Origin of the sequence: Pseudomonas sp. Au-Pse12 (assembly GCF_021341665.1) — a bacterium.
Classification (GTDB): Bacteria; Pseudomonadota; Gammaproteobacteria; order Pseudomonadales; family Pseudomonadaceae; genus Aquipseudomonas.
In genome coordinates, this window is record NZ_JAJTTH010000001.1 from 337270 (window position 1) to 393458 (window position 56189).

Annotated in this window: 48 protein-coding genes and 2 pseudogenes (2 of these 50 only partly in view); 25 read left to right on the top strand and 25 right to left on the bottom strand. The window is 65.9% G+C overall.

Features of this window, described 5'->3' with window-relative positions; genetic code table 11:
* A protein-coding gene (locus tag LXM55_RS01520; protein WP_233317948.1) for a helix-turn-helix domain-containing protein crosses the window boundary here: on the top strand, positions 1-967 show its 3' portion. It extends 2 nt beyond the left edge of the window; the window shows 967 of its 969 coding nt (coding positions 3-969); the start codon is cut by the window's left edge — 1 of its three bases falls inside, at position 1; the stop codon is at positions 965-967.
* A gap of 20 nt (positions 968-987) precedes the next feature.
* On the opposite strand, the gene LXM55_RS01525 is transcribed toward LXM55_RS01520, so the two are convergent.
* From LXM55_RS01525 to LXM55_RS01545, 5 genes are all read right to left on the bottom strand, one after another.
* Positions 988-1233: a hypothetical protein gene (locus LXM55_RS01525; RefSeq protein WP_233317950.1), complete on the bottom strand. Its 246-nt coding sequence runs from the start codon at positions 1231-1233 to the stop codon at positions 988-990.
* A gap of 430 nt (positions 1234-1663) precedes the next feature.
* Positions 1664-2782: a class II histone deacetylase gene (locus tag LXM55_RS01530; RefSeq protein ID WP_233317952.1), complete on the bottom strand. Its 1119-nt coding sequence runs from the start codon at positions 2780-2782 to the stop codon at positions 1664-1666.
* Between the two features lie 54 nt (positions 2783-2836).
* Positions 2837-4000 (bottom strand): MFS transporter, encoded by a 1164-nt coding sequence (locus LXM55_RS01535; protein WP_233317955.1) that lies wholly within the window; start codon positions 3998-4000, stop codon positions 2837-2839.
* A gap of 25 nt (positions 4001-4025) precedes the next feature.
* Entirely contained in the window at positions 4026-4898 is an 873-nt protein-coding gene (locus LXM55_RS01540) for a transporter (protein WP_233317959.1), read from the bottom strand.
* A 136-nt stretch (positions 4899-5034) separates the two neighbouring features.
* Positions 5035-6012 (bottom strand): helix-turn-helix domain-containing protein, encoded by a 978-nt coding sequence (locus tag LXM55_RS01545; protein ID WP_233317962.1) that lies wholly within the window; start codon positions 6010-6012, stop codon positions 5035-5037.
* 214 nt (positions 6013-6226) lie between these two features.
* Between LXM55_RS01545 and LXM55_RS01550 the strand changes: the two genes are divergently transcribed.
* The gene (locus tag LXM55_RS01550) at positions 6227-7069 is read left to right on the top strand and encodes a helix-turn-helix domain-containing protein (protein WP_233317965.1); all 843 of its coding nucleotides are present in this window, start codon (positions 6227-6229) and stop codon (positions 7067-7069) included.
* A gap of 92 nt (positions 7070-7161) precedes the next feature.
* Positions 7162-7506, top strand: a complete 345-nt coding sequence (locus tag LXM55_RS01555) for a VOC family protein (RefSeq protein WP_233317967.1) — start codon at positions 7162-7164, stop codon at positions 7504-7506.
* A 12-nt stretch (positions 7507-7518) separates the two neighbouring features.
* On the opposite strand, the gene hpaC is transcribed toward LXM55_RS01555, so the two are convergent.
* Positions 7519-8031 (bottom strand): 4-hydroxyphenylacetate 3-monooxygenase, reductase component, encoded by a 513-nt coding sequence (gene hpaC / locus LXM55_RS01560; protein WP_233317969.1) that lies wholly within the window; start codon positions 8029-8031, stop codon positions 7519-7521.
* Between the two features lie 186 nt (positions 8032-8217).
* Positions 8218-9780 carry a 4-hydroxyphenylacetate 3-monooxygenase, oxygenase component gene (hpaB, locus tag LXM55_RS01565; protein ID WP_233317970.1) on the bottom strand — a complete coding sequence of 521 codons (1563 nt, stop codon included), beginning with the start codon at positions 9778-9780 and terminating at the stop codon, positions 8218-8220.
* Between the two features lie 393 nt (positions 9781-10173).
* Between hpaB and LXM55_RS32575 the strand changes: the two are divergent.
* The 3 genes and pseudogenes from LXM55_RS32575 to LXM55_RS01575 all read left to right on the top strand — a co-directional run.
* A pseudogene (locus tag LXM55_RS32575) lies at positions 10174-10893 on the top strand (MCP four helix bundle domain-containing protein); the annotation flags it as partial.
* A gap of 309 nt (positions 10894-11202) precedes the next feature.
* Positions 11203-11799: pseudogene (locus LXM55_RS32580) on the top strand (methyl-accepting chemotaxis protein); the annotation flags it as partial.
* An 83-nt stretch (positions 11800-11882) separates the two neighbouring features.
* Positions 11883-13055: a pyridoxal phosphate-dependent aminotransferase gene (locus LXM55_RS01575; protein ID WP_233317974.1), complete on the top strand. Its 1173-nt coding sequence runs from the start codon at positions 11883-11885 to the stop codon at positions 13053-13055.
* A 166-nt stretch (positions 13056-13221) separates the two neighbouring features.
* Here the strand turns inward: LXM55_RS01575 and LXM55_RS01580 are convergent, their stop codons facing one another.
* The 7 genes from LXM55_RS01580 to LXM55_RS01610 all read right to left on the bottom strand — a co-directional run bounded on the left by LXM55_RS01580 (position 13222) and on the right by LXM55_RS01610 (position 20510).
* Positions 13222-14007 (bottom strand): hypothetical protein, encoded by a 786-nt coding sequence (locus LXM55_RS01580; protein WP_233317977.1) that lies wholly within the window; start codon positions 14005-14007, stop codon positions 13222-13224.
* Between the two features lie 77 nt (positions 14008-14084).
* Complete coding sequence (locus LXM55_RS01585) at positions 14085-14435, bottom strand: DUF2493 domain-containing protein (RefSeq protein ID WP_233317979.1); 351 nt, start codon at positions 14433-14435, stop codon at positions 14085-14087.
* Positions 14423-16114, bottom strand: coding sequence for a Na/Pi cotransporter family protein (locus LXM55_RS01590; RefSeq protein ID WP_233317981.1), 1692 nt, complete (start codon positions 16112-16114; stop codon positions 14423-14425). The genes LXM55_RS01585 and LXM55_RS01590 overlap by 13 nt, the downstream gene beginning before the upstream one ends.
* Before the next feature lie 27 nt (positions 16115-16141).
* Positions 16142-16342 carry a hypothetical protein gene (locus LXM55_RS01595; protein ID WP_233317984.1) on the bottom strand — a complete coding sequence of 67 codons (201 nt, stop codon included), beginning with the start codon at positions 16340-16342 and terminating at the stop codon, positions 16142-16144.
* A 123-nt stretch (positions 16343-16465) separates the two neighbouring features.
* Positions 16466-19177 (bottom strand): magnesium-translocating P-type ATPase, encoded by a 2712-nt coding sequence (mgtA, locus tag LXM55_RS01600; RefSeq protein WP_233317987.1) that lies wholly within the window; start codon positions 19175-19177, stop codon positions 16466-16468.
* A gap of 283 nt (positions 19178-19460) precedes the next feature.
* Positions 19461-19751: a hypothetical protein gene (locus LXM55_RS01605; protein ID WP_233317989.1), complete on the bottom strand. Its 291-nt coding sequence runs from the start codon at positions 19749-19751 to the stop codon at positions 19461-19463.
* A 408-nt stretch (positions 19752-20159) separates the two neighbouring features.
* Positions 20160-20510 carry a hypothetical protein gene (locus LXM55_RS01610; protein WP_233317991.1) on the bottom strand — a complete coding sequence of 117 codons (351 nt, stop codon included), beginning with the start codon at positions 20508-20510 and terminating at the stop codon, positions 20160-20162.
* A 556-nt stretch (positions 20511-21066) separates the two neighbouring features.
* Between LXM55_RS01610 and ltnD the strand changes: the two genes are divergently transcribed.
* The 6 genes from ltnD to LXM55_RS01640 all read left to right on the top strand — a co-directional run bounded on the left by ltnD (position 21067) and on the right by LXM55_RS01640 (position 27499).
* Entirely contained in the window at positions 21067-21972 is a 906-nt protein-coding gene (ltnD, locus tag LXM55_RS01615) for an L-threonate dehydrogenase (protein WP_233317994.1), read from the top strand.
* 10 nt (positions 21973-21982) lie between these two features.
* On the top strand, positions 21983-23275 hold the full coding sequence (gene otnK / locus LXM55_RS01620; protein WP_233317997.1) for a 3-oxo-tetronate kinase: 1293 nt from the start codon (positions 21983-21985) through the stop codon (positions 23273-23275).
* On the top strand, positions 23272-23910 hold the full coding sequence (gene otnC / locus LXM55_RS01625; protein ID WP_233318000.1) for a 3-oxo-tetronate 4-phosphate decarboxylase: 639 nt from the start codon (positions 23272-23274) through the stop codon (positions 23908-23910). The genes otnK and otnC overlap by 4 nt, the downstream gene beginning before the upstream one ends.
* A 186-nt stretch (positions 23911-24096) precedes the next feature.
* On the top strand, positions 24097-25560 hold the full coding sequence (locus LXM55_RS01630; protein ID WP_233318002.1) for a GntT/GntP/DsdX family permease: 1464 nt from the start codon (positions 24097-24099) through the stop codon (positions 25558-25560).
* A 21-nt stretch (positions 25561-25581) separates the two neighbouring features.
* Positions 25582-26364 (top strand): 2-oxo-tetronate isomerase, encoded by a 783-nt coding sequence (gene otnI, locus LXM55_RS01635; protein WP_233318004.1) that lies wholly within the window; start codon positions 25582-25584, stop codon positions 26362-26364.
* Between the two features lie 67 nt (positions 26365-26431).
* Positions 26432-27499: an alpha/beta fold hydrolase gene (locus tag LXM55_RS01640; RefSeq protein WP_233318007.1), complete on the top strand. Its 1068-nt coding sequence runs from the start codon at positions 26432-26434 to the stop codon at positions 27497-27499.
* A gap of 179 nt (positions 27500-27678) precedes the next feature.
* Here LXM55_RS01640 and LXM55_RS01645 read toward each other — a convergent pair whose 3' ends face one another.
* From LXM55_RS01645 to LXM55_RS01655, 3 genes are all read right to left on the bottom strand, one after another.
* Complete coding sequence (locus LXM55_RS01645) at positions 27679-28491, bottom strand: DeoR/GlpR family DNA-binding transcription regulator (protein WP_233318010.1); 813 nt, start codon at positions 28489-28491, stop codon at positions 27679-27681.
* 107 nt (positions 28492-28598) lie between these two features.
* Positions 28599-29189 carry a hypothetical protein gene (locus LXM55_RS01650; protein ID WP_233318012.1) on the bottom strand — a complete coding sequence of 197 codons (591 nt, stop codon included), beginning with the start codon at positions 29187-29189 and terminating at the stop codon, positions 28599-28601.
* A gap of 6 nt (positions 29190-29195) precedes the next feature.
* Positions 29196-29933 carry a substrate-binding periplasmic protein gene (locus LXM55_RS01655; protein ID WP_233318013.1) on the bottom strand — a complete coding sequence of 246 codons (738 nt, stop codon included), beginning with the start codon at positions 29931-29933 and terminating at the stop codon, positions 29196-29198.
* A gap of 175 nt (positions 29934-30108) precedes the next feature.
* Here LXM55_RS01655 and LXM55_RS01660 point away from each other — a divergent pair, with 175 nt between their 5' ends.
* A complete protein-coding gene (locus LXM55_RS01660; RefSeq protein WP_233318014.1) occupies positions 30109-31143 on the top strand; it encodes a lysozyme inhibitor LprI family protein in 1035 nt (344 codons plus the stop codon).
* A 275-nt stretch (positions 31144-31418) separates the two neighbouring features.
* On the top strand, positions 31419-32615 hold the full coding sequence (gene fabV / locus LXM55_RS01665) for an enoyl-ACP reductase FabV (RefSeq protein ID WP_110595542.1): 1197 nt from the start codon (positions 31419-31421) through the stop codon (positions 32613-32615).
* 59 nt (positions 32616-32674) lie between these two features.
* On the opposite strand, the gene LXM55_RS01670 is transcribed toward fabV, so the two are convergent.
* Positions 32675-33115: a hotdog fold domain-containing protein gene (locus LXM55_RS01670; RefSeq protein WP_025128291.1), complete on the bottom strand. Its 441-nt coding sequence runs from the start codon at positions 33113-33115 to the stop codon at positions 32675-32677.
* A 152-nt stretch (positions 33116-33267) separates the two neighbouring features.
* Here LXM55_RS01670 and LXM55_RS01675 point away from each other — a divergent pair, with 152 nt between their 5' ends.
* From LXM55_RS01675 to LXM55_RS01700, 6 genes are all read left to right on the top strand, one after another.
* Positions 33268-33888: a TetR/AcrR family transcriptional regulator gene (locus LXM55_RS01675; protein ID WP_025128292.1), complete on the top strand. Its 621-nt coding sequence runs from the start codon at positions 33268-33270 to the stop codon at positions 33886-33888.
* A gap of 126 nt (positions 33889-34014) precedes the next feature.
* Positions 34015-34713: an AzlC family ABC transporter permease gene (locus tag LXM55_RS01680; protein WP_233318016.1), complete on the top strand. Its 699-nt coding sequence runs from the start codon at positions 34015-34017 to the stop codon at positions 34711-34713.
* A complete protein-coding gene (locus LXM55_RS01685) occupies positions 34713-35024 on the top strand; it encodes an AzlD domain-containing protein (RefSeq protein WP_233319010.1) in 312 nt (103 codons plus the stop codon). The genes LXM55_RS01680 and LXM55_RS01685 overlap by 1 nt, the downstream gene beginning before the upstream one ends.
* Positions 35025-35091: 67 nt before the next feature.
* Entirely contained in the window at positions 35092-36081 is a 990-nt protein-coding gene (locus LXM55_RS01690; protein ID WP_233318017.1) for an SMI1/KNR4 family protein, read from the top strand.
* Positions 36078-37037, top strand: coding sequence for a GDP-mannose pyrophosphatase NudK (gene nudK / locus LXM55_RS01695; RefSeq protein ID WP_233318018.1), 960 nt, complete (start codon positions 36078-36080; stop codon positions 37035-37037). Before LXM55_RS01690 ends, nudK begins: the two co-directional genes overlap by 4 nt.
* A 214-nt stretch (positions 37038-37251) precedes the next feature.
* Entirely contained in the window at positions 37252-39819 is a 2568-nt protein-coding gene (locus LXM55_RS01700) for a bifunctional diguanylate cyclase/phosphodiesterase (protein ID WP_233318020.1), read from the top strand.
* Positions 39820-39859: 40 nt separating this feature from the next.
* On the opposite strand, the gene LXM55_RS01705 is transcribed toward LXM55_RS01700, so the two are convergent.
* Genes LXM55_RS01705 through LXM55_RS01720 form a run of 4 tightly spaced genes read right to left on the bottom strand, consistent with a single transcriptional unit; the run spans position 39860 to position 45996 of the window.
* Positions 39860-41275 (bottom strand): ATP-binding protein, encoded by a 1416-nt coding sequence (locus LXM55_RS01705; RefSeq protein WP_233318022.1) that lies wholly within the window; start codon positions 41273-41275, stop codon positions 39860-39862.
* A complete protein-coding gene (locus LXM55_RS01710) occupies positions 41275-43086 on the bottom strand; it encodes a DAHL domain-containing protein (RefSeq protein WP_233318024.1) in 1812 nt (603 codons plus the stop codon). Before LXM55_RS01710 ends, LXM55_RS01705 begins: the two co-directional genes overlap by 1 nt.
* On the bottom strand, positions 43083-44075 hold the full coding sequence (locus LXM55_RS01715) for a cytochrome-c peroxidase (protein WP_233318027.1): 993 nt from the start codon (positions 44073-44075) through the stop codon (positions 43083-43085). The genes LXM55_RS01710 and LXM55_RS01715 overlap by 4 nt, the downstream gene beginning before the upstream one ends.
* Complete coding sequence (locus LXM55_RS01720; RefSeq protein ID WP_233318031.1) at positions 44059-45996, bottom strand: putative bifunctional diguanylate cyclase/phosphodiesterase; 1938 nt, start codon at positions 45994-45996, stop codon at positions 44059-44061. Before LXM55_RS01720 ends, LXM55_RS01715 begins: the two co-directional genes overlap by 17 nt.
* Positions 45997-46197: 201 nt before the next feature.
* On the opposite strand from LXM55_RS01720, the gene LXM55_RS01725 reads away from it, so the two are divergent.
* The 3 genes from LXM55_RS01725 (at position 46198) to LXM55_RS01735 (ending at position 49135) form a co-directional block, all read left to right on the top strand.
* Positions 46198-47544 (top strand): HD domain-containing phosphohydrolase, encoded by a 1347-nt coding sequence (locus LXM55_RS01725; RefSeq protein WP_233318034.1) that lies wholly within the window; start codon positions 46198-46200, stop codon positions 47542-47544.
* A gap of 139 nt (positions 47545-47683) precedes the next feature.
* On the top strand, positions 47684-48319 hold the full coding sequence (locus LXM55_RS01730) for a LysE family translocator (RefSeq protein WP_233318037.1): 636 nt from the start codon (positions 47684-47686) through the stop codon (positions 48317-48319).
* A gap of 159 nt (positions 48320-48478) precedes the next feature.
* Positions 48479-49135, top strand: a complete 657-nt coding sequence (locus tag LXM55_RS01735) for a ribonuclease T2 (protein ID WP_233318040.1) — start codon at positions 48479-48481, stop codon at positions 49133-49135.
* A 6-nt stretch (positions 49136-49141) separates the two neighbouring features.
* Here LXM55_RS01735 and dapA read toward each other — a convergent pair whose 3' ends face one another.
* The 3 genes from dapA to LXM55_RS01750 form a co-directional block, all read right to left on the bottom strand.
* Positions 49142-49990: a 4-hydroxy-tetrahydrodipicolinate synthase gene (gene dapA / locus LXM55_RS01740; RefSeq protein WP_233318043.1), complete on the bottom strand. Its 849-nt coding sequence runs from the start codon at positions 49988-49990 to the stop codon at positions 49142-49144.
* A gap of 310 nt (positions 49991-50300) precedes the next feature.
* Positions 50301-50846, bottom strand: a complete 546-nt coding sequence (locus tag LXM55_RS01745; protein ID WP_233318046.1) for a GNAT family N-acetyltransferase — start codon at positions 50844-50846, stop codon at positions 50301-50303.
* Between the two features lie 140 nt (positions 50847-50986).
* Positions 50987-51460 (bottom strand): GNAT family N-acetyltransferase, encoded by a 474-nt coding sequence (locus LXM55_RS01750; RefSeq protein WP_233318049.1) that lies wholly within the window; start codon positions 51458-51460, stop codon positions 50987-50989.
* A 237-nt stretch (positions 51461-51697) separates the two neighbouring features.
* On the opposite strand from LXM55_RS01750, the gene LXM55_RS01755 reads away from it, so the two are divergent.
* Entirely contained in the window at positions 51698-53392 is a 1695-nt protein-coding gene (locus tag LXM55_RS01755; RefSeq protein WP_233318052.1) for a putative bifunctional diguanylate cyclase/phosphodiesterase, read from the top strand.
* Positions 53393-53594: 202 nt separating this feature from the next.
* Positions 53595-56189, top strand: the 5' portion of a protein-coding gene (locus LXM55_RS01760; RefSeq protein WP_442799732.1) for a PAS domain S-box protein. 1713 nt of this gene lie beyond the right edge of the window; only the first 2595 of its 4308 coding nucleotides appear in the window; its start codon is at positions 53595-53597; its stop codon lies off the right edge, out of view.

Consider the following 56189-nt stretch of genomic DNA (forward strand, 5'->3'; position numbering starts at 1 on the left):
GTCTCCATGCGCCTTGCTCGAAACCCGGCATGCCAGCACCCAGGCCGTCGACCCGGAACAACGCCTGGCGTTCTGGGAGAACTACAACGCCAGCACCCTGGTGGGGCTCAAGTGCAACTCCTACGCCGAGAGCGGCTTCGCGGCCCGCCAGGACAACCTGCAACTGAGCGCCATGCGCCTGGCGCGCATCGTCGGCAACGAACACGTGGTGGAGCGCGACAGCTCGATGATTCGCGGCGTGCCCAAGGAGTCGGTCTTTGTCTCCCTGGTCACCGGCAGCGGCTCGTTCTTCTACCAGGACGGCACCTGCCAGGTGCTGGAGCCGGGGGAACTGGTGGTCTATCGCACCGACAAGCCCTATCTGTTCGGTTTTTCCGGGGCGATGCGCCAGTTCATCTTCGACATCCCCCAGGAGCAGTTTGCCGAGCGTTGCCTGAAACGCTTCGACCGGCCGTTGCGGGTCGGCGCCGAAAGCGGGGTCCAGCGCCTGTTGTTGCGCACCTTGGGGGAACGTACCCGGACGTTTTTCCAGCAGCCCCTGTGCGAAGAGGCCGACGCCTACCAGGAGCAGGCCTTCGAGCTTCTGGCCAGCATCATTGCCGGGCATGCCGGGGAACGGCCGATCAATGCCCTGAGTGCGTCCTACCTGCTGGCGGCCAAGCAGTGTATCCACGATCAACTGGCCGACCCCACCCTGAGCTGCGAGCGGGTGGCGGCCCAGACCGGCATTTCCACCCGGCACCTGGCCCGGCTGTTTGCCCTGGAGGGCCTGGTGCCGAGCCGCTTCATCCTCGAAAGGCGCCTGCAACAGGCCCGCCAGCTGCTGTGCAGCAGCCAGGGGGCGGGGTTGGATATCAGTGAGGTCGCCTACCGCCACGGCTTTGTCAGCCAGGCGCATTTCGCCCGGGCATTCAAGGCCCGTTACCAGCAGACGCCCAGCGCCGCCCGGACCCAGGGGCTGTCCTAGCCTGGGGGTTGCCGCTGCCTTCAGTCTTCAGGCTTGGCAGGCGGCGGATGGCGGGCGCCCTCGGCGGCGCTTGACGCTGCTTGCCCGTGACAGCCATGCGGTGTGTCCAGGCCGCACCGGTGCAACAGCTCAGCCAGCGCCTGCCCGGAGGCCGCGGCCGGTTCCGGGCTGTGCTCGCGCAGCAGCTCGGCCCGTTGCAACAGGCGCACGCGGGCGCACCGCCAGAAGTAGATCTCGTCGAGGTAATCCTTGGTCTTGCGGTGCATGGACATCTCCTTTGTCGCAGCGGATAGGCAAGCCCCGGTCGGCGCGAAAACCCGGCAACCGTGGATGGCGTGCAAGCAGACGGACAGGCCCCGGCAGACGACACACCCGGCCCCGCAGGCAAGGGCGTGCTGGCGCTGAACGCGGGCGGGCTATGGATGAACCGAAAGGGCTTGGGCCTGAGGGGCAGGTCGTTGAGAACAGGATAGGAAACCTGTGGCGGATGCCGGGGCCAATGTGACGAGTCGGCCGCCGCGAGTGCCGGGAGGGAGAGGGCGTAAGGCAGGGCCTTGCAAGCGCGGCGAAGGCGCGGCCCAGGAGGTTCTGGAGCGAGCCTCCGGAGCCGCGGGAGACGCCCGCAGGGCGTGGGTACGGCGAGTGTCGGTTGACCCCGGCGTCATGCCGGGGTGCATGGGGCGCTGCTGTGTCGCGTTAGCGTGCGGCGTCCAGGGTGCTGGCCTGATGGTCCAGCAGCTGGCGTTGCCAGGTTGCGAAGGGCGCCTTGGGTTGCTGCTGGCGCACGAACTCCAGCATCGGGTCGCTGACCTCGGTACGGATGCCCGACAGCGCCTCCAGGGTCGCCAGGCCGCAAAAGGGCACGTAGGCCTCGGAGTAACCGCCTTCATGCACCAGCACCAGCCGCCCACCGCACAGGCGCTCGGCGACGTCGCGCAGGCATTGGGTCATTTCGCGGAACGAGTCGCTGTGCAGCAGCATCCGTGCCAGCGGATCGACGGCGTTGGCGTCATACCCGCAGGCGACGATGATCAGCTCCGGCTCGAAGCGTTCCAGGGCCGGCACGACGATGCGCTGCATGGCGTACAGGTAGGCGTCGTGGCCGCTGCCCGGCAGCAGGGGAATATTGATGTTGCAGCCCAGGCCCGCGCCGCGCCCGCGGTCCTGCTCGCCGCCATAGCCCGGCGGGAAGCAGCCATCCTGATGCAGGGACAGGGTCAGCACGTCGGCCCGTTCCTCGTAGATCGACTGGGTGCCGTTGCCGTGGTGCACGTCCCAGTCGACGACCGCCACCTTGCCCAGCCCGTGGCGGGCCTTGGCCGCCTCGATGGCAATGGCGATGTTGGCCAGGAAGCAGAAGCCCATGGCCTGGTCGGCGGTGCAGTGATGGCCCGGTGGCCGGGACAGGGCATAGGCATTGTCGGCCTCGCCGCTGAGCACCGCGTCCACCGCGGCCATGGCCAGCCCGGCGGACAGCTTGGCGATTTCATAGCTGCCGGGGCCGACTGGCGCCTCGTCCCCGAGGTGACCGCCACCGGCATCGCTCAGGGCCTTGAACCGTTGCAGGTAATCGGCGCTGTGGACCCGCAGCAGGTCCTCTTCGGTGGCGGGGGCGGCATGGCGCAGCTGCAGCTGCCGGGTCAGGCCGCTGACGTCCATCAGGCTTTTCAGCCGGCGTTTGGTTTCCGGCGATTCGGCGTGCCCGGCGGCGGCCGGCGGTTGCACCCAGCCGCCCACCGGCAGGGTCAGGACGTGCGGTCCGCCGCTGTGCCAGAGGCAGAGTTCGTCGAACAGAAAAGCGGTTCTACAGGTCATGGCGATTTCCATTTTCAGGGGAGGTTTTTTCACAACGGCACGGGCACCGCGGTGCTAACGGGTCGCTCGGCAACTGAGCACCAGGGCCAGGGACACCAGGGTGATGAGCGACCCAGCCAGCAGCAGCCCCTGGAAGCCGCCACTGCTTTCGATCAGGCGCCCGGCCAGGGTCGGGCCGATGGCCAGGCCGGCGCTGATCACCAGGTTGGAGGCGTTCATCAGGCGGCCGCTGCGATCCATTTCGGCCATGCGCGCCAGGATCAGCGGCAGGATGAAGGTCCAGGTGAACTTGAACACCAGCGCCGCCAGGGCGAAGCGCGCCAGCTGCGGTTGGCCCAGCAGCAGGAGCAGCGAGCCGGCCATCAGGCCGTACCCCAGCAGGAGCAAGGCGCTGCGCGGCAGGCGATGGCCAAACAGGGTGGCGCACAGGGCCCCGGCAATGCCCATCAGGGTGGCAATGGCCAGGATGTCGCCGTTGGTCTGTGCCGAGAGGCCGGACTGGCCGCCAATCGCGCCGATGAAGGTCCAGACCCCGCTGAGGCTGATGTAGAAGGTCAGGATGCCGAGAATCCCCAGCACCGCCTTGGCCCTGGAAATTGCCGGGGCCTTGGCGTCGTGGCTGGCGCAGGAGTGCGCGCCCGCCGGAAAGTGGCGGGCCAGCGGCAGGCACAGCAGCATCAGCAGCGCCAGGATCAGGTAGCAGGCCCCCAGCCCGAAGTGCTGGAACAGCATGGGCAACAGGCTCAGGCCGATGGCCCCGAGCACCAGCTGGCCCATCACCCAGAAACCGTAGGCGCGGCTGGGGTTGGGGCTGGCGGCGGCACTGGCCAGGCAGATGATCATCAGCGAACCGCCCGCCAGGGCGCTGCAAAAGCGCGTGGCCAGCAACAGCGAGTAGTCACTGGCGAGCATCGACAGCAGGTTGGCGAGCATGAACAGCAGTGCGCTGCAGAATGCCGCGCGGCGCCAGTCGACCTGTTTCAGCCACCAGATGGCCGGCAGCGTGGCCAGGCTCATGGCCCCCAGCTCGGCGGAGAACAGGTCGCCGATCTGGCTCGGGCTCAGTTGCCACTGGCTGGCCAGTTGCGCGGCAATGGCCGGGGCCATCAGCAGCACCGCGGGGGTGATGGCGGCGAACAGCACGATGGCCGCCTGCAACCCAAGGGGCTGGCGGCTGACCGACGGGGTGTGGCTCAAGGCGGGGTTCTGGGTGTGCATGGACAGGCTCCGAAGGCAAAGGGGGTCAGAACACGTGGACCAGGCGCAGCAAGGCGTCGGTGCCGGCAAAGCCGTTCTCGGTGGCGACGTTCTGCGACAGGCTGAACAGCAGCTGGTTCTGCTTGTCCAGCCAGTGCCCGAGTTCGAAGCCGACCTGGGTGTAGCGCTTGTGGGTGTCGTCGATGCGCCGGTCGTTGATCCGCAGTTCGCCGCCATCGGCGTGGATCAGGCGCAAGGCGCCGTAGGTTGCGGGGGTGAAGTCGTAAGAGGCGAAGGCCTGCAGGCGATAGAGCGGGTCCTGCTTCAGGTCGCTGCCGAAATAGTCGTTGTTGGTGCCATAGAGCTGGGCTTCGAGGTTGGCTTCCAGCACCCATTTCTCTCCCAGGCCCTGGGTGTAGTTGTAGACAAAGGTCGTGCCCCAGCGGTTGGCCCCGGGGGACACGTCCGGGTTGCGCCCGTGGTACTCGCCCAGGGGCAGCGTGACCAGGGTCAGCAGGCCGCTGTAGGTGCGGGTTTGTGGCTGGTTGATGAAGAACAGCGTGCCGCCCACCTGGGGGTCGCCAAAGCCGCTTTCGCCGGTGTGGCGCTCGGCGCCGGGCAGGCGCGCGTTGATGTCGGCGAAGGGCACGATGAACTGCGGGGTGCACAGGGTGCCGCACAGGTCGCTGAAGAACACCTGGCGGTAGGCCATGGCGTTGACCCGCAGCTCGGCCTTGCCGGTGCTGTCGGCCGGGCCGTGGAAGTCGCCGGCGCGGGTGGCGGGCAGGTACAGCACGCCGAGGCGGGTGCCCACGGGAGCGGCGAAGAAGTCCCGGGCGTTGAGGTCTGCCGCGTGGAGCGACAGACTGGCCAGGGTGCCGGCTACGGCCAGGAGGGTGCGGGTCGGTATCCTTGTCATGGGCGGTGCGTCTCTTGTTGGAGTTGTTGTTCGGCGAGGGGCTCGCCGGCACGCGGCAGTGGGGCAAAAAAAGGGCAAAGGCTGCCCGTGGCCGTCACATTCGACGGCGCGAGTCAGGGGTGATCAGGGGCCTGGGTCAGTCGGGCGGGGCGTGCAGCAACTGGGCGATACGCGCCTTGTCCTTGACCCCGAGCTTGCTGTAGATGGCGCGGATGTGATGGCGCACGGTGTTGGGCGACATGCCCAGGTCGCGGGCCACTTCCTTGTAGGTCTTGCCGTCGCCAAAGCACTGGGCGACCGCGTTTTCCCGCGGGCTGAGCTTGGGCAGCAGGCTGGCGCTGCGGGCCGCCAGCAGGCACAGGTCACCCACCGCCGAGGATTCGACCTGCAGGTGCTTGCCCTTGAAGCCGCTGGGGCCCAGCACCATGGGCAACTGTGGGCCATTCCATTGCGGCCACTCATGGAGCAGCAGGTCGACGAAGCCGCGTTCGGCGCATTGCAGCACGCCGCGCTGGTCACACACCGCCAGGGCCAGGTTGCGCGGGCGGGTGAGTTTCTCGCGCATGGCCACCAGGGTGCGGATCTGATTGGCCGACACCGCGGCCACCAGGTGCAGCATCAGGTTGTTCAGCAGTTGGCAGTCGTCCTGGTTGAACCGCGGTGCGCCCGGGGCGCGGTACAGCGCCAGATGGTTGCTCAGGTGGGTATGGGGGTCGATGTGCACCACGCACAGCAGCTCGCCGATGTTGTACAGGCGGCCCAGCCAGTTGAGGCCAGGGCCGTTGTCCGGGTCGGCCATGTCGACGATCACCGCCCGGCCCGGCACCTCGTGGACGCGGGTGACGGTGACATCGATGTGGCGGATCGACTGCCAGTCCGGCAGGTAGCTCGACGGCAGGCGGTACAGGTAGCAGCTGTGTTCGTCCGGCAGCCCGTCCACCAGTGCCGCGCGCCCCCACCAGGCGCTGTCGAACGGCAAGAGTTGGCTGATGCGCGCCAGGGCATGCTGGTGCAGGTTTTCGATGTCCTTGTTCTGCGCCAATTGCTGCAGTTCAAGGGTCAGCTCGCTGAAGGCCTGCAACAGGCTGGCCGGAGCATGCGCGAATGGATTCATGGGTCTGTACCTCTGTGCGACGTTGTTATTGTTTTCGTCACGGAAGGGGTTTGGGACCGGTACGCCTGGGGGACGTGGGCAGGGCCTGGGTCGAGTATCGATGGCTTGGGAACACCGCGCCATCCTACAGATGCAGGAGGTGGCTTATAGCCAAGTGTCGTCGATGGCTTATGCTCAAGTCCGTGAAACCGCGAGCCGACCGGGAGTGAACGCCATGCCAACGCCGCCTAGCCCTGTCTCGCATTGCGTGACGGGGTTTGATGCCGCCAGCCTGCGGCCCTGGGGTTGCCGCCTGTCCGGCTTCTGCGAAACCTTGCCGGGCACCGTCCTGCGCCTGGAAGTGGCGCAACCGGAGGTCAAGCTGATCATTGGGCTGACGGCGCCTTATGGCCTGGCCGCAGGTCGGCGGCAGGATCGTTGCCAGGCATTCGTGGTCAGCCGTCCGCTGGGGCCGGTGATTGTCGAGCAGAGCGGTGTTCATTCATGCATCGAGGTGGAGCTGCCACCCTGGGCCGCGTATCGCCTGTTCCAGGGCGACGCGCAGGTGCTTGCCAGTCCCTGGCTGGACCTGCGGGAGCTGTGGGGGCCCTCCGTTGCCCTGCTGCTCGAGGCGCTGGACGAAACCCCCGGCTGGCCGGGTCGCCTGCGCCGTGTCGAGGCCTTCCTTGCCGAGCGCCTGCAGCGATCGCAGCGCGATGTGCCGCCGATGCTGCGCCGATCCTGGGAGGCGCTGCGGCAAAGCGCCGGTGGCATTGCGATCCGTCACCTGAGCGAGCAGGCCGGCTGCAGCGGCCGCTATTTCGCCAGTCGTTTCAAGGCCCATCTGGGGCAGGGGCCGAAGGCCTGCGCCCGGCATATCCGCTTTGCCCGCGCCCAACAGCTGCTGGAGTCGGCGCCGCAACTGGAGCTGGTGCAGGTGGCGTTGCTCTGCGGCTACAGCGACCAGAGTCATTTCACCCGCGAATTCCAGGCGTTCATCGGTTGCGCTCCGGCAGCCTATGCCCGGGCCGGGTGGGCGACGATTCCGGGCAAGCCGGCGTGGTTGTTGCAGGCCTAGGGGCCATCGATCTTCAGGTCAGTTTTATTCAAGACCCGGCGCCGGCTCCCGGCAGACAGTGGCGGCTCTGTCTCAGTGAATGTGGAGGATGTATGCCAGGTAGCCTGTCTCATGTGGAAATTGGTGCGCTTGATGGTGGTCAGGCGCGGGTATTCTTCCAGCAGTTGTTCGGGTGGTCGCCGCAACCCCTGGGCGCCGTGCAGGACGCCTGGTTGCAGACGCCCTCGGTCAGGGTCGGGGTGCACGGCGACGACCCCGAGGCGCGCATGGTCCTGTATTTCCAGGTCGAGGACCTGGCGCGCAGTGTCTTGCAGGTCCGGGCCCTGGGGGGCCACGCCGGCGCGGTCAGCGAGCACGAACCCGGCTTTGGCCGGTTCTGCCTGTGCCACGACCCCCAGGGGGTGTGTTTCGGCCTGCACCAGCCGGACGCGCCTTGAGCTCCTGGGGGCTCAGGCGGCCGGACGCGGGTGCTGCAAGCGATGGAAGCAGCGGCTGAAGTAGACCAGGGAGTCGCCGTGCTCCCGCACGCCGATTTCATCCAGTTCCACCAGCATCACCGAGTGGGTGCCAATCTCCTGGACCTCGGTGATGCGCCCCTGCAGGCTGGCCAGGGCGCCTTCCAGCACCGGCAGGGCCTGCAGGCCGTCGCGCCAGGGATGCAGGCCGAAGCGCTGGTCCATGGTGACCCCGGTCATGCCGGCAAAATGCCGGGCCACTTCTTCGTGTTCGCCGCTCAGGACGTTGACGCACAAGCGTCCGTTGCCCTTGAACACCGGGTTCAGGGCGCTGTTGCGGTTGACGCAGACCATCAGCGTCGGCGGGCTGTCGGTGACCGAGCAGACCGCGGTGGCGGTGATGCCGCAGCGGCCGGCGGGGCCGTTGCTGGTGATGACGTTGACCGCTGCGGTCATGTGCGCCATGGCGTTGCGAAAGGCGAGTTGCTTGGGATCGAGTACAGGCATGACGGATTCCTCGTGGCCGCAGGGCGGCCGGGTGTCTTGCTGCCCATTCAGGGCTGACGGCGGGCTCGACCTGCAGGCGCCGGCTTGCCGGCGAAAGGGCCTGTGTGGGTGGGGCGGGGCCTTCGCTGAGGCGCCCGCGCACGCCATTTCCTACACAAGCCCGGTCCTGCATGAGCCGGTCCGTGGCTATTGGCGGATGCGGTCGAGCATGTTGATGTCGTCGGGGTTGGTCAGGTGCGGCACGGTCCAGCCGTCGAGGTCGTAGTCCCCCAGGCACTGGTCCACCAGGTCGGTCATGGCCTTCATCGAACCGCTGGCCTGGGCGTGGCGCAGGCACTGCATGCGGATTTCATCCTGGCTGCCGGCGTAGTTGATCTCGTACAGCTCGTGGCGGCCGCCGAATTCGGTGCCGATGGCGTCCCAGAGCAATTTGAGTATCTTGATCCGCTCTTCGTGGCCCATGCCGCCGGAACCCCGGCAGTAGGTGCTGAGGTACTGGTTGAGCATCGGGTCCTTGAGGTCGCGGGAGCCGGACGGCAGGTAGATCAGGCCGCTGGCCACCACTTGCTCGATGATCTTCTTGATGTCGGTGTAGGCCTGCGGCGCCAGGACCCGGTAGGCCTGCAGCGCCTGGGCACTGGGCAGGAAGGCGCCGTTCAGCCATTCGCTGGCGTTGCCGTGCATGGCGTCGGTCAGCGACCAGAACAGGTTGCGCCAGGCCACCACTTCGCCGACCTGGGCCTGGACCCCGCGAAACTCCAGGGAGCCGGTGCACTGCAACGCCTTGACCAGCAGCCCGGTGATGAAGTCCAGCTTGACCGCCAGCCGGGTGCAGCCCTGCATCGGGAACAGCCGGCCGAAACCGCCTTGCGGGAACCACTGGCGGCAACGCTCGAAATCGCGGTAGATCAGCACGTTTTCCCAGGGGATGAACACCTTGTCCATGATCAGGATCGCGTCGTTCTCGTCGAAGCGGCTGGACAGCGGGTAGTCGAAGGGCGAACCGGTCATGCCGGCCTGCAGTTCATAGGACGGGCGGCAGATCAGCTTCATGCCGCGGGTGTTCATCGGGGCGATGAACATCAGGGCGAAGTCGGTGTTGTCCCCCAGCAACTGGGCCGAGCCCTGGCCGACGAAGTTGTAGTGGGTCAGGGCCGAGTTGGTGGCCACCACCTTGGCGCCGCTGACGATGATCCCGCCCTCGACTTCCTCGTCCACCGAGATGAACACGTCCTTGACCTGGTCCACCGGTTTGTCGCGGTCGATGGGCGGGTTGACGATGGCGTGGTTGAGGTACAGGCAGGCTTCCTGGATGCGCTTGTACCAGGTGCGGGCGTTGTCTGCGAAAGGCCCGTAGAACTCCGGGTTGGCCCCCAGGGCGCTGCCGAAGGCGGCCTTGTAGTCGGGGCTGCGGCCCATCCAGCCGTAGGTCAGGCGCGACCACGCGGCGATGGCGTCGCGCTGCTGGCGCAGTTCATCGGGGCTTTTCGCCGAACGGAAGAACTTGTGGGTGTAGCCGCCGTTGCCGGTGTCGGTGTCCCAGCACAGTTGCTCCTTGGTGGCAGGGTCGTGCAGGGCGTCGTACAGGCGGGCCATGGAGGCCGCCGAATTGCGGAAGGCCGGGTGGCTGGTGACGTCCTTGACCCGGTCGCCATAGATGTAGATTTCACGGTCATCGCGCAGGCTGGCCAGGTATTCGGCACCGGTCAGCGGGCGGTTGGTTGCGGCACGAAAGTCTTCAGGGTTCATATCCAGTCTCGGCGTTGTTTTTATGGACTGGGCCCATGATGGGCAGCGGCGCGCATGGACTAAATGGCTTTTCCGGCGAATGACTTGCACTTTTCATGGCCGGCCGGGCGCCCGGGTCCAAGGCCGGAAGCGGCCGCCGAGGGGGAGCTGAGGGGGGAGCTGGTGCCGCTTTATCGATTCACTTCGCGTTGTCCTGTCTCAGTGTTGAAACACGGGTCACATTCGGAAATATTTTTGCCAATCAGGCAGATGAAAGCTCAAGTTCGGCCGATATCTCTAACAGGGCTCGCGGACGTCGAATACCGCGCAGCCCCCTGTCGGCACCGCCCCTGATGCGCCGACGGATCAAGGGCATGGATGCTCGCCGCCCCGTTCTCCTTCGAGAGTCGCCCTATGTCCTTGCGTAACCTGAATATCGCCCCTCGTGCTTTCCTCGGTTTTGCCTTCATTGCCTTGCTGGTCGTAGTGCTGGGCGTGTTTGCGGTCAATCGCATGTCGATCATCCGCGAGGCTTCGGTCGACATGGAAAGCAACCAGCTGCCCAGCGTCGGCTTTCTCGGCAACCTCACCGAGAACGTGCTGCGCCTGCGCATCCTTTCGTTCCGTGTGCTGGTGAACCGTGAGCCAGCGGGCCTGGCCGAGGCCCAGACGCGCATCGGCGTGCTGGTGGACAAGGCCAGGCAGGCCCAGGCCAGTTACGCGGCGTTGCCGATGAGCCCGGAGGAGGCCGCCCTTTACAAGGCATTCAGCGCGACCCTGGAGAACTACTTGCAGGCGCAGAAGGAAATGCTCGAACTGTCGCGCCAGGACAAGCTGGAGGAGCTGCGCAACCTGATCAACACCCGGATCAAGGACGGCACCGATCAGATGGGCGAACAGCTGAACAAGCTCATCGCGATCAACGCTGCCGGCGCCAGGAGTGCTTCCCAGGCGGCCGGTGAGCATTACAGCGGGGCGATCACCGGGATCGTCATCGTCGCCGTGATCGCCGCCTTGCTGACCATCGTCCTGGCCTTGTTGCTGACCCGCAGCATCGTCACCCCCCTGAACAAGGCGCTGAGCGCCGCCGAGGTCATTGCCGGTGGCAACCTGCGCCAGGTCATCGAAGTCGATGGCAAGGACGAACCGGCGCGGCTGTTGCGCGCCTTGTCCGAGATGCAGGCCAGCCTGCGCCGGACCATCGAGCAGATCGCCGGCTCGGCGACCCAGCTGGCCTCGGCCTCGGAAGAACTCAACGCGGTGACCGAAGAAGCCTCCCGTGGCGTGCAGCAGCAAAACACCGAGATCGAGCAGGCGGCCACCGCGGTCAATGAAATGACCGCGGCGGTGGAAGAAGTGGCGCGCAATGCGGTGTCGACCTCGCAAGCGTCCCAGCAGTCGACCGAGGCTGCCCGTGAAGGCCGTGACCGGGTGGTGCAGACCGTCGAAGCGATCCAGACCATGACCCATGACGTGCAGAGCACTTCGGTGATGATCGAAGGCCTGGCAACCCAGGGCCGGGACATCGGCAAGGTCCTGGACGTGATCCGCGCCATCGCCGAGCAGACCAACCTGCTGGCGCTCAATGCCGCCATCGAAGCGGCCCGTGCCGGCGAGGCCGGGCGCGGTTTTGCGGTGGTGGCCGACGAAGTGCGGGCGCTGGCTCATCGCACCGCCCAGTCGACCCAGGAAATCGAGAAGATGGTGGCCGGCATCCAGAACGGCACGGGCGAGGCCGTGGAGTCCATGCAACAAAGCAACCAGCGCACCCAGAGCACCCTGGAGCTGGCCCGCGCCGCCGGCGTGGCGCTGGAGCAGATCGCCGAATCGATCAACCAGATCAACGAACGCAACCTGGTCATCGCCAGCGCCTCGGAAGAGCAGGCCCAGGTTTCCCGCGAGGTCGACCGCAACCTGGTGAACATCCGCGACCTGGCCACCCAGTCGGCGGCCGGGGCCAACCAGACCAGCGCTGCCAGCCATGAGCTGTCGCGCCTGGCGGTGGACCTGAACGCCATGGTGGCGCGTTTTGTGATCTAAGCGTCCAACGGCGCGGCGTTCGCTCGACGAGTGCCGCGCCAGCACCTAGGGTTTTGGCTGAAGCATCTTTCATGGAGAAAGCGATGCGCTATTCAGCCCTGACCCAACGAATTGCCGGCGAAGGTTGTGCCGCCTGGGAGATCCACTACCGAGCCCTGGCCTTGCGCGAGCAGGGGCGCGACGTGTTGCTGCTGACCATTGGCGACCCGGATTTCGACACCCCGCAGCCCGTGGTCCAGGCGGCCATCGACAGCCTGCTGGCCGGCGACACCCACTATTCGGACGTGCGCGGCAACCTGGCGTTGCGCAATTGCATCGCCCGCTGCCATCACCAGCGCACCGGGCAGATCGTCGATGCCGAGCACGTGGTGGTGCTGCCGGGGGCGCAGTGCGCGGTATTTTCCGTGGCCCAGTGCCTGCTCGACCCGGGGGATGAGGTGCTGGTCGCCGAGCCCATGTACGTCACCTACGAAGGCGTGTTCGGTGCCTGCGGCGCCAGGGTGGTGCCAGTGCCGGTACGCGCCGAACAGGGCTTTCGCCTGGACCCGCAGGAAGTGGCGGCGCGCATCAGCCCGCGCACCCGGGCCATGCTCATCAACAGCCCCAACAATCCTTCCGGGGCCAGCTTGTCGCTCGACGACTGGCAGGCGCTGGCGCGGTTGTGCATGGAGCATGACCTGTGGCTGATATCCGACGAGGTCTACGGCGACCTGCTGTATGAAGGTCAGCACTTGAGCCCGGGTGGCCTGCCGCGGATGGGCGCGCGCACCGCGACCATCAACAGCCTGTCCAAATCCCATGCCATGAGCGGCTGGCGCGTGGGCTGGGTGATTGCCCCGCCGGCGCTGGCCGGGCACCTGAGCAATCTGGCCCTGTGCATGCTTTATGGCCTGCCGGACTTCATCCAGAATGCAGCGGTGGTGGCGCTGACCCGCGAACTGCCGGAACTGCCACAGATGCGCGAGGAGTACCGCCAGCGCCGCGACCTGGTGTGCAGGCTGCTCGGGCAGTGCCCGGGCTTGCGGCCAGTGCTGCCCGATGGCGGCATGTTCGTCATGGTCGACGTACGCCGCACCGGGCTGGGCGCCCAGGCGTTCGCCGAGCGGCTGCTGGAGGGGTATGGGGTGTCGGTGCTGGCGGGCGAAGCCTTCGGCCCCAGCGTGGTCGGGCATATCCGTATTGCCCTGGTGCTGGACCGCCATCTCCTGGCCGAAGCCTGCCGCCGCATTGCCCAATGCACCGCTGAACTCCTGTAGCCGCTGCCGCAGGCTGCGAACGGCTTGGGCGGCATTGCGACGCAGCAGACGCAGCGATGTCAGGGGCGCCGCGGGTATGACGGCAGGTCGCCAAGCAAGGCCCTGCGGGCCTTTGCGCAGCTTCGCGGGCTCAGCAGCGGCTACAGAGGCCGATGGGGCGGGCCGCTCAGAAGCGCAGGGTGGCGCCGGTGGTCAGCCAGCGGTCGCGGTCGTCGCTCAGGTGCTGGCCGACTATCAGGTCCAGGTCTAGGTGCTGGCCCACATGCAGGCGCGGGCCGGCCTGCCAGCCCTGTTCGCCGCCGCGCTGGCCGTAGCGTTCGGCAATCAGGGTCAGGCTCTCGAACAGGTCGTATTCGACGCCGCTGCCCCAGGTCCAGCGGTGGCTCTGGTCGCCGTCGTCATAGGCATGGGCCCAGCCGGCATTCAGGTTCAGGCGCAGGCTGGCGGCGGGGCTGAAGGTCAGGGGCAGGCTCAGGTCGCCGCCGTCGAAGCTGTGCGTGCGGTTCAGTGCCCAGTGCGCGGAGCCGGCCAGGGCCAGTTGCAGGCCGAGGTCCTGGCGGTCCAGCAGGGCCACCTTGACCTGGGGGCTGAGCTGGGTTTCGCCGTGGTCGTCGTGGTGCTGGCGCTGCACGGCGGCGCCCAGTTGCACCCAGGGCAATTGGCTGAAGGTGCAGGCCGGGGCCACCACGCTGTTGTGGCTGGAGCCCTGATGGCGGGTGCTCTGGTACCAGACGTCGACATTGCATTCCCCGGGGGCATTGATCGCACCGTCGTCCACCACGTAGGCGCCGCCGGCCGCCTGGGCCTTGGAGCACAGGGCCAGGGTGGCGGTGGCGCCGGCGGTGAGGGCGAGGAACAGCAGGTTGCGTTTGAGCATGCGGCTTTTGGCGGCAGGCAGGGAGTGGCCAAAGGCGGCGGAACGCGAGGAGCGATGTGGAGTGTGCTTGGACATGGCAGGTCTCGTTCTGGGTTGGGGCGCCGGGGCATCTGGCGTGCTTGCCGGCGCGGTGGGTGGCGGCTTGGGTGGGCTTAGTGTTCGGCCAGCGACAGCACCTGGACCCCCAGGGCCCGGGCCTGGGCCAGCAGTTCCTCGGTGTCTTCCCCGCCCGGCAGGGCGAGGACGATGTCCGGGCGGCTGTCGGCCAGCATGAAAGCGTTGCGCAAGCGTTCGGCGTGTTTGCCGTGGCGTTGCCAGTTGGGCGGGTAGCGGACCAGGTCGGCGCCGATGTTCCGGGCCCAGTCCTCGATCTGGGCCCCGAGGAACTGGCTGCCGCCGTGGATCACTACGCGGACCTCGCGCAGGCGCTGGAAGGCGTCGAGCACCTGCCGGCACAGGCGCTCGTCGGCGTAGTAGCGGCCGGCGCAGATCAGGACGCGCATGCGGCGTTCTCCTTGTCCGCGGCCGCAGGCAGCGGCTCGCTCAGGTAGCCGTGCTCGATGTCGCGTTCACCCGCGCGTTCCAGGGCCGGGTAGGCCAGGGCCGCGATGTGGTGGTGAACCCGCCGGTAGTCGCGCAGCAGGCGCTGGAAAATGTCCCCGGACTCGGCCCAGGCGCTTCTGTCTTCGCGCAGTTTGCGAAAGTGCTCGCGACTGGCGGCGGCTTCCAGGCGTCGCACCTGTTCCTTGCGCGCCACCAGCTGGTGGGCGGTGGTCAGGTCTTCGCGCAGGAACACGGTGATCGCCAGGCTCAGGCTGTCGAGCAATTCCTGGTGCAGCGGATACAGGGTGCCCAGCTCGAACCCGGAGAACGGTTCGCCACGGCGCAGGCGCCGCGCCGCCAGTTGCGCCAGGCTGGTGGAAAGAATGTCGCCGGCGTGTTCCAGGTTGATCACCAGCAGCAGGATCTCCTGGGAGCGGTCGGCATCCTGGTCGCTGATGCCTTCCTTGCCGATGTCCGCCAGGTAGGCGCGAATCGCCGCGCTGAGCAGGTCCAGGGACTGGTCGATTTGCCGCACCTGATCGGCGTTGGCCTGGTTGGCGGTGCGAAACAGCTGCAGCACCCGGTCGAGCATGTTCGAGAGCATGTCGGCCATGCGCAGGGCCTCGCGGGCGGCGTTGGCCAGGCCAATGTTGGCCACTTCCAGCCCGGCTTCGTCGAGGTACAGCGGCATGCCCGGGTCGGTCACCGGGGCCGGGGCGGGCAGCAGCCGGGCCAGCAGCTTGGCCATGGGCCCGGTCAGGCCGATGAACAGCAACGCCAGCACCAGGCTGAAGGCGCTGTGCAGGGCCACCACCAGCAGCGCCGGAGGCAGTGCCTGGATGAAGTGCCACTGGCTCAGGGCGGTGATCCAGGGCATCAGCAACGCCGCCCCCGACAGGCGCACCAGCAGGTTGCCCAGGGGCAGGCGCCGGGCCACGTTGCCGTGGGCGCTGAGCAGCGAGGGCAGGGTGCCGCCGAGGTTGACCCCGAGCACCAGCGCCATGCTGGTGGCCGGCGACAGCAGCCCGGTGGCGGCCAGCGAAGCAATCAGCAGCACCACGGCGACGCTGGAGTGGCACATCCAGGTCAGCAGCAGCGCCACCAGCAGGGCCAGCAACAGGTCGCCGTCGAGGCTGGTCATCACCAGCTGGAACACCGGGGTGTCTTCCACCGCCCCCAGGGTGGCGCCGAGCGTGCCCAGGGCCAGCAGCATCAGGCCCAGGCCGATCAGCGCGCAGCCGATGCTTTCGAAGCGCGAGTCGTCGCGCAGGCGAAAGCACAGGAAACCCGCCAGCAGCGCCACCGGGGCCGCCAGCGACAGGTCCAGGCTGAGCAGCTGGACCACCAGGGTCGAGCCGATGTTGGCCCCCAGCATCACCGCCAGCGCCGGGGCCAGGCCCAGGGTGCCGGCGGCGGTGAAGGAGCTGGCCATCAGGCTCACCGCGGTGCTGCTTTGCAGCACGCCGGTGATGCCGACGCCGCACAGCAGCGCCAGCCAGCGGTTGTTCAGGTGTTGCCCCAGCCAGTGCCGCAGCGGGCTGCCGAAGCCGCGCAGCAGTGATCCGGAAATCATCTGCGAGCCCCAGAGCAGCAGGGCGATGGCCCCGGCCAGGTTGATCAGAAGTGTGGTGCCCGACATGAGGATTCTCCCGGGACGGTGACAGGTTCAGGCGATCGCCACGCGCAGCGAGGCGCGGGTGATGGCGGCGCTGAAACCCAGCAGGAAACGCATTTCAACGGCGCTCAGCAGGCCCCGCACATAGAGGCGGATGCTCCAGCGGGTGAGCAGCCTGGCGCAGGCGCACAGGCCGCGGACCAGCAGGGCCTGGAGGCCGCGTTGCAACAGCGAAAATGGCTTGAGATACATGGCGATGCTCCTTTCGGGCGAACCGCGTCGCCGTCGGCGTGGCGCTGGCCGCGCCGACGGTGGCATCGTTGCTTGGCTGTATCGGGCGCGACCGCCGCTGGGCGGCCGCGCGGGCTCAGGCCCTTAGAACCACTGCTTGAAGCGGCGGATGTACAGGGTCTTCATGGTCTGGGCGACCACGCAGTAGCTGAGCAGGGTACCCACCAGCCAAGGGAAGTATTCCCACGGCAGCGGCACCAGGCCGACCATGCTACCCAGTGGAGAGAAGGGCACGTAGATCCCCAGCGCCATCACCAGCCCCGTGGCCAGCATTACCGGCAGGGCGGCGGTGCTCTGGATGAACGGGATCTTGCGGGTGCGCAGCATGTGCACCACCAGGGTCTGCGAGAGCAGGCCTTCGATGAACCAGCCGGACTGGAACAGGGCGGCCATTTCCACGCTGTTGGCGGCGAACACGTACCACATCAGGGCGAAGGTGGTGATGTCGAAGATCGACGAGGTCGGCCCGATCCACAGCATGAAACGCCCGATGTTGTTGGCATCCCACTTGCGCGGCTTGGCCAGGTATTCCTTGTCCATCTTGTCCCACGGCAGCGCCAGCTGGGAGAAGTCGTACATCAGGTTCTGCAGCAGCAGGTGGATCGCCAGCATCGGCAGGAACGGGATGAAGGCACTGGCCACCAGCACCGAGAACACGTTGCCGAAGTTGGAGCTGGCGGTCATGTTCAGGTACTTCATGATGTTGCCGAAGGTTTCGCGGCCCTTGATCACCCCTTCCTCCAGCACCATCAGGCTCTTTTCCAGGAGGATGATGTCCGCCGATTCCTTGGCGATGTCGGTGCCGCTGTCCACCGAGATGCCGACGTCGGCATCGCGCAGCGCCGGGGCGTCGTTGATCCCGTCGCCAAGAAAGCCGACGGTGTGGCCGTTGGCCTGCAGCGCCTTGAGCACCCGGGATTTTTGCAGCGGAGTGAGCTTGGCGAACACCGTGCGCTCTTCCACCAGGCGCCCGAGCACCTGGTCGTCCATGCGTTCAATGTCGCGACCCAGCAGCGGCTCGCCCACTTCCAGGCCGACTTCGCGGCAGATCTTCGCGGTGACGATGGGGTTGTCGCCGGTCAGTACCTTCACCGTCACGCCGTTGTCGCGCAGGGCGGCAATCGCCGGGCCGGCGGTTTCCTTGGGCGGATCGAGGAAGGTCAGGAAGCCTTCGATCACCAGCTCGCGTTCGTCAGTGGCGCTGTACTGGTTCTTGATCTGGTCCCGGGCGATGTCGCGAGTGCCCACCAGCAGCACGCGGAAACCGTCGCGGTTGTAGTCTTCGGCCAGTTGCAGCAGTTCGGCGCGCAGGGCGGCGTCGAGGGTGTGGGCGACCCCGTTCTTGCGCACCCGGGTGGCGGTGTCGAGCATTTCTTCCACCGCGCCCTTGCACACCAGCAGGTGGTGGCCACGGGCGTCGGCGAGGATCACCGACAGGCGCCGACGGACGAAGTCGAACGGCAGTTCATCGACCTTGCGCCAGGCGGCGGGCGGGGTGAAGTGCGGGTTTTCCTCGGCGAAGCTGACCACCGCGCGGTCCATCAGGTTCTTCATGCCGCTCTGGTGGTAGCTGTTGAGCCAGGCCAGTTGCAGCACTTCATCGCAGCGGCTGCCGCTGATGTCGACGTGATGTTCGAGGATGATCCGGTCCTGGGTCAGGGTGCCGGTCTTGTCGGTGCACAGCACGTCCATGGCGCCGAAGTTCTGGATCGCGTTGAGGCGCTTGACCACCACCTTGCGCTTGGCCATGGCCGCGGCGCCCTTGGCCAGGTTGGCGCTGACGATCATCGGCAGCATTTCCGGGGTCAGGCCCACGGCCACGGCGAGGGCGAACATGAAGGCTTCGGCCCAGTCACCCTTGGTGAAGCCGTTGATCAGCAGGACCACGGGCACCATCACCAGCATGAAGCGGATCAGCAGCCAGCTGACGCTGTTGACCCCACGGTCGAAGGCGGTTTGCGAACGCGAGCCGACAATCGAGCGCGCCAGGGAGCCGAAGTAGGTGCGCGAACCGGTGGCCACCACCACGGCCGTGGCGGTGCCGCTGACCACGTTGGTGCCCATGAAGCAGATGTTCGGCAGGTCCAGCAGGTCCTGCTGGTCGGCGGCCTGGGCGTTGGCGGATTTTTCCTGGACGGCGCCCAGGGTGTCGTATTTCTCCACCGGCAGGGCTTCGCCGGTGAGCACCGCTTGGCTGATGAACAGGTCGCGCGATTCGATCAGGCGGATGTCGGCGGGGATCATGTCGCCGGCGGACAGCTGGATGATGTCGCCCACCACCAGGTCGCGCATCGGCACTTCACGGACCCGGGCCTGCATGCCCATCTGTTCGCGGCGCAGCACCGCGGCGGTGGTCCGCACCATGGCCTTGAGGGCCTCGGCGGCCTTGGCCGAGCGATGTTCCTGCCAGAAGCGCATCAGGCCGCTGGCCAGCACCATCACCAGGACGATGATCACGCCGGTGAGATCAGTTTCTTCACCGGCTTGCAGCGGCAGCCAGAAGTCGGTGAAGAAACTGATACCGGTGAGGGTCATCAGCACATAGATGAAGGGGTTGTTGAAGGCCTGGAGCAATTGCACCAGGGCGTGTGGTGGTCGGTCGTGCGCCACCTCGTTGTGGCCGTCCCGTTGCAGGCGGCCCTCGGCGTCCAGTTCAGTGAGGCCGGCGGTGCTGGAATTGACGTTGGCCAGGGTGACGGCCAGGCCGTTCTGGGCTTCGCGGGCGGCACGCATCGACAGTTTGTGGCTGTCGCTGCTGGCGCTGGTGTTGCGGGAAGTTGTGGTTTTTACAGTCATGGTCTGTGCTCCTGCCGCCTGCTTGCGGCACGACACAGCAACACTCAACTAATTAAAGACGAGCGAAAACATGTCGAGCCGCAGGTTAGCGATCGATTTTGATCTTGGCGTTTTTCAGGTTTTAACGTTCGCTGCCCAAACAATGAAGTTGTATGGGCAGCGAACCTACTACTGGCCTCTTCCATAACTTTCTCCAGTTATCTTGTTAACTAACAGGCAATAGCGCGCCGTTGAACTTCGCAATGGAAAGTTCGTTTGCAAACAACGGAAAGTTACCGTCGATTCAGGCTTGGCTGCGCGCCCCGAGGTACAGGCCGAAGATCAGTCCGGCTTGCTGCAAGAGCAGGGCTGCGCCCCGACTCTGCGGGTCCTGGCTGTCTTCGAAGCTCCAGCGTTGCTGCAACTGCCCGGTCATCGGGCAGACGCGCCAATTGGCTCGCAGGGCGGCCTGGGGAGTGGATGCGGCGCAAGAGAATGGCGAGCGCGCCAGTGCCTTGGGCTCGCGGCACAGCCGGACCCGCATGGTGGCGGCGAAGGCGCGAACGCCTGGCATTACAGAGGAAGTGAAGTGCATAACATTTGCCTCGAGACCGGACTGGTTCCGGGGAGGCAAGTTACGTTGGAGCGTCAAGCCCTAGCGCAGCTTACCCGACCGCGGAGTCGAGTCCCGTCATTTTCAGGGTTAAGTGCCTGGCTCTGCGCAGCGGCAGTGACCAGACAGCGTCTAGATACTGTGTCCATTGGCTTCTTTAGTGAGTTAAACAAAGGGCCGTAATTACCGGCCCGCGCAATTTACTCAGGGGGCTTGCTGGAGTCAAGGCTAAATTGCCTCGATTGAATGATCAGCGTCGAAGTTTCAGGTGGGGTTCAGCTAAGGAGGCGATATGCGGTGTTACAAGGGGCATATATATAAGTGCCCTAACAAAAAAGTGCCCATGACAGATGGGGATATCACGGGCACTGAATATAACGATGGGGATTATCAGTTCAGCAAGTGCCGGGAGATATCCTTGTAGGTCGCGCTGTCGGTGGCCGCCATCAACTGCCGGCCATCTTTCAGCGTGCCGATGAAGGTCACTTCGTTTTCCGTGCCCGCCATCAGATAGCCCGCGATTGCGCCTACCGGCCCCAGTAACATGGCGCCGGCCACGCCATAGCCAAACGCATCCTTGTTGGCGACGGGGCTTTCAGTGGCGATCTCCAGGCTCTTGAAGGCCGATGCCTTGACCTCGACACCTGCGCTGTTGAATACCGTCTTGAGCCTGAAGGTGCCGTGCCGGTACTCACCGGCGCCTTGCAGAAAATCGCCCGATAGAACTTCGATCTTTGCCATGTTGAATCATCCTTATCCAAGCATAACCAGATGGGCCATTGAGCCCCTGGTCATGGGGGGCGTCAACGGGGTTGCGATGAAGGGTGCTACCGCCAGTCAGCAGCCCTCCCTCGTTCATTCAGCGTCGGCCAGAGCACTGCGGGCCATGCTGATCCAGATCAGGGCTGTGAATGGTTGTAGCAGCCCGTCGGGCACCGGTCGTCGGCTTCCGACCAGTGGCCAGGGGTGGCAGGCGGCTACCTGTGATGTTAAATAATGTTAAATTGAAAAACAGCTTCACATAATCTGTTCATTGGTGGATGATCGTCCGCAGCCAAAGCTCAACCTGATAACAACAGCAACAGGATGGCCACGATGATCGATTTGCCTCTGCTTTCCATCGCTCCCGCTCAGGGGGCCATCCGGTGCGCCCACGCCTGGCGTGCGGGCGCGGCGCCTGTTGCCGCGTGTTCACTTTCGTTTGCCGGGTCCGCTGCCCGGGTTTCCCTGTCTTCCAAGGTTGCTGCCCGTCGCCTCGCTGGCGCGGCCCGGCCGTGGTCTTTCACTGGAGTCCCCCATGAATAACAACAATGTCGGTGTCATTGGTCTTGGCGCCATGGGCCTGGGCATCGCCCGCTCGTTGCTGCGTGCAGGCTTCAAGGTCCATGCCTGTGACGTGCGTAGCGAAGTCACCGCGCAGTTCGCCCGTGAAGGCGGCGTGGCCTGTGCCTCGGCTGCGCAATTGGCCGCTGAGTGCGAGGTGATCATCACCGTGGTGGTGAATGCCGAGCAGACTGAAAGCGTGCTGTTTGGCGAGGGCGGGGCGGTGGCGGCATTGCGCCCCGGCAGCCTGGTGATCGGTTGCGCCACCGTGGCCCCGACCTACGCGGTGGAACTGGGCCAGCGCCTGGAAGCCCTGGGCTTGCTGTACCTGGATGCACCGATTTCCGGGGGCGCGGCCAAGGCCGCCGCCGGCGAGATGACCATGATGACCTCCGGCCCGGCCGCTGCTTACGCCAAGGCCGAGGCGATCCTCGCCGGCATGGCCGGCAAGGTCTATCGCCTGGGGGATGCCCATGGCCTGGGCTCCAAGGTCAAGATCATCAACCAGTTGCTGGCCGGGGTGCACATTGCCGCCTCCGCCGAAGCCATGGCCCTGGGCCTGCGCGAAGGGGTGGACGCCGATGCCCTGTACGAGGTGATCACCCACAGCGCCGGCAATTCGTGGATGTTCGAGAACCGCGTGCCGCATATCCTCAAGGCCGACTACACGCCGCTGTCCGCGGTGGACATCTTCGTCAAGGACCTCGGGTTGGTGCTGGATACCGCCCGCGCCAGCAAATTCCCGCTGCCGCTGTCGGCCACCGCGCACCAGATGTTCATGCAGGCCTCCAGCGCCGGTTTCGGCCGCGAGGACGACTCGGCGGTGATCAAGATCTTCCCGGGCATCGAGTTGCCCGTGGCCAAGCCTGATGCCGAGTAAGGAGCCCGTGATGACCCTGTCCACTCCACGCCCGTTGCTGGGCTGCATCGCCGATGACTTCACCGGCGCCACCGATCTGGCCAACATGCTGGTGCGCGGCGGCATGCGCACTGTGCAGAGCATTGGCATTCCCAGCACCGAAGTGGCCGCCGGGCTGGATGCCGATGCCGTGGTGATCGCCCTGAAATCCCGCACCACGCCGGTGGGCGAGGCCGTGGCCGAATCCCTGGCGGCCCTGCAATGGCTGCGGGAGCAGGGCTGCGAACAGATCTTCTTCAAGTACTGCTCGACGTTCGACTCCACCGCGGCGGGCAACATTGGCCAGGTCAGCGAGGCCTTGCTCAAGGCCCTGGGCAGCGATTTCACCCTGGCCTGCCCGGCGTTCCCGGAGAACGGCCGGACGATTTTCCGTGGCCACCTGTTCGTCCAGGACCAGCTGCTCAACGAGTCCGGCATGCAGCATCACCCGCTGACGCCGATGACCGACGCCAACCTGGTGCGGGTGCTGCAGGCGCAGACTGTGCTGCCGGTGGGCCTGCTGCGCTACGACAGCGTCGCCCAGGGCGTGGACGCGGTGCGGGCGAAGATCGCCGAACTGCGGCAGAAGGGCGTCGCCATGGCGATTGCCGATGCGCTGTCCGATGCCGACCTCTATACCCTCGGCGCCGCCTGCGCCGACCTGCCGCTGTTGACCGGCGGCTCCGGGCTGGCCCTGGGCCTGCCGGAGAACTTCCGCCGCGCCGGCAAGCTGCGTGATCTCGACGCCGCCAACCTGCCACAGGTGGCCGGTGGCGAAGTGGTGCTGGCCGGCAGTGCCTCGGCGGCCACCAATGCCCAGGTCGACGCCTGGCTGGAAGCCGAGCGCCCGGCGTGGCGCATCGACCCCCTGGCCCTGGCGGCCGGTGAACCGGTGGTGGCCCAGGCCCTGGCCTTTGTCCGCGAGCAGCAGGACACCGTGCTGATCTACGCCACCAGCACCCCGGAGCAGGTCAAGGCGGTACAGCGCCAGTTGGGCGTGGAGCGCGCCGGGGCCCTGGTGGAGAACGCCCTGGGCGAGATTGCCCGGGGCCTGCGCGACAACGGCGTGCGACGCTTTGTGGTGGCCGGTGGCGAAACCTCCGGCGCGGTGGTCAAGGCCCTGGACGTGCGGCTGTTGCAGATCGGTGCGCAGATCGACCCCGGGGTGCCGGCCACGGTCAGCAGCGGCGGCGAGCCCCTGGCCCTGGCGCTGAAATCCGGCAACTTCGGCGGCCGTGACTTTTTCAGCAAGGCCCTGCGCCAACTGGCCGGAGGTCAGCCATGAGCCGGGAAAGCGCTCTGCGCGAAGAAATCTGCGACGTCGGCCGCAGCCTCTATCAGCGTGGCTACACCGTGGGCAGCGCCGGCAACATCAGCGCGCGGCTCGACGATGGCTGGCTGATCACCCCGACCGACGTCTGCCTCGGGCGCCTCGATCCGGCGGCCATCGCCAAGGTCAATCTGGCGGGGGAGTGGGTCAGCGGCGACAAGCCATCCAAGACCCTGGCCCTGCATCGTCAGGTGTATGACCGCAATCCGGGCGTGGGTGGGGTGGTGCACACCCATTCCACACACCTGGTGGCACTGACCCTGGCCGGGGTCTGGCGCGACGACGACATTCTGCCGCCGCTGACCCCGTACCAGGTGATGAAGGTCGGGCACATCCCGTTGATCGGCTACCAGCGCCCGGGTTCGCCCAAGGTTGCCGAGCAGGTGGCGCAGCTGGCCAACCGGGTGCGCGGGGTGATGCTCGAACGCCTCGGCCCGGTGGTCTGGGAAAGCAGCGTGTCCAAGGCCAGCTACGCCCTGGAGGAGCTGGAGGAAACCGCGCGCCTGTGGTTGCTCACCCAGCCGCGCCCGGCGCCTCTGGATCAGGCCGCGCTGGATGAACTACGGGACGCTTTCGGCGCCGCCTGGTAAACGCAGCACGACTGCCAACGCTTGATGCAAGCCTGCCCCCGGGAGCCTTGAAACGGCTCTCGTGGGGAGCGGCTTGCCGTTAAAAACAATAACAACAGGACTTCCCGAGATGAATGACTGCATTGGCTTTACGGGTTCCAGCGTCACCTGCCACACCGGCCAGCCACTCTGCGGAGGGCTTGCCCGATGAGCCCGCTGATTCTGATGATCACCGCCGGGGCCGGTATCGCCCTGCTGCTGTTTCTGGTGCTCAAGTACAAGTTCCAGCCCTTTGTCGCGCTGATGCTGGTGAGCATCCTGGTGGCGCTGGTGGCCGGGGTGAAACCGGCGGAGCTGGTGGCCACCATCGAAGGCGGCATGGGCAAGACCCTTGGCCACATCGCCATCATCATCGCCCTGGGCGCCATGATCGGCCGCATCATCGAGCTGTCCGGCGGTGCCGAGGCCCTGGCCAAGACCCTGATCGAACGCTTCGGCAACCGTCGCACGCCCCTGGCGCTGACTATGGCCGGGTTCATCATCGGCGTGCCGGTGTTCTTCGAAGTCGGGGTGATCATCCTTATGCCGCTGGCCTACGGCGTGGCCCGCAGTGCGCGCAAGCCGCTGCTGGTGTTCGCCTTGCCGATGTGCGCCGCGCTGCTCACCGTGCACGCCTTCCTGCCGCCCCATCCGGGCGCGGTGGCGGCGGCCAGCCAACTGGGGGCGGACCTGGGCCGGGTGCTGATGTTCGGCCTGCCGCTGACCGCGCTGCTGTGCTATGTCGGCTACCGCGTGGCGGGGCGCATGACCCGGCGCAACTATCCGATGACCGACGATATTCGCGCCGAAGTCTATGGCCCGCACGTCACCAATGAAGACCTCGCGGCCTGGAACAACGGCGCCGAACAGCCGGCCAGCCCGCAAGCGGTGGCGGCGGTGGCCCACATGGGCCTGGAGGAATCCACCGGCAGCCTGGCGGCGAAACTGCCGCCGGCGCCACCACCGGGGTTCGGCCTGATCGTCAGCCTGATCCTGCTGCCCATCGTGCTGATCCTGCTGGGCACCCTGGCCACCTCGCTGCTGCCGGTGGAATCCACCCTGCGCGGGGTGCTCACCGTACTCGGCGCGCCGTTGGTGGCGCTGCTGCTGGACACCTTGCTGTGTGCCTGGCTGCTGGGTTCGCGCCGTGGCTGGAGCCGCAATCAGGTGTCCGATGTGATTGGCTCGGCGCTGCCCGGGGTGGCCATGGTGATCCTGATTGCCGGGGCCGGCGGGGTGTTCGGCAAGGTCCTGGTGGACACCGGGATCGGCGCGGTGGTCTCCGACCTGCTGCGCACCACCGGCCTGCCGGTCCTGGCCCTGGGCTTTTTGCTGACCATGCTGCTGCGCGCGGTGCAGGGCTCCACCACCGTGGCCCTGGTGACCACGGCCGGGATCATCGCGCCGCTGATCGCCACCCTCAACCTGAGCCCCAACCACATGGCCCTGCTGTGCCTGGCCATGGGCGGTGGCGGGCTGGCGATGTCCCATATCAACGACGCCGGGTACTGGATCTTCACCAAGCTGGCCGGGCTCAACGTCGCGGACGGCCTGCGTACCTGGACCCTGATCACCACCTTGCTCGGCACCTTGGGGTTCTGTATTACCCTGCTGATCTGGCCGTTTGTCTGACCCTTTGTCCCAGGAGTTCCCATGCCTCGTTTTGCTGCCAACCTCAGCATGCTCTACCCGGAACAGGCCTTTCTCGAGCGTTTCGCCGCCGCTGCGGCAGACGGCTTCACCGCCGTGGAGTACCTGTTTCCCTACGACTACAGCCCCGCGCAACTGAAACAGCGCCTGGACGATCACGGCCTGCAGCAGGCCCTGTTCAATGCGCCGCCCGGTGATTGGGCGGCGGGGGAGCGCGGCATCGTCTCCCTGCCCGGGCGCGAGCAGGAGTTCCGCCAGGGTTTCGACAAGGCCCTGGAATACGCCGCGGTGCTGGGCAATTCGCGGATCCACGTGATGGCCGGCCTGCTGCCGGCGGAAAGCGACCGCGCCCGGCACCACGCGGTGTACCTGGAAAACCTGGCCCACGCTGCAGCACAGGCGGCCAAGGCCGGAGTCACGGTGCTGCTGGAACCGATCAACACCCGCGACATGCCGGGGTTCTTCCTCAACCGCCAGGACCAGGCCCAGGCCATCTGCAAGGAAGTGGGCGCGGCCAACCTCAAGGTGCAGTTCGACTGCTACCACTGCCAGATCGTCGAAGGCGACCTGGCGGTAAAACTGCGCCGCGACCTGGCCGGCATCGGCCATATCCAGATCGCCGGGGTGCCGGATCGTCACGAGCCGGATCTTGGCGAGCTGAACTATCCCTACCTGTTCCAATTGATGGACGAGCTCGGCTATGACGGCTGGGTCGGTTGCGAATACCGCCCGCGTGGCGACACCTCTGCCGGCCTGCAATGGCTGCGCGACTGGCAGGCGCGCTAAGCGTTCGCCGCCCCTGGCGCCAAGCGCGCCGGGGCCCTCCGATAACAACAAGCACAGGAGTTTTTCCATGCAGCGTCTTGCCTGCCGGGCCGCGCTCGGCCTGATTTTGTCCCTGGGCGGTATGTCCCTGGCCGCAGCCGCGAGCTTGCCGCCGGCCACCGAGGGTGATTGGGTCGCCCCGCAGTTCACCTTCCACAACGGCGAACAGCTGGCCAACCTGAAACTGCACTACATCACCCTGGGGGACCCGAAGCACCCGGCGATCCTCTACCTGCACGGCACCTACCGGCCGGCCAGCGACCTGCTGAGCAAGGATTTTGGCGGTGAACTGTTCGGCCCGGGGCAGCCTCTGGACGCGAGCAAGTACTACATCATTGCCACCGACGGCATTGGCGTCGGCCAGTCGAGCAAGCCTTCCGATGGCCTGCGCGCGCGGTTTCCCCAGTACAACTACGACGACATGGTCCAGGCCCAGTACCGGCTGGTCACCGAAGGGCTGGGGGTCAAGCACCTGCGGCTGATCATCGGCAATTCCATGGGCGGCATGCAGACCTGGCTCTGGGGCCAGAAATGGCCGCAGATGATGGACGCCCTGGTGCCCATGGCTTCCCAGCCCGGGGAAATGTCCTCGCGCAACTGGATGATGCGCCGCCTGCTGGTGGAGTCGATCAAGCAGGACCCGGCCTGGGAGCAGGGCAACTACCGGCAACAGCCGCCGTCCCTGCGCCTGGCCAACGCGCTGTTCGCCACCGGTACCAGCGGCGGCACCCTGGCCTATCAGGCCCTGGCGCCGACCCGGGCCCAGGCCGACCAATTGGTGGAGGAGCGCCTCAAGGCCAGCCAGAGCGCCGATGCCAATGACTTCATCTACCAGTGGCAATCTTCGGCGGACTACAACGCCGCGCCGGGGCTGGGAAAGATCCAGGCACCAGTGCTGGTGATCAACGCCGCGGATGACGAGCGCAACCCGCCGGAAACCGGCACCCTGCAAGCGGCGCTCAAGCAAGTGCAAGATGCCCGCCTGCTGTTGATTCCCGCCAGCGCCGAAACCCGTGGGCATGGCACCACCGGCATGGCCCGGTTCTACGCCCGCGAACTGGGGCAGTTCATGGCCGAAACCGAGAAAAAACGCTAGCGGCCATGCACGCTCTTGGTGGTGAGGGAGCTTGCTCCCGCTGGGTGGCGCAGCCGCCCCAAACCCGGACGGCGCAACCTTTCAGGTGTTGAGGGGCATCAGGCATTGCGTCTGCTGCGCAGCCGCGCGGGAGCGAGCGCCCTCGACACGGATTGCACGTGTTGAGGCTTACCGCTGACTCAGGATTGTGCCGGCAGGAGCAACTCGACCCCGTGCTTGCGAATCCCGTCCGCCGCCGCAGGGGTCAGCGCCGCATCGCTGATGATGATGTCGAACTGCTCCAGATCGGCGATCTTGTACATGCCGAAGGTGCCGTACTTGGAGCTGCTGGCCACCAGCACCACCTGGGTCGCCGATTGCATCGCCACCTGCTTGACCTCGACCTTCAACGCCGACGGCGTGGTGATGCCTCGGCGCAGGTCCCAGGAGCTGGTGGAGATAAAGGCCACGTCGGTGACCACCTGGCGCAGGGTGGCCACCGCCAGCCCGCCGACACAGGAATGGTTGGAGTGGTCCAACTGCCCGCCGGTATGGATCACCGTGACCTGGGGTGCATCCATCAAGGCTTGGGCCACGCCGAAATCGTTGGTGATCACGGTCATCCCCGACAGCGCCTTGATGTACGGCACGATCTCCAGGGTGCTGGTGCCGGCGTCCAGGTAGACCGTCATGTCCGCATGCAACAGGCCCGCCGCGAGCTTGGCCATGGCCTGCTTCTGCGGCAGTTCCACCACCGCCTTGGACTGATGGCTGGGCTCGCTGTGCAACTGGCTGGCGATGCGCACGCCGCCGGTCACCGAATGGGCGCGGCCTTCCTGTTCCAGCAGGGCGATATCCCGGCGCACGGTCATGTGCGAGCAGTCGAACATCTCCATCAACTGATGCACGCTGAGCACCTGATGCTTGCGCAACTGGCGCAGGATCTGCTCGCGGCGCTGCTCGGGAATCATTGGCGCGCCGCTGTCGCTGGCAAGGTCCTTGGGGGTAGGCATTGAAGCTCCGGTTTGGCGGGTCGGCAAAGGCAGAAAACGGCACGCCATAGTAGCGAATGTAGCTGCTGTGGACGAGATTTAGTGCCGTGCGCGCGTCAGAAAGCGCCTCACGGTAGCAGCAGTCGCTTGAGCAGGCGGATCAGCGGTTGGCGTGCCTTGCGGCGCTTGAAAGCCCCGGGAATGTGCAGCAGGAAGCTGCGCCAGGGATAGCCGCCGGGATCGCGTTGCGTTGATTCCAGATAGTCATGCAGGGCCAGCGCCGATTCGCGGTTGAAAGCCCAGAGCATCTGGCCTTTGTAGACCACGGAAAAATAGGCTTCGCTCGGCCAGTTGAGCGCGTGACGCGCCGAGTAGTGGCAGTGCTCGCAGTGCAGCGAGCCCAGGTCCAGGCCGTGATCGCGGTACCAGTAGGGTGAGCGCTGCCAGTGGCTGGCAAGGTAGCCTTCGGGCAACGGGCCCAGGCTCTGCCGTGGGTCGCCATGCAGGCCGGGAAAGTACAGGGCGTAGTGACGGTAGTGCCCGCAACTGTCCTGGTCCCGCCAGTACTCCAGCCGCGCATGCTCCTGGAAAAAGGGCAGGTCGACCTTGCGTTCGATGGGCCGGGCCACGATGAACTCGAAGCGTGCCTGGGCCGCGCATTGCGGGCAGTTGAGCGCCAACTGGTGGGGCATGGGGCGCCAGGGGGCAAGGCCGGTCATGGCGGTTCAATCCACCTGCGAGGCCGTGCGGTCGATATGCCAGCGCTGCATGAGCTGGCGCAGGCTGCCATCGCGCTTCATGCCATCCAGCGCCCGCTGCCAGCGGGCCACCTGGGCCGCGTCGACCTTGGGCGAGAAGGCGATGTAGGCGTCCTGGTGCATCAGTGGCATCTGGTAGCGCAACTGATCGAAGGCCAGGCCTTCTTCGGCGGCGAAGGTGCTGACGCTCATGGTGTCGGCCACCACGTATTGCACGCGGCCGACGTGCAGCAGGCGCATCATGATTTCCGGGCTGTCGACACCCCATAGGTTGTCCAGGCCCTGTTGCTTGAGGTAGCTGTACACCAGCCACCTGCGTGGCACGGCAATCTGCCCTTGGGTCTGGTGCAGGTCGGTGACCGCCGGGCTGTCGCCGTTGCGGGTATAGAGCGCGGTCTCGGTGCGCATCAGCGGGCCCACCCACTGGTAGCGCGATTCGCGCTCGGCGGTGCGCAAGATGGTGAACACTGCGGTGTCGTCATCGCTTGCGGCGTCGCGCAGGGCGCGCAGCATCGGCCGCAGCTGGACCTGCACCGTGTCGCCGCTGCGTTGTGCCAGGGCCTCCACGACATCGACGCCGAAGCCCGTCATGCGTTCACCCTGCTGGAAGTGCAGCGGCGGGTGGTTGTCGGTCAGCATGCGCAATTCGCCAGCATGGGCGGTGAGGCTCAGCAGCGGCAAGAGTGCCTGCAGCATCCATTTCATGCAGTGGCCTTGGGGGGATAAAACGCAGAGCTTAGTACGACTCGTCGCCGCCTGTCGCGCTAAAACTACGGGCTCTGTCACGTGCTTTACCGGGCCGTGCCGGGGTGATTTTGTCGTCGGCAGATCGCTGCGCCGCAGGTATCCTGGCGCGGCCTTTGTTGAATGGAATCTGCCCATGTTCACCCCTCTTGTTCATCCTCTGCGAGCCAGTGGCTTGCTGCTGGCGCTCCTGGCCTGTGGCCAGGGCGCCCAGGCCAGCAGTTTCGACTGCGCCAAGGCCGCCAGTGCCAGTGAAAAGGCCATTTGCGCCGACGCCTACACCGCCGGGCTGGACAGCCGGCTGGGCAAAGCCTGGACGGCCGCCCTGGCCGAGGCCAAGGACCCCAAGGCACTGCGCCTGGGCCAGCGTGAATGGCTCAAGGAGCGCGACCAGTGCCAGGCCGACCTGGGCTGCCTGCGCAGCCAATACCTGAGCCGGCTGATGGTGCTGCGCTATGTGAACATCCCGTTCAGCTGGCAGGGCACCTGGCAGCGGGTCTCGGTCAGCCCGTTCTATGGCGGTGAGCTGGTGATCCGGCGCAGCGGCGAGGATCGTCTGAGCTTCGACCTGTCGGCCATGGGCGGTGCCAATTCCGGTGCGCTCGCGGGCAAGCTGCAGCTCAAGGGCGGCGAAGCCCGCTACGGCGTCGAGGGCTGCAAGCTGCGCTTCACCCCGCGCAACGGCCTGTTGCAGGTGACCCAGGAGGGCGATTCCTATGCCTGCGGCGCCGGCTCGGGGGTGTATTACGACGGGCTCTACGTGGCCTCCCGGCAAATCCTGGAGAACCCGTACGACCTGCTGTCCACCGCGCTGGTGCGCACCGAGGAGGAAGACCAGCGAGCCCGGAAGCTGCTGCAAAAGGATTACCAGACCCTGCTCGACAGCGGCTCGGTGTTCTCCCAGGAGACCTCGGCCGAGCTCAAGGGCGCCGAGGTCACCGACATGTGGTTGCGGGGGCTGGCCAATACCAATGCGGCGATTTTCGTGCGCGGTGCCCAGGGGCAGCTGTGGGTCGCGCTGCTGGCGGTGGTGGGCCCCACGGATGAGTTGCGGGTGCGCTACTACACCACCGAGCCCGAGTGGAAGCAGCGCCTGCCGGACGTGCTGTTGAACTGGTACGCAGCACGCCGCAGTGAGGGCAGGCAGCTGCCTCTGGACATGATGCCCTGAGGCAGCGGTGGCCCCGGCCCGCCCACGGTGGGAGGAGCGGGGCGCAGAAATTTCGCCGGGCGGATGCACAAGCCTGCCGGTGCAGCTGCTAGAGTCTCGGCCCTGGCCGCCTGGATGTCGGCCCGAGGGTGCAGGCACAGGGCGCCAAGCCTCGGCCTGCCGGGCAAATTCCATCAGTTGGTGACGCGAAGCCATTGTGAGCGTCTACGACCTTAGCAAGTGACACTGCCGCCGCCGTTACCGGCGCCTGGCACATTGAAATTGGGAGATTGTGAATGGTCATCAAACCCCGCGTTCGCGGCTTTATCTGTGTGACGACCCATCCGGTGGGTTGCGAAGCCAACGTCAAGCAACAGATCGATTACGTCACCCAGCAGGGCGCCATCGACGCAGGGCCGAAGAACGTACTGGTCCTCGGCGCCTCCACCGGCTACGGCCTGGCCGCGCGGATCACCGCCGCCTTTGGTTGCGGTGCCAACACCCTGGGCGTGTTCTTCGAACGCGGCAGCGTTGACGGCAAGCTGGGCACCGCCGGCTGGTACAACACCGCGGCATTCCACAAGTTCGCCGAAGAAAAGGGCCTGTACGCCAAGAGCATCAACGGCGACGCCTTCTCCGATGCGGTCAAGGCCGAAACCATCGAGACCATCAAGCGCGACCTGGGCAAGATCGACCTGGTGGTCTACAGCCTGGCCGCCCCGCGCCGCACCCACCCCAAGACCGGTGAAGTGCTGAGCTCGACCCTCAAGCCGCTGGGCAAGTCCGTGACCCTGCGCGGTGTCGACACCGACAAGGAAATCGTCAAGGAAACCACCCTGCAGCCGGCGACCCAGGAAGAGATCGACGGCACCGTGGCGGTGATGGGCGGCGAAGACTGGCAGATGTGGATCGACGCCCTGCACGAAGCCGGTGTCCTGGCTGAAGGTGCGAAAACCACCGCCTTCACCTACCTGGGCGAGAAGCTGACCCACGATATCTACTGGAACGGTTCGATTGGCGAAGCCAAGAAGGACCTGGACCAGAAAGTCATCGGCATGCGCCAGCAACTGGCCGACCTGGGCGGCGACGCTCGCGTTTCGGTGCTCAAGGCCGTGGTGACCCAGGCCAGCTCGGCGATCCCGATCATGCCGCTGTACCTGTCGCTGCTGTTCAAGGTGATGAAGGAGCAGGGCAGCCACGAAGGTTGCATCGAGCAGGTCTACGGCCTGTACAAGGACAGCCTGTACAACAGCGAGCCGGTGATCGACCAGGAAGGCCGCCTGCGCGCCGACTACAAGGAGCTGCAACCGCAGGTCCAGGACCGGGTCAAGCAGCTGTGGGACCAGGTGACCAGCGAGAACCTCTACGAAATGACTGATTTCGTCGGTTACAAGCAAGAGTTCCTGCGCCTGTTCGGTTTCGAGATCGAAGGGGTCGACTACGAAGCCGACGTCGATCCGGACGTGAAGATCAGCAACCTGATCCAGCTGTAATCCTGACGTAGCGTTTCACTGCAACGCCCCTCAAGCCTGAGGGGCGTTGTCGTTTCTGGTCAGGCCAACTTCACGTTCATGGTGATCTGCGCCGTGAACACGGCCTGGTCCTCCTCGTTGAAGGCGGTTACCGCCACCACCTTGTCGCCGGCACTGGCCCAGTCCACGGCGCTGCCATCAGCCACCGTACGCACGCTGCCCTTGGCCTTGGCCAGGTATTGCACGCTCATGCCTTTGGGAATCCAACGCGCGCCGGCGGGAATGCTGGCGTCGGTCATGACCCCGGCCGCCAGTTCCGCGGCGTTGCACAGGGCGATGGCGTGCACCGTGCCCAGGTGATTGGTGATCTCCCGGCGAAACGGCAGCCGCACCTGGCAATGGCCGGGCTGCAGCTCGTCGATCAACGGGTTGATGGTGGCGAAGTAGGGCGCCATCTGGCAGGCCATCTGGGTGAATTTTTCCGCGCCGGCGGAATTGAACATGCTGAGCACCTGACTCATGGAAATGCCTCTTGCAGGGTTATCGGGATTAAACAGAATAATATTCTGTAAAAGAACAATATTCTGCTAAGCGAAAATCTGTCAAGCTGCCAGGCCTGTGCAAACCGGGCCGAGGGGCCCGCTTCCGTGAACCTGCGAGGACCTGTCAAGCCATGCCGGATACCCAACTGCTGGAGCGCCGCTACCCGGGGCGGCGCGCCGAACTCAAGCGCGCGATCCTCAAACAGGCCCTGGTGAGTTTCAACCAGCAAGGCCTGGAAGCCACCACCATCGAGATGATCCGCGCCGAATGCGACACCAGCGTCGGTGCCATCTATCACCACTTCGGCAACAAGGAAGGGCTGGTGGCGGCGCTGTTCTTCGCCGCCCTGGAAGACCAGGGGCAATTGCGCGACCAGTACCTGGAGCCGGCCGGCACGTTGCAGCAGGGGGTCCAGGCTTTGGTCCACAGTTATGTGGACTGGGTCGACCAGCAGCCGGAATGGGCGCGCTTTCAGTTCCAGGCGCGCTTCGCCGTGGCCAAGGGGCCGTTCGCCGAGGAACTGGCGAACCGCAACCGGCTGCGCAACCGCACCCTGCTGGGGTGGATGAAAGAGCGCTCCGAGGATGGCCTGTTGCAGCGCTGGCCGGCGGAATTGGTGCCTTCGTTGATCGTCGGCCCGGCGGAGAATTACTGCCGGGCCTGGTTGTCCGGGCGGGTCCAGGCAAGCCCCGCAAGCTACCGCGAACAGCTGGCGGCAGCGGCCTGGCGCTCCCTCGGCGGCGCGCAGTAGCGGCCCCGTGCAGCGCCGGCCGCAACGGCAGGGCAAGGCCATGGCCACGCAATTGCGCAAGATTGTTCAAGCCAGCCGTGCGGCGGGCTGGCACAGTCACTGACCGTTTCTTGCGTGCAGGCTGTTATGACCCGCGTTCTTCTACCCCGCGCCGCGTTTATCCGCGGTGCCATCGCCATCATGCCTCTGTCCCTGGCCACCGCGCCCTGGGGGCTGCTGGCCGGTTCCATGGCCATCGAGGCCAATCTCACGCCGTTGCAGGGCCAGGGGCTGTCGAGCATCGTCTTCGCCGGTGCCGCGCAACTGGTGGCCATCGGCATGCTCAAGGGCGGGGCGGGGATCTTCTCGATCCTCCTGACCACCTTGCTGCTGACTTCCCAGCACCTGCTCTACGGCATGAGCATGCGCTCGGTGATCTCGCCATTGCCCGGGCGCTGGCGAGTGGGCCTGGGCTTTCTGCTCACCGATGAGCTGTTCGCCCTGACCAGCGCCCACGACAAGCAGCAGTTCGATCGCTGGTACGCCCTGGGCGTGGGCCTGACCTTCTACGTGGCCTGGAACCTCTTTACCTTGCTGGGCATCGTGCTGGGCAAGAGCATTCCCGGCCTGGAGCACCTGGGCCTGGACTTTTCCATTGCCGCCACCTTCATCGCGCTGATCACGCCGCTGGTGCGCAATGTGCCCACCGTGGTCTGTGTCGCGGTGTCGCTGTTCTGCTCGGTGCTGTTCAGTTATTGGCACTGGGGCTCGGCCCTGGTGCTGTCGGGCCTGGCGGGGATGACCGCGGGTTTTGTCTGCAATAAATTCGCTCGGGGGCGCGCATGATGGTCTGGGCAGTGATTTTCGGCATGGGCCTGCTGGTCTTTCTCAATCGCTACGTGTTTCTCGAACCGCGCCTGCCGCTGCGCCTGAGCAGCAACGCGCGGCAGTTCCTCGGTTTTGCGGTGCCGGGCATGCTCACGGCGATCTGCGGGCCGATCGTGTTCATGCCCGATCACCAGTTGAACCTGCACTGGGACAACCCCTATTTGCTCAGCTCGCTGGTGGCCATCGTGCTGGTGATCTACACCCGCAATACCCTGGTCAGCATGCTGCTGAGCATGGGTTTCTTTTTCCTTCTGCGCTGGTGGCTCTGAGGCAGGATTGCGGTAGCCTGTGCAGCTTTCGGCACAGGCCGACCTTCAACCGCAACGGATGCACCGGATGAGCAACTTTCCCCACGATATCGACCTGGACGCGTTCTGGGACCACGACAGCAGCCGCAAGATCAACCAGCCACCGGCGAGCGCCGCCATGATCGCCGAGCTGCAAGCCCTGCTGGGCTATCGACTGCCGCCGTCCTATGTGGCGTTCATGCACCGTTACAACGGTGGCTGCCCGCACCTCAGCTGTTGCCCCACGGAGCAGGGCACCTCCTGGGCCGAGGACCACTGCGCGATCGACAGTTTCCTGAGCATCGGTCGCGACAGTCGCTACTCCCTGGGCGGCGGCCTGGGCAGCCGCTTCATGATCGAGGAGTGGGGCTACCCGGACCTGGGGGTGTACATCTGCAATTGCCCGTCCGCCGGGCATGACATGATCGCGTTGGACTACCGCGAGTGCGGCCCCGAGGGTGAACCCCGGGTGGTGCACGTGGACCAGGAGGGCGACTACGAGGTGACTGTCCTGGCGCCGAACTTCGAGGCCTTTGTCCGCGGCCTGGTGTCCTGGGAGGTGTATGACACCTCCGAGCAGGACTACCTCGACGACCTGGACACGGTCGCCAGCGCGCCGTTCTCGCCACTGCTGCAGGAGCTGCTTGAGCACTTCCCGGACGTGCCTGACCTGGGGCCGCTGATCCGCCAGATCGCCCTGCGCATCGTCCAGGACAAGCGCTACTTTGCGTTGCACGCCGACCCGCTGTCGTACCTGTTGTACGACCTGCAGTTCTGGCTGTACCAGAACCGCCACCCGGTCCCCAACAAAGAGGCCTACCTGGAGGTCTATCAGGACATGATCGCCTTCGCCAAGGGCTTCGGCACCGACGGCTACGCCCCGGATTTCATCCGCGACTGGTTTCGCGCGCGGCTGGCGGACGGTCATCTACGCCAGGCGGCGGGCGGGTTAGCCCTGACCCCGGCCTACCGCGCGCAGTTGCTGGAACAATTGTCGGGGTTTCGCCCCGCCGGCCCACACCTTCAGGAGCAGCCATGAGCGAGGAAAAGATCCGCATCACCGCCGAGAAGACCCTCTCCGACAACTGGTACGTGCTGAAGAAATACAGCTTCGAACTGCGCCGCCGCGACGGCAGCTGGCAGGCCCAGGAGCGCGAGGTCTATGACCGCGGCAATGGCGCGACGATCCTGCTGTACAACCTCAAGCGGCGCACGGTGCTGCTGACCCGGCAGTTCCGCATGCCGGCCTTCGTCAACGGCCACAGCGGTTACCTGATCGAGACCGCCGCTGGTTTGCTGGACAACGCCAGCCCGGAGGTGCGCATCCGCCAGGAAGCGCAAGAGGAAACCGGTTGCCGGGTGGGCGAGGTGCAGAAGGTCTTCGACGCGTTCATGAGCCCGGGCTCGGTGACTGAGCGGGTGCATTTCTTCATTGGCCATTACCAGGCCGAAGACCGCATCGATGAAGGCGGCGGGCTGGAGCACGAAGGCGAGGACATCGAAGTCCTGGAACTGGATATCGACCAGGCGCTGGGCATGATCAAGAGCGGCGAGATCGCCGACGGCAAGACCATCATGCTGCTGCAGTACCTGCAGTTGCATGTGCTCAAGCCCCGCAGCCTGATGGTGCTGGTGGCCGGCCCTTACCGCTCTGGCACTGGCGATGACCCGGCGCTGCTGGCGCGCAATGTCGAGGCCATGGAGCACAGCGCGGCGCAGGTCCTGGCCGCCGGGCACTTCCCGGTGCTGGGAGAGTGGGTGGCGTTGCCCATGACCCGCCTGGCGGGCTCGCGGGCGGTGGGCGATGCGGTCTACAACGCGCAGTTCCATGCCTACGCCGAGCGCCTGCTGGAGCGTTGCGATGCGGTGCTGCGCATCGGCGGGCCGTCGGCGGGTTGCGATGCCATGGTCGAGATCGGCCAGCGCCTGGGCCTGGCCATCTATCACCAGGTGGAGCAGCTACCGGTGCTGTCCGGCGGGTTGGCGCAAGGCTGACTGAGGTCGCGGTCACGCCCGGCGCAGCAGGGCAGCGCCGCCGGCAGTCGCCCGCCGGCGCCACAGGCATACCCGTGAAAGCCCCGCCAGGGGCTTTTCTCCAGGCTTCACGGGGAAAAACTGTCTATCGTCAATAGGCAAGCGGGAGCTTCGTCGAAGGCCGCGTGGGGCAGGGCTGCATCGGTCGGTTTGTCGTTATGGCGCCTGGAGCACTATGGAAAACCTCGGTCTTGATCCGTCTGCAGGGCGCAGCACCTCGAATCAGGCGCTGGCCCGGGCCACCCTGCTGGGCTGCTCGGGGCTGCTGCTGGCGCTGTTCCTGTTCACCGGCGCGCTGCTGGTGTACATCGCCCTTGAGCAGAACCGTTCCGCCGAACAGCACAACCGCATGGACATCCAGCGCGCGCTGCAAGCCTTTGCCGACAACGCCAGCACCACCCTCAAGGATTACGCCCTGTGGGGCGATGCCTACCAGCACCTGCACCTGAAGGTCGACCTCGACTGGGCCTACAACCGGCAGAACTTCGGCCCGACCCTGTACCGTGACCTGGGGTTTGACGGGGTGTTCGTGATCAACCCGGCCGGGCGCACGGTCTATGCCCTGGTGGCCGGAAACCTCAGTTCGATGGATGCCCGGGACTGGTTGGGTGAACAACTGCAGCCCCTGGTCGAGCAGGCACGCCAGGCGGACAGCAAGGCCGTCAGCCGGTTCGTGTCGGTGGCCGGCACCCCGGCGCTGGTGGTCGCCGACGACCTCGGCACGGGCAACGACCCGCAAGTGCAAGCCGATGCCGGCCCGCCGTCGGTGCTGATCTTCGTCGCCCGCTTCGATCCCGAACGCCTGCTGGCCCTGGGCCGGGGGCTGGACATCGAACAGTTGCAGAGGGTCACGGCCGCCACGGCGCAGGACCTGCCGCGCCTGGACCTGCCGGATGGCGCTGGAACCCTGCAGTGGCGCCCGGCGCGCCCGGGGCACCAGTTGCTGGTGCTGGTGATGCCGCTGTTGCTGCTGGCGGGCCTGCTGGTGGGCTTGATGGCGGCCTTTTTGTTGCGCCGCGCGGCTGTGGCGGCGCGGGTCATGGACCAGCAGTTTCACGCCTTGCGCACCAACCGCTCGGTCCTGGCCGCCAGCGAGGAGCGTTTTCGCGATGTCGCCGAAGCCGCGTCCGACTGGATCTGGGAGGTCGACCCGCAGTTGCGCTTCACCTATCTGTCCGAGCGTTTCGAGGCGGTCACCGGTCTGCCGCGCGAAGCGGCCCTGGGCCGGCCGATGACCGAGTTGCTCAGTGGCGAGCGGGGCCCGCTGGCAGATTGGCTGGCGGCCCCGGAGCGACGTACCCAGGGCATCCAGCAGTGCCTGTACCGGGACGGCCGGGGGCAGTCGCGGGTCTGTCGCCTGTCGGTACGGGCCCTGGAAGCCGGAGGCTTTCGCGGCACCGCCAGTGATATCACCGAAGAAGTCGCGGCGCGGCGGCGGGTCGAGTACCTGTCCCAGCACGATGCCTTGACGGGCCTGGCCAACCGCACCCGCCTGCAGGAGTTTCTCGAAGGCCGGCTGTTGGCCCCGCCGACCCTGCTGGAGCCGCTGCAGATGCTCAGCGTCGACCTTGACCGCTTCAAGCCGGTGAATGACCTGTTGGGCCACGCTGCCGGCGATCAGGTGCTGCACGGGGTGTCCCAGCGCCTGGCCCAGTGCCTGCGCGGCGATGACCTGGTGGCCCGGGTCGGTGGCGACGAGTTTGTCCTGGTGGTCACCGGGCAGGTCGCCGATCGCGAGATCGAAGGCCTGTGCCGACGCCTGATCGAGCGCATCGAGGAGCCGTTCTATATCGCCGGGCATGAGGTCTTCATCAGTGCCAGCATCGGCATCGCCCGGGCTCCGCGCGACGCCACCCAGGCCGAAGAGCTGCTGCGTTTCGCCGACATTGCCCTGTACGAGGCCAAGGCCGCGGGCCGCAGTACCTGGCGTTTCTATGCGCCCTCGATGAATGTGCGGATCATCGAACGGCGGCGCCTGGAGCACGACCTGCGCCATGCCATCGAGCAGGACCAGTTGCTCCTGCACTTCCAGCCGCGCTATCGGGTGCTCGACGGCCAGTTGGTCGGCGCCGAGGCCCTGGTGCGCTGGCAACACCCGCAGCACGGGCTGCTGGGGCCGGAGGTGTTCGTGCCGATTGCCGAGGACACCGGACTGATCCTGCCGCTGAGCAACTGGGTGCTGCATGCGGCCTGTCGCGCGGCGCGGGCCTGGCCGGAGCACCTGCTGCTGGCGGTGAAGCTGGCGCCCGCGGAGTTCCAGCGCGGGCAGTTGCTGGCGAGGATCGCCGCGGTGCTCAAGCAGAGTGGCTTCGAGCCGTCGCGCCTGGAGCTGGAAATGACCGACAAGGTGCTGCTCGATGACAGCCGCCACGTGCTGACCCTCATGCAGGGGCTCAAGGCCCTGGGGGTGCAACTGCTGATCGATGATTTCGGCACCGGTTACTCGGCGCTGCACTACCTGCAGACCTTCCCCCTGGACGGCCTGAAGATCGACAGCAGTTTCGTCGCCCGGCTGCACCACAACGACGCCGGCCGCTCGATCGTCGAAGCGATTGTCAGCCTGGGGCACGCGCTGGCCTTGCGGGTGGTCGCCGAAGGGGTGCACACCCCGGAGCAGCTCAGGGTGTTGCGTGACATCCAGTGCGATGAGGTGCAAGGCGCGCACCTGGGGCCGCCGCTGGACCAGGAGGCGCTGTTGGCGCTGTATGGCGAGGCCGCTCGGGCGTCGCGGCCGATCACCTGAACGCCTTCCGGGCGGGTGCTCGGCGACGCGACGCGGCGCCTCAGTGCGCTGGCGCGGCTTGACGCTCCTGACGGATCGGCAGCTCGACGCGAAACGTGCTGCCGACGCCGGGCTGGCTGCGCACGCTGATCTGCCCGCCGTGCTTCTGGACGATTCCGTAGGACAGCGACAGGCCCAGGCCCGTCCCCTGGCCCACCGGCTTGGTGGTAAAGAACGGGTCGAAGATCTTCGCCAGGTGCTCTTCGTCGATGCCGCAGCCGGTGTCGCTGACCTCCAGCCAGACCCGGTCGCCCTCGACGCCGTTGCGCAGGGTGATGGTGCCGCGTTCCGGGCCGATGGCCTGGGCGGCGTTGACCACCAGGTTCATCACCACTTGATTGAGCTGCGAGGGCAGGCACTCGATTTCCGGCAGCGGCTGGTAGTCGGTGACCAGGTCGGCCTTGTACTTGAGTTCGTTGGCCACGATGTTCAGGGTCGAGTCGATGCCCTGTTGCAGGTTCGCCAGTTGCCATTGCTGGTCGCTGTCGACCCGGGAGAAGTTCTTCAGGTCCTTGACGATCTGCGCCACCCGGCCGATGCCTTCCTTGGATTCCCTGATCAGCACCGGAATGTCTTCCTGGAGGAAGTCCAGGTCGATACTCTCGCGCAGGCTCTGCAGGCGCTTGCGCAACTCCGGGTCGGCGATGGCTTCCTCGGCCTGGCGGTAGGCACCGAGCATCTGGTTGAGCTGCTGCAGATAGCCCGACAGGCTGCCGAGGTTGGAGGAGACAAAGCCGATAGGGTTGTTGATCTCGTGGGCGACCCCGGCGGCGAGCTGGCCGAGGGAGGCCAGTTTTTCCGATTGCACCAGCTGGTTCTCCAGCTGCTTGCGTTCGTCGATCTGCAGTTGCAGCGCCGCGCCTGCCTGTTTCAGGTCCTCGGTGCGCTGTTCCACCAGGTGCTCCAGGTGGTGCATTTGCAGGAGCGCGCGGGCGGTCATCTCCCACTTGCTGGTCAGGGTGCTGGCCATCTGCTGGACTTCGATGTTGTCAAAGGGCTTTTTCAGGATCAGCAGGCGATGGTGCCCTTGCAGGCGCTCCAGCAGTTCCTCCCAGGAATAGTCGGAGTAGGCGGTGCAGACCACCACTTGCAGCCGGGGATCCTGCTGCCAGAGCCGCTCGACGGTCTGTGCCCCGTCCCAGCCCTGGGGCATGCGCATGTCGACGAACGCCAGGGCATAGGGGCGTTGCTGTTCCTGGGCCCGGCAGACCATGGCCAGGCCTTCCTCGCCGCCGTAGGCCGAATCCAGCTCGAAAGGCTGTTGCTGGGGCTTGGCCTGGGCGCCGAACAGTTGCGCCTCCAGGTCGTCCAGGCTGCTGTCGTCCGTCTGCGGCGGGGTGAGGATCTTGCGAAAGTCATCGTGGATCGACGGGGTATCGTCGATCAGCAGGATCCGGCGGTTGCTCAACTCGTCCATCATGGGTCCTCAGCGTCGATCAGCGGCACTTCCAGGGTGAAGGTGGCCCCCAGGCCTGGGCCATCGCTGTGCACGTTCAATTGTCCATCCATCTCCATGGCGGCCAGGGCGCAGCTGTGCAAGCCGAAGCCATGGCCGTCCTTGCGGGTGGTGAAACCGTGGGTAAAGATCCGCGCCAGGTTCTCGGCGGGAATGCCTTCGCCTTCATCCTTGACGCTGATGCTCAGGGTCCGGCCGTCCACCACCCTGGCGCTCAGCGTCAGGGTGCGGGGGTGGTCGTCGAGGTTGGACATGGCGTACTTGGCGTTGCTGATCAGGTTGATCAGGATCAGCAGCATGCGGTGCTTGTCGCCCATTACCAAGGGCAGCTGGCTGTAGTCCTTGACCACCGTCACCTGGTGCCGGGCCAGGGCCCCGGAATTCATGCGCAGGGCGTCGTCGATCAGCTCGGCGATGCGCAAGGGCTCGATCAACCGCTGCGCGCCGGCATAGGACTGCTGGGTGGCGACGATTTCCTTGATGTGGTCGACGCTGCGGCCCAGCTGCGCCAGTTCTTCGCCCATGGTCTGCTGCTCGCTGGCAATCGCTTCGACCAGCTGATTGAGGTAGCCGGGGAGCAGCTTGCCTTTGTCGTCCAGGGTGAAAAAATGCCCGAGGTCATCCTGATGCTGGTTGATCAGTTGCATGGCCTTGCCCAGCCCCTGGGTCTTGCTGGTGCGAAGTGTGCGGCTGAGGATTTCGCTGGAGATGTTCACGCTGTTGAGCACATTGCCGACGTTGTGCAGGACATTGGTGGCAATTTCCGCCATGCCGGCCTGGCGCGCGGTGTCCAGCAGCTCACTCTGCGTTTCCTTGAGTTCCCGGGTTCGCTCCTCGACCCTGAGTTCCAGGTGTTCATTGGCGCTCTGCAGGGCGCTGTTCACGCGGCGGATCACGGCGTAGCTGCGTACCAGCCTGACGGCCAGGTAGAGGATCAGCATCACCAGCAGGGCGGCGAACAGCAGCAGGTACTGATGAGCCAGCTGGTCCTGCTGGTCGGCCTGGAACTGGTCCTGATTGAGCTGGCGGGTGATGTCGTCCAGGCGCTGGGCGATCGGGATCGAGGTGATCCGCTCCAGCAGGTCGTTGACCACCGGCTGCTCGCGCAGGATCACCGAGACATGGTTGCTGAGAATATCCACCGGTTCATGCAGCGGCTCGGGCAGGCGCTCCTTGTTGACCGCCAGCTTGTTCAGCCCGACGAGGATGTCCGCGGCCTTGTCGTCGCTGGACACCTGGGCGAACTCCAGGCTGCTGAGCAGCAGGTCATAGGTGTCGATGGCGATGTTCTGTTCCAGCAGCCGCGCGTCGTCGTCAAGGCCGGCCAAGCGGCGCTGGATATCGTCTTCGGCGGTGGGCAGGAACGCCAGGGAGTTGCGCAGTATCGAGTTGTGGGACTTGAAACGCTCCACCAGGTCGGCCTTTTCCTTGAACGCCTCGATGAACGCTTGGTGGCTGGCTTTCCAGGTCGCCGAGTCATCGTGCAGCTGCTCCGGTTGCGAGAGCTGATCGAAGCGGTTCCACAGCTGGTTGATTTCCTGCACCGGCATGACCAGCGGATCGTAGTTGTGGCTGATGGCGATCCGCGCCTTGAGCACCTCGGTTTCCCATTGCGCGTTCAACTGCTTGATGTGGCTGATCAGGTCGCGCGACTGCGCGTAGTTCGAGGGTTGGCTGATCACGGTCTTGAGGTAGAGAAAGGCCAGCCCCAGCAACAGGCCGAGGGTCAGCAGCGCCAGCAGCAGGTTGGACGAGCGACGCAGTGCCTTCATAGCGGCTTGCCCTGCCATTCGCCGGTCAGGGTCTTGAGAAACTTGACGATCAGGCTGGTGTCCTGGGGGTTGGGCGGACGCCCCAGCTGATACTTGAACATCACCTCCACGGCCTGTTCCAGGGTCTGCGCCGAGCCGTCGTGGAAGTACGGCGCGGTCACCGCGACATTGCGCAGGCTGGGCACCTTGAAGACGTTGCGGTCCTGTTCGTCGCCGGTGACCAGGAAGCGCCCCAGGTCGGCTTCGGTGGGGTTGCCCCGGGCCGCGAAGTAGTCGCCCATCACGCCGAACTTCTGGAACATGTTGCCGCCGATGTTGACCCCCTGATGGCAGGCGATGCAGCCGTAGTCCTTGAATCGCTGGTAACCGTACTTTTCGTCGAGGCTGAGAATGTCGGTGTTGCCTTGCAGGTACTGGTCGAACCGCGAGTTGGCGCTGATCAGGGTCCGTTCATAGCTGGCCAGGGCGTTCTGCACGTTGGCCACGGTGACCCCGTCCTGGTACAGCTCGCCGAAGGCCTGGCGGTAGCTGCTGTCGTCGCTCAAGGTGCGGATCAGCGTTGGCCAGTTGTTGCCCATTTCGATGGGGCTCTGCACGACGTTGTCGATCTGTGCTTCGAGGGTGTCGGCGCGGCCGTCCCAGAATTGCCGGAAATTCAGCGCGGCGTTGAACACGCTGGGGGCATTGACCCGGGTGAGTTGCCCCTTGAGGCCCAGCGACTTGGCCTGGTTGTCGGCGCCGCCCTGGTCCAGGTGGTGGCAACTGGCGCAGGACAGGCTCTGGTCCTGGGACAGGCGCGGTTCATTGAACAGCCGGCGTCCGAGCTCGACCCGCTGCGGGTCCAGGGCCGGCGCCGCGGGCAGCGACTTGAGCGGCTCGTCCAGTGGCGCGGCGGCAGCGCTCAGGCTGATGCCGAGCCCGAGCCCGAGCAGCAGGCGCAGAGGCTTGCCCGGGTGGCGGCGCGGTGCGTGTTCACTGCTCGCGGTCATGGTTCGTCCCTTGGAACGGTGGCTGGCGCATGCCGAGCAGGTGGCTGAAGTCCGCGGCCGGCAAGGCCTTGCTGAAGTAGTAACCCTGGGCTTCCTCGCAGCCTTGCTGCTGGAGAAAGGTCAATTGCTGGAGGGTTTCCACGCCCTCGGCGATGACCTTCAGGTTGAGGCTGCGACCCAGGTTGATGATGGCGCTGACCAGCACCGCGTCCTTGTGTTCGTGGCTCAGGCCCTGGACGAAGGACTGGTCGATCTTCAAGACGTCCACCGGAAACTTGCGCAGGTAGCTCAGGCTCGAATAACCGGTGCCGAAGTCGTCGATGGCCAGGCGCACGCCCAGGTCCTTGATCGCCAGCAGGGTGGCGAGGGTCGCCTCGACGTTCTGCATCAGCACGCCTTCGGTGATCTCCAGCTCCAGCAATGCCGGGTCCAGGGCGTTGGCGGTGAGTGCGCTGTGCAGTTGCTGGAGCAGTTGCGGCTGGCGGAAATCGCTGGCCGAGAGGTTGATGGACAACGGCACCCGGGGCAGGCCGGCGTCCTGCCAGGCTCGGCACTGGCGAGCGGCCTCAGCCAGCACCCACTGGCTGATGCGGGTGATCAAGCCACTGTCTTCGGCCACCGGAATGAACTGCTCGGGGCTGATCCAGCCCTGTTGCGGGTGCTGCCAGCGAATCAGTGCCTCTGCGCCGACTACCCGGCCCGAGGCCAGATGGATTTTCGGCTGGTAGTGCAGAAGGAATTCCTGGCGCTCCAGGGCCTGGCGAATCCCCGATTCCAGGTACTGCTGTTGCCGGGCCCGGTGAGTCATGTCGTCGGTGAAGAAGCTATAACTGCCGGGGGCCTGTTCCTTGCTGGTGCGCATGGCCATTTCGGCCTTCTTGATCAGCGACAGGGGATCCTGGCCGTCCTCGGGGTACAGGCTGATTCCCAGGCTGGCCGTCACCCGCAGGCCATGCCCGGCGATGTCGTGCAACTGGCCGACGGTGGCCAGGAGTTTTTCCGCCAGGGCGCGGACCTGGGCGGGGTGCTGCTGGTCGGGGAGCAGCACGACGAATTCGTCGGAGCCGTAGCGGAACACCGAGTCCGACTCGCGCATGTCCTGCTCCAGGCTGTGAGCGATGTTCTTCAGCAGTTCATCCCCGGCCGGGTACCCCAGGGCATGGTTGATCCGCTTGAAGCGGTCGAGGCCGAAGAACATCACCGCCAGTGGTTGGTCATACCTGCGGGCCCGGGCCATGGCCTGGCCCAGGCGATCGCCCAGCAGGGTGCTGGAGGGCAGCCCGGTGAGGGCGTCGTAGTGCAGCAGGTGCGAGACCTTGAGTAGCTCGGCCACCCGCCCTTCAATGGTCTGTTGCAGGTCGTCGAGTTTCTGCCGGGCGTCCCTGGCCATCTGCCACTTCCAGGTCAGGGCGCTGGCCATCTGGCGGATTTCCAGGCTGTCGAAGGGCTTTTTCAGGATCAGCAGCTGATCGCCAAACGCCAAGCGTTCCGCCATCGCCTCCCAGGAATAGTCGGAGTAGGCGGTGCACAGGGCGATCTGCAGGTCCGGGTCGGCTTTCCACAATCGCTCGATGGTTTCCAGGCCGTCCCAGCCGGGCGGCATGCGCATGTCGATGAAGGCCAGGGCATAGGGCAGGCCCTGGGCCAGGGACGACTCGACCTTGGCCAGGGCTTCGCGGCCTTGAAACGCCGAGTCGAGGGTGAAGGGAGGCGGGTGGGGTGGGGGGCTGACGCTGTCGCTGCCGAACAGCAGGTGTTCGGCCTGGCTCAGGTCCGGCTCCTTGGGCGGTGCGAGGATCTTGTGGAAGTCTTCATGGATCGCCGGGCTGTCGTCCACAATCAGGATCCGCCGGTTGACCTGCCCTGCAGCCGACTCCGAGGCGTCTTGTTTTTTTGTCTGCGCGTCGTTGCCAGCGTCCATAGACCTTCCCTAGTGCCCTGAGCCCGCGTTTCAACGCTGTCAGCATAGTCACTGCGAGTGCCTCTGGAGACGATTTTTTTCGGCGCGCGGCGCGGGCGTGAAAATGGGAAAAAATCATCTAGGATTGTCTGGGAATTCCCACCGTTGCCAACAGTTCGTGAGCACGGTCCGGGGCAGTTGATGCAGCACAGGGAGAGCCTCATGGAAGAACCGCAGTTGCTTGAGCCCGCTCAGCGTTCACGTGTGTTGCTGGTGGACGACGAAGAATCGATTCTCAACAGCCTCAAGCGCCTGCTGCGTCCCGAGCCCTATGAGGTGCTGCTGGCCACCAGTGGCGCCCAAGCCCTGGAAATCCTCGCGCAAGGGCGTGTCGACTTGGTGATGAGCGATGCGCGCATGCCCGGCATGGACGGCGCCCATTTGCTCGCCCGGGTGCGGGAAAAACACCCGGAGACCCGGCGTATCCTGCTCACCGGCTACGCCGACCTGAACACCATCATCAAGGCGGTCAACGAAGGGCAGATCCACCAGTACCTGAGCAAACCGTGGAATGACGAAGAACTGCTGCTGATACTGCGCCAGAGCCTGGCGCACCAGCATGCCGAGCGCGAGCTCAAGCGTTTGCAGCAATTGGTCCTGGAGCAGAACCAGCAGCTCAAGTCGAACAACGCCAGCCTGGAAAGGCACGTGGCCTCGCGCACGGCGGAGCTGCAGCAGACCGCCGACATGCTCGACCTGGCCTATGAAGAGCTCAAGCACAGCTATGTGACGGCCACCGAGGTGTTTTCGCTGCTGGCCAACCTGCGCCTGCCCGCCGACAAGCAAACCAACCGCAGAATCATCGAACTGGTGCGCGCCTGCTGCAGAAAGTACCGCCTGGACGAGGCCAGCAGCCGCGACCTGACCATGGCGGCCGCCCTGTACAACATCGGCAAGCTGAGCTGGAGCGACACCATGCTCTCGGCGCCGGCGGACCTGTTACGGCATACCGACCAAGAGCGCTACCGGGCCTATCCGGAGCAGAGTGAGTCGGTGCTGATGGCGCTGGAGCCGATGCAGGATGCCGCGCGGCTGATCCTGGCCCACCAGGAGCGCTGGGACGGCAGCGGCTTTCCCCATCGCCTCAAGGGCGAGGCCATTCCCTGGGGCGCCCGGCTGTTGAAGCTGGCGGTGGACTACATCGAGTTGCAGTGCGGGCTGATTCTGGAGCGCCGGATGAACAGCGATGAGGCCCTGCTGTTCATCCGCAAGTACGCGGGGCGCTTGTACGACCCGAACCTGGTGGAGGAATTCGTCCACGTCTGTGCCACCTGCCAGAGTGACGTCACCGTCGATGATCCGACGGTCAAGGCGCTGGGAACCCGCGAACTGCAGGCAGGGATGGTCCTGCGGCGCAACCTGAATGCCGACAACGGCATGTTGCTGCTCAATGCCGGCAAGGTGCTCAGCGAGCCGCTGGTGCAGAAGCTGATTGCCTTCGAAGCCATGGAAGGGGCCCGCTACAGCGTCTTTGTCAGTGTGCCTGAAGCCGAAGGTGCCGGCCTTTGACGTCAGGCGCTGATCGCCGTCCTTGATCTGTGCCCCTGCGTTGCGTCATCGTTCGCACCGCGCGCCGAGGCCCGGGGTGTGCCTGTATGCAGATCCCGGGGGCGTTGCGGGGCGCGGTGGATTTTTCAGGAGTACCACGATGGATGCGGCAACACTGTTTCTCTACATCGTCACCGTCAGCGCGGTGATGATCACGCCCGGGCCTTCGATGCTGCTGGCCCTGAACAACGGCGCGGTCCACGGGATGCGGGTGGCCGGCTGCGGGATCGCCGGTGCGGCGCTGTCCGATCTGCTGCTGATCGGTGCCGTGGGCTGTGGCCTGGGGGCCTTGCTGCAGGCCTCGGAGTCGTTGTTCGTGCTGGTCAAGACCGGCGGCGCGGTCTATCTGCTGTACCTGGCCTGGGGCTTGTGGCGGGCGCCGACCCAGGCCCTGGCGAACCGCCTTGAGGGCGCTTCGGCCAGCGGTCGCTCGGCGTTTCGCCGGGCATTGCTGGTGGGCCTGTCCAACCCCAAGGGCTTGCTGTTCTTCTCGGCCTTCGTGCCGCAGTTCGTGCGCCCCGACCAGCCGGTGGCCGAGCAGTACCTGGTCCTGGCCCTGGTCAGTGCCCTGGTGGACTGCCTGATGATGAGCCTGTACGCCTTTGGCGGCCGCCGCGCCATGGTGCGCTTTTCCGCCCGGGTGATGGGCTGGGTCAACCGCAGCTGTGCCGGCATGCTGGCCATCTTGGCGGTGGGGGTGGGGCTGTATCGCCGCAGTGACAGCCCGGCGCTCTAGACGCTCTGTACCGTCGCGCCTGACCGGCTTTGCCGGGGCACGGCGCGGCGAATGTCATGTTCCTGCAACCCCGGCATGCCAAGAAGGTGAATCTGCGTTCCAAGCGCTGCACCCCGATGGCGGGGTCAGGACGATTCGATTCCACAAGGAGAGGTCACGATGAGAAAGTTTTTTGCCCTGATGGCGGCCCTGGTGCTGACCCTGGGGATGGTGGGCATCAGCGACGCACGTCAGCCCAAGCAGCAGCGCGATTCGGTGGCGGGCACCTTCGACTATTACCTGCTGACCCTGTCCTGGTCGCCGACCTTCTGCCTGATGCACCCGGAAAACCAGCAATGCACGGGCAAGGGCTACGGTTTTGTCCTGCACGGCCTGTGGCCGCAATACGCCAAGGGCGGCTGGCCCGAGTCCTGTCCACCCTTGACCCCACTGAATGCCGAGGAACGAGCCAAGGGCCTGACCCTGTTTCCCACGGCCAAGCTGATGAATCACGAATGGACCAAGCACGGCACTTGCAGCGGCCTGGGAGCCATGGGTTACCTGGATGCCGCGGACAAGGCCCTGGCCACGGTGCAGATACCTGAAGCGCTGCAGCCTTCGACCACGGTGCGCTACTTCGAAGCCACACAGATTGCCCAGCAGTTTCGCCAGAGCAACCCGGGGATTGCCGAGAACGGCATCGCCATCCTCTGCAGTGGCCCCGAGCTTTCCGAGGTCCGCGTTTGCCTGACCAAGGACTTGGGGTTCGGCGCTTGCGGCAAAGGCGTGAAGAACCAGTGCCGCGCCGGCCAGATCCGCGTCCCTCCGGTCCGTTGAAAGCCCCTACAGGGCGCGCAGGCGGGCTTGCAGGGCGGGGCTGCACGCCTGCATCGGCGCTCGTAACTGCCCGTCGATCAGCCCCTGTTGGGCCAGCAATGCCTTGACCGGCGCCGGGTTGGGCTCGGCGAACAAGGCTTTGATCAGCGGCACCAACTGCATGAATGTGCTTCGGGCGGCCTCCAGTTGCTGCGCCTGGACTTGGCGCTGCAATTGCACGAACAGGTCCGGGCGAATGTGCGCCGAGGCTGCGATGGCTCCACTCGCCCCCAGGCACAGGGCGTTGAACAGTTGCAGGTCTTCGCCGCACAGCACCTGCACCTCGCCACTGGCCAGCAGCGCCAGGGTTTTCTCCAGGTTGCCGCCGCAGTCCTTGACCGCCGCGATCCGCGGGTGGGCCACGATGTTGAGCAAGGTGCCGGTGTCCAGGGTGACCCCGGTACGGTAGGGAATGTCGTAGACGATCAACGGCACGCTGGAGGCGTCGGCCAGGGTGGCAAAGAAGCTTTCCAGGGCCGCTTGCGAAGGACGGATGTAATAAGGCGCGGGCACCAGCAAGGCGGCCACCGGGCGTTTCAGGATCTGCGCCTGCAGGCTCAACAGCGACTTCAGGTTATTGCCCGCCAGCCCCATGATCACGCGCCCCGCGGGGGCCAGTTCCAGCACCGCGTCGAGCACGGCCAGCTGTTCGTCCTTGTCCAGGGCGGCGGCTTCCCCCGTGGTGCCGCAGACCACCAGCCCGGCCACGCCGCTTTCCAGCAGATGGGCGGTCAAGCGCCGCAGGGCGGCAAAATCGATGGCGCCGTCGATGAAGGGGGTGACGATAGGGACCCAGATACCTTGAAACGATGACATGCGTGTTCTCCTGATGGTTGACCGTCGGGTCGTCGTCAGAAGAGTAGAAGGGCGTTCAGCAGGGGGAGGGTATCCGTAGCGCTTGATGTCCTGTCAGCTCATCTGACGGGACACAGCGCCCCGGTCACATGAGCGACTGTTTCTTCGATTTAGAGCTGCAGGCCACGCGCGCCTCGACCTTGGCCGAGAGGCCAATGGTGCGAAGGATGAAGGGCGTGGCTGGGGACATGGTCGATGCGGCTCTGAAATCAGGCGCCCAGTTTTAAAAGCCGGCGCGGGCTTTGTCAATCCTCGGCCGTGCACATATCCGTCACCGCCGGCCGGGCGTCGGGTGATCGTGCGCGTTGAGCCGGTACAACAGGCTCGGCGCTTGTCCGGGAAAATCATCCAGTTCGCCCTCCGGGGTCAGGCCCAGGCGTTCCAGGGCGCGCCGCGACGGCAGGTTGTCGGGCCGCACCAGGCCGGTGACCTGCGGCGCGTGCAGCTCGTTGAAGGCCAAGTGCAAGGCCGCTTGCCCCATTTCGTTGGCGTAGCCCTGGCCCCAGGCCTCGGGGCTGAAGCGAAAGTACAGGTTCAGCCCGGCGGCCTGGCCAAAATACGCCTGCATGATGCCGCCGAAGCCGATGATCCGTTCTGGCGCGTCCAGCCGGGTGATCGCCCAGTAGCCGAAGCCGTGTTGCCGCCAGTGCAGCATCCAGCTGTCCAGTTTTTCGCGGCTGGCGGCGTCGCTGGCCGGGCCGTTGGGGTTGAAGCGGTTGGTTTGCGGGTCGCCGTGGATGGCACAGACCCGGGGCAGGTCGGCCAGGCTTGGCGGGCGCAGCAGCAGGCGCGCGGTGTGGGTGACGGAGCAGGGCATGAGTCGGGCTCTTTGACTGGGGAGGGGGCGCCAGGCGGCCTGGCAAAAGGTAGGCGATCGGCCCGGGCTTTGCCAACGCCTGCAATGGCTTGCCGGCAAGGCGCGGCCTGGCACACCCGCTCAGGTGGTGGCGCGTGCCTTCAACCTGGCCAGCGGTACAGGCGGGTGGGGTGGCCCTGGGCGACGCTCGGTGTCGGGCTCAGGGTTGGCAGCATGGCTTGCCAGAAATCCCGGGCGGGCAGGTTGGCGTCAAAGTGCTGCACCTGCCAGGGCCCCTTGAAGCGCTCGAACAGCTGCAGTGCCACCTGTCGGCCGAGGCCCTGGCGGCGAAAGCGTCGCCCAACGAACAGGTAGCCCAGGTTGCAGCGCGCCGGGTTGTCACAGCCTTGCCGGTCGACCACGGCAAACCCCGCCAGCTCCCCGGCCACGCGGATCAGCCAGGGCTGGGTGGCCGGGTCGCGCCAGTAGTCGTCCAGGGCCTGGAGCGGGTACAGCCCCTGGGCGCCGAATTTGATCGGCAGCCACCGGCTCAGCTCATAGAGGTAGAACTGCATGAGGTTTTCCAGGCAGGGCCAGTCGTCGCGAGCGGCCTGTTGCAGTTGAACGTCTTGCATCTTGGGGCTCCAGCCCCGGTCAGTCCGGGGCGCGGCGGGCGGTCGGGGCGCCGGGCCAGCAGCCTTGGCTGTCCTGCCCCAGCGGGTATCTGCAACGCGTTGCTATTGGCTCAAGCCCCGGAAAGTCGTGGCCTCCAGCCCTATACCAAGGGAGTGGCATTGGGCTTACCAATCTTCGTCTAGGATTCTCTGGCAGGAGTCGGAAATCCATCTCAGGGATCCGGATGGGGGATAAGCATGATGCTCAATCACAAACCGGTCATCTTGATTGTCGACGATCAGGTCAATGACCTGAGAATACTCGGCCAGGCCATCCAGGACCTGGGCGAGGTGTACGTCGCCACGCAAGGTGCCCAGGCCCTGGAAGTGGCCCGCCAGTGCCGCCCGGATATCGTCCTGCTGGATATCGAAATGCCCGACATGGACGGTTATTCGGTGTGCGAGCTGATCAAATCCGACCCGCGGCTGTGCCAGGCCTCGGTGATTTTCGTGACCTCGCACCGCCAGGGCGAGCATGAACTGCGTGCCTTGCGCCTCGGTGGCGCCGATTTCCTGCAAAAACCGATCAATGTGCCGATTGCCCGGGCGCGGGTCGAGGCCCACATCAAGCTGGGCGAAGAGTCGCGGCGCCTGGCCAACTACGACGCCCTGACCCAGCTGCCCAACCGCCAGTTGCTGCATGACCGCACCGAACAGGCGATTCGCAAAGGCGCCTCGGTCCAGGGGCTGGTCGGGTTGCTGTCGATCGACATCGACCATTTCAAGGTAATCAATGACACCAGCAGCCATCGCGAAGGCGACGCGGTGCTTCAGGAAATCGCCCAGCGCTTGCGCCACTGCTGTCGCCTGACCGACACCCTGAGCCGTCAGGGCGGCGACGAGTTCATGCTGCTGGTGCCCGAACTGAACGCCGTGGACGATCTGAGCGAATGCGCCGAGCGGGTGTTGCAGGTCATCGCCCAGCCGCTGGTGATCGGGCCGTCCCGCTACGATCTGACCGCCAGCATCGGCATCAGTGTCTATCCCGATGACAGCCTGGACGCCGAGTCGCTGTTGCAGCACGCCGACGCCGCGGCGCACCAGGCCAAGCAGGCCGGGCGCGGCCAGTACCGCTTCTTCGACGCTCCGACCCATCAGCGGATCCGCGCTCGGCATCAGCTGGAACGGGAGATGCGCACCGCGCTGGAGCAGGAGCGGTTCGAGGTGTTCTACCAGGCCAAGGTCGATCTGCGCTTGCAGCGGGTGGTCGGCGTCGAAGCCCTGGTGCGTTTGCGCGACGAGCACGGCTGGATGATTTCCCCCGCCGAATTCATTCCCCTGGCCGAGGATTGCGGGCTGATCGTGCCCCTGGGGCGCTGGGTGCTGCGCCAGGCGTGCCAGGCCGTCCGTCAATGGAACGATCAGGGGCAGGCCATCAGCGTCAGCGTCAACATCTCGCCGCTGCAGTTTTCCGATCCGCAGTTTCTCGACCTGGTCAAGCAGGCACTCTGTGACAGCGGCGTCGAACCGCGGGCGCTGGAACTGGAAATCACCGAAGGGGTCCTGGCGCTGGTGGATGGCGAGCACAGCTGTGACTTGCTCGGCGACTTGAAGGCCCTGGGGGTGAGCATCGCCATCGATGATTTCGGCACCGGCTATTCCAGTCTGGCCTACCTCAAGCGCTTGCCCATCGACGTGCTGAAAATCGACCAGAGTTTCGTGCGCGACATGCTCACCGACCCCAGCGATGCGGCGATCACCGGCGCCATCATCCAGCTGGGGCTGTCCCTGGGGCTGCAATTGGTGGCCGAGGGCGTCGAGACCGCGGAGCAGGCCCAGGCGCTGTCCGCCCTGGGCTGTCACGTGATGCAGGGGTTTTTCTATTGCCGGCCGCTGTCGTACCAGAACATGAGTGAATACCTGGCCACGGGCTGCCTGCTGGCAATGCCATAGGCCCTGCTGGCCCTGACGAGGATTCCCCTTGAAGTCTGGACGCGCTGTACACATAGGCCTTCTCTATCTGGCGCTGATCAGTGTGCTGGGTATCAGCGCCACCGCCGGGGTCTACTGGCTGGTGGCGCGGCTCAACGCCCATCAGCTCGAGCAGGCGGTGTCGCGGGCGGCCGCGGATGCCGCGCACCATGTGCTGGAGCGCATGACCTTGTACCAATACGGCTTGCGCGGCGCTCGCGGGGTGATTGTCACCGCCGGTGAAGACGGCGTGAGCCGGGAGATCTTCCACCGCTACAGCCAGGGCCGGGACCTGAACAAGGAGTTTTTCGGCGCCCACGGTTTCGGTTTTGTCCGGCGCGTGCCCGAGGCGCGCGAGAGCGCGTTCCAGGCCGCGGCGCAGATCGACGGCGCGCCGGGCTTTCATGTGCAGCAATGGCAGCCCCACCACGGTGATCGCTACGTGGTCCAGTACATCGAGCCGCTGGCGCCGAACCAGTCGGCCCTGGGCCTGGACCTGGCGTCGGAGCCGGTGCGCCGGGCCGCCGCGGTGGCCGCCATGTACAGTGGCGAGCCGCGGCTGACCGGGCCCTTGTCGCTGCGCCAGGAGCCCGGCGCGGTGCTGGGCTCGTTGCTGTTCCTGTTGCCGGTGTACCGCAGCGCCGAGGTGCCGTCGTCGCCGCATCAGCGCGACGCCCAGACCCTGGGCTGGACCTATGCGCCCCTGGTGATGAACGAGGTGCTCAAGGACTTGCCGCTAGACCCTGCCAGCCAGCGCCTGGTGTTGCGCGACATCAGCGATGGCGCCGACGCCGTCAGCTTTTTTGCCAGCTCGGCCCAGCCCTTGAAGGACACGCTGACCGTGCGTACCCGTGAGGAGCAGGTGTTCGGTCGCCGCTGGGCCTTCGAGTACAGCGTGGGGCCGGGGTTCGTCGAGCCGCTGCGGCAGACCTCGCTCGCCTGGGTCCTGTGGGTCGGCGGCCTGCTGACCCTGTTGCTGGCGGTGGTGGGCACCCTCATTGCCCTGGGGGTCAACCGGCAGAACCGTTTGCGCCGTGACCAGACCCGGCTTGCGGCCATCGTCGAAAGCTCCACCGACGGCATCATCGGCAAGACCCTGGAAGGGCGTATCACCAGCTGGAACCGCGGCGCCGAAGAGATATTCGGCTACAGCGCCGAACAGGCCCGGGGCCGCCTGCTCCTGGACCTGATCGTGCCGCCGGAGCTGGCGCAGGAAGAACGGCAGATCCTGCGCCAGTTGCGCAATGGCGAACGGGTGCACAGCTTCGATACCCAACGCCGGCGCCGGGACGGCAGCCGGGTGGAGGTGTCGGTCAACGTTTCGCCGATTATCAATGAGCGCGGCCAGGTCATCGGCGCCTCGGAGACGGTCCGTGACATCAGCGCGCAGAAAGCCGCCGAGGCGCGGATTCTCGAACTCAACGCCAGCCTGGAGGACCAGGTGGCGGCGCGCACCGCCGAGCTGGGGCAGATCAACCTGCTGCTCTCCAGCGTGCTGCGCTCGGCCTCGGAGGTGGCGATCATCGCCACCGACCGCGACGGCATCATCCGTGTGTTCAATCGCGGCGCCGAGCGCCTGACGGGGTACCTGGCCGAGGAGCTGGTGGGGCTGCACACGCCGACGGTGATCCACCTGCCGGAAGAGCTCCAGCAGCGCGGCATTGAACTCAGTGCCCAGCAGCAGCGCCGCATCGACGGCTTTCGGGTGTTCGTCCAGCAGGCGGAAACCGAGGGTACGCAAACCCGCGAATGGACCATGGTGCGCAAGGACGGTTCGCACTTCGCCGCGACCCTGGTGGTCAGTGCCCTGCGTGATGACGGCGGGCAACTGACCGGCTACCTGGGCATCGCCGTGGACATCACCGAGCGCAAGGCCGCGGAACAGACTTTGGCGGCCGCCCGCGACCAACTGTTGATGGCCGCCAAAGTGGCCAAGCTGGGCATCTGGTCATGGAACCTCGATGACCAGTCGCTGGACTGGAACGAACGCATGTTCGAGCTCTATGAGCAGCCGCTGGAACTGCGGGGCAACGGTTTGAAGTATGAGCACTGGCTGGCCCGGGTGCACCCCGATGACCGGGAACTGACCCATCGCAAGCTGGAACAGGCGGTGGCGGGGCAGGGCATCTACGATCCGGTTTTCCGCGTGGTCACCCCCAGCGGGCAGGTGCATTTCATCCAGTCCGGGGCTTATGTGGAGCGCAACGCCGAGGGCGAGGCGTTGCGGGTCACCGGGATCAACCTGGACATCACTGCCCAGCGGGAGCTGGAGTCCCGGCTGCTGTATGCCAGGGAGCAGGCGGATGCCGCGAGCGAGGCCAAGTCTTCGTTCCTGGCCAACATGAGCCATGAGATCCGCACGCCGATGAATGCCGTACTGGGCATGTTGCAACTGTTGCAACTGGCCGGCCTGGAACCGCGCCAGCTGGATTACGCGACCAAGGCGCAGACCGCCGCCAAGTCCTTGCTCGGCCTGCTCAACGACATCCTCGATTATTCGAAGATCGAGGCCGGCAAGTTGCAGCTGGAGGAGCACGCCTTCGACCTCGACCAACTGCTGCGCGACCTGGCGGTGGTGCTGGCGGGCAACCAGGGCCTGGGCGATATCGAGCTGATCTTCGATCTCGACCCGCGGTTGCCGCTGAACCTGGTGGGCGATAGCCTGCGCTTGAAGCAGGTGTTGATCAACCTGGCGGGCAATGCCCTGAAGTTCACCGCCGAGGGCCAGGTGGTGGTGGGCCTGACCTTGCTTGAACAGCTGGAGCACAGCGTGCGCCTG

What these genes read in the sequence shown, in the direction of transcription:
- LXM55_RS01715 (WP_233318027.1), bottom strand. Translation starts at nt 44,075, where the DNA reads ATGACCGCGAGCAGTGAACACGCACCGCGCCGCCACCCGGGCAAGCCT.
- LXM55_RS01680 (WP_233318016.1), top strand. Translation starts at nt 34,015, where the DNA reads ATGACCCGCGTTCTTCTACCCCGCGCCGCGTTTATCCGCGGTGCCATC.
- otnK (WP_233317997.1), top strand. Translation starts at nt 21,983, where the DNA reads ATGACCCTGTCCACTCCACGCCCGTTGCTGGGCTGCATCGCCGATGAC.
- LXM55_RS01585 (WP_233317979.1), bottom strand. Translation starts at nt 14,435, where the DNA reads ATGCGCGTCCTGATCTGCGCCGGCCGCTACTACGCCGACGAGCGCCTG.
- LXM55_RS01655 (WP_233318013.1), bottom strand. Translation starts at nt 29,933, where the DNA reads ATGAAATGGATGCTGCAGGCACTCTTGCCGCTGCTGAGCCTCACCGCC.
- LXM55_RS01540 (WP_233317959.1), bottom strand. Translation starts at nt 4,898, where the DNA reads ATGACAAGGATACCGACCCGCACCCTCCTGGCCGTAGCCGGCACCCTG.
- otnI (WP_233318004.1), top strand. Translation starts at nt 25,582, where the DNA reads ATGCCTCGTTTTGCTGCCAACCTCAGCATGCTCTACCCGGAACAGGCC.
- hpaB (WP_233317970.1), bottom strand. Translation starts at nt 9,780, where the DNA reads ATGAACCCTGAAGACTTTCGTGCCGCAACCAACCGCCCGCTGACCGGT.
- LXM55_RS01555 (WP_233317967.1), top strand. Translation starts at nt 7,162, where the DNA reads ATGCCAGGTAGCCTGTCTCATGTGGAAATTGGTGCGCTTGATGGTGGT.
- mgtA (WP_233317987.1), bottom strand. Translation starts at nt 19,177, where the DNA reads ATGACTGTAAAAACCACAACTTCCCGCAACACCAGCGCCAGCAGCGAC.
- LXM55_RS01725 (WP_233318034.1), top strand. Translation starts at nt 46,198, where the DNA reads ATGGAAGAACCGCAGTTGCTTGAGCCCGCTCAGCGTTCACGTGTGTTG.
- LXM55_RS01525 (WP_233317950.1), bottom strand. Translation starts at nt 1,233, where the DNA reads ATGCACCGCAAGACCAAGGATTACCTCGACGAGATCTACTTCTGGCGG.
- LXM55_RS01595 (WP_233317984.1), bottom strand. Translation starts at nt 16,342, where the DNA reads ATGTATCTCAAGCCATTTTCGCTGTTGCAACGCGGCCTCCAGGCCCTG.
- LXM55_RS01745 (WP_233318046.1), bottom strand. Translation starts at nt 50,846, where the DNA reads ATGCCCTGCTCCGTCACCCACACCGCGCGCCTGCTGCTGCGCCCGCCA.
- LXM55_RS01630 (WP_233318002.1), top strand. Translation starts at nt 24,097, where the DNA reads ATGAGCCCGCTGATTCTGATGATCACCGCCGGGGCCGGTATCGCCCTG.
- LXM55_RS01550 (WP_233317965.1), top strand. Translation starts at nt 6,227, where the DNA reads ATGCCAACGCCGCCTAGCCCTGTCTCGCATTGCGTGACGGGGTTTGAT.
- LXM55_RS01530 (WP_233317952.1), bottom strand. Translation starts at nt 2,782, where the DNA reads ATGACCTGTAGAACCGCTTTTCTGTTCGACGAACTCTGCCTCTGGCAC.
- nudK (WP_233318018.1), top strand. Translation starts at nt 36,078, where the DNA reads ATGAGCGAGGAAAAGATCCGCATCACCGCCGAGAAGACCCTCTCCGAC.
- hpaC (WP_233317969.1), bottom strand. Translation starts at nt 8,031, where the DNA reads ATGCCTGTACTCGATCCCAAGCAACTCGCCTTTCGCAACGCCATGGCG.
- LXM55_RS01605 (WP_233317989.1), bottom strand. Translation starts at nt 19,751, where the DNA reads ATGCACTTCACTTCCTCTGTAATGCCAGGCGTTCGCGCCTTCGCCGCC.
- LXM55_RS01645 (WP_233318010.1), bottom strand. Translation starts at nt 28,491, where the DNA reads ATGCCTACCCCCAAGGACCTTGCCAGCGACAGCGGCGCGCCAATGATT.
- LXM55_RS01610 (WP_233317991.1), bottom strand. Translation starts at nt 20,510, where the DNA reads ATGGCAAAGATCGAAGTTCTATCGGGCGATTTTCTGCAAGGCGCCGGT.
- fabV (WP_110595542.1), top strand. Translation starts at nt 31,419, where the DNA reads ATGGTCATCAAACCCCGCGTTCGCGGCTTTATCTGTGTGACGACCCAT.
- LXM55_RS01670 (WP_025128291.1), bottom strand. Translation starts at nt 33,115, where the DNA reads ATGAGTCAGGTGCTCAGCATGTTCAATTCCGCCGGCGCGGAAAAATTC.
- LXM55_RS01535 (WP_233317955.1), bottom strand. Translation starts at nt 4,000, where the DNA reads ATGCACACCCAGAACCCCGCCTTGAGCCACACCCCGTCGGTCAGCCGC.
- LXM55_RS01750 (WP_233318049.1), bottom strand. Translation starts at nt 51,460, where the DNA reads ATGCAAGACGTTCAACTGCAACAGGCCGCTCGCGACGACTGGCCCTGC.
- LXM55_RS01705 (WP_233318022.1), bottom strand. Translation starts at nt 41,275, where the DNA reads ATGGACGAGTTGAGCAACCGCCGGATCCTGCTGATCGACGATACCCCG.
- LXM55_RS01700 (WP_233318020.1), top strand. Translation starts at nt 37,252, where the DNA reads ATGGAAAACCTCGGTCTTGATCCGTCTGCAGGGCGCAGCACCTCGAAT.
- LXM55_RS01590 (WP_233317981.1), bottom strand. Translation starts at nt 16,114, where the DNA reads ATGTCGGGCACCACACTTCTGATCAACCTGGCCGGGGCCATCGCCCTG.
- LXM55_RS01660 (WP_233318014.1), top strand. Translation starts at nt 30,109, where the DNA reads ATGTTCACCCCTCTTGTTCATCCTCTGCGAGCCAGTGGCTTGCTGCTG.
- ltnD (WP_233317994.1), top strand. Translation starts at nt 21,067, where the DNA reads ATGAATAACAACAATGTCGGTGTCATTGGTCTTGGCGCCATGGGCCTG.
- LXM55_RS01685 (WP_233319010.1), top strand. Translation starts at nt 34,713, where the DNA reads ATGGTCTGGGCAGTGATTTTCGGCATGGGCCTGCTGGTCTTTCTCAAT.
- LXM55_RS01710 (WP_233318024.1), bottom strand. Translation starts at nt 43,086, where the DNA reads ATGAAGGCACTGCGTCGCTCGTCCAACCTGCTGCTGGCGCTGCTGACC.
- LXM55_RS01640 (WP_233318007.1), top strand. Translation starts at nt 26,432, where the DNA reads ATGCAGCGTCTTGCCTGCCGGGCCGCGCTCGGCCTGATTTTGTCCCTG.
- otnC (WP_233318000.1), top strand. Translation starts at nt 23,272, where the DNA reads ATGAGCCGGGAAAGCGCTCTGCGCGAAGAAATCTGCGACGTCGGCCGC.
- LXM55_RS01545 (WP_233317962.1), bottom strand. Translation starts at nt 6,012, where the DNA reads ATGAATCCATTCGCGCATGCTCCGGCCAGCCTGTTGCAGGCCTTCAGC.
- LXM55_RS01735 (WP_233318040.1), top strand. Translation starts at nt 48,479, where the DNA reads ATGAGAAAGTTTTTTGCCCTGATGGCGGCCCTGGTGCTGACCCTGGGG.
- LXM55_RS01575 (WP_233317974.1), top strand. Translation starts at nt 11,883, where the DNA reads ATGCGCTATTCAGCCCTGACCCAACGAATTGCCGGCGAAGGTTGTGCC.
- LXM55_RS01720 (WP_233318031.1), bottom strand. Translation starts at nt 45,996, where the DNA reads ATGGACGCTGGCAACGACGCGCAGACAAAAAAACAAGACGCCTCGGAG.
- LXM55_RS01690 (WP_233318017.1), top strand. Translation starts at nt 35,092, where the DNA reads ATGAGCAACTTTCCCCACGATATCGACCTGGACGCGTTCTGGGACCAC.
- LXM55_RS01580 (WP_233317977.1), bottom strand. Translation starts at nt 14,007, where the DNA reads ATGTCCAAGCACACTCCACATCGCTCCTCGCGTTCCGCCGCCTTTGGC.
- LXM55_RS01755 (WP_233318052.1), top strand. Translation starts at nt 51,698, where the DNA reads ATGATGCTCAATCACAAACCGGTCATCTTGATTGTCGACGATCAGGTC.
- LXM55_RS01675 (WP_025128292.1), top strand. Translation starts at nt 33,268, where the DNA reads ATGCCGGATACCCAACTGCTGGAGCGCCGCTACCCGGGGCGGCGCGCC.
- LXM55_RS01730 (WP_233318037.1), top strand. Translation starts at nt 47,684, where the DNA reads ATGGATGCGGCAACACTGTTTCTCTACATCGTCACCGTCAGCGCGGTG.
- dapA (WP_233318043.1), bottom strand. Translation starts at nt 49,990, where the DNA reads ATGTCATCGTTTCAAGGTATCTGGGTCCCTATCGTCACCCCCTTCATC.
- LXM55_RS01650 (WP_233318012.1), bottom strand. Translation starts at nt 29,189, where the DNA reads ATGACCGGCCTTGCCCCCTGGCGCCCCATGCCCCACCAGTTGGCGCTC.